A 57671-nucleotide genomic window follows, 5' to 3' on the forward strand; every position below is an offset into this window, starting at 1 on the left:
ACAGGTAAATCTTGGTATTAGGTGCATGATGTTTAACAATTCCCAAAGCATCAATTCCTAACCGTGCACAGCGACGAGGTTTGTCCGGCTGATATATGAAACACACAGCCTGCTCTCGTTGCTCGTCATCTAGCGGCCGATAAATTTGTTCGTCCACACCGAAATTGAGTGCATAAGCTTGAACACCATGCCGTTTTTGCAATTCCGTCTTCAGCCAATAACCCACTGTGATGGGGATCAAGCCGTATCTGTAGGACTGCTCAGCCATTAAGGCCTCATAGCCAACAGGATAGAACAAGGCCTCACGGTCCTGAACCAAATACGCCTTACGACAAGAAAACGGTAAATCTCTTACAATTCGCGCTGAATACCAGATGGTGGCAATTACTAGATCTGCAGGCGCAATATCATCCCAGCCATAGTGTACCTGCTCGAATAGATAACCGAAGTTGCGCTGCACATCCGATCGGGCTAGTCCATCCGCCCCCACACCTTCAAGATACAGAAGACACTCGTACCCAGCGATTTCAAGACCTTTGGCATAGGCCAATATAGTTCGAATGCCTCCCGATCCCTCCACCAAACGAGGAACCAACCAAGCAATTTTTCCCCTCACCTGCTTTGACCGTCCATTTGGCACCACTGGCTGATCCTCATCATACTTGCTATTAACTACTATATACAATTACGAATATAATGCACTGAACGACGAATGAATTCATATCCCCTTGAGGCTCGCATGATGAATCCCTTTACAGAGAGTGCGTCCGAGTAGGGTATGTGCCGGCCCGAAAAAAGACAGCCGATTCGCACTAGTCGATACGTTAGATGAATCAGAAGAGCCTCTTTAAGTCTCAAAGGTGATGTGGCCGTATGAAGAGACAAAATACGCGCCTGCTTACGGCCGATCTCAACGCAAGTTTTATGCGAAGCCTCAATAGAGTCGAGCAGCGACTCTTGCGCATCAAAGGCTTCTCCAATTCCGATGCGCGCCGCACTGGCCGGAGCCGGGGCATTAAACAAGATTCCTTCACATAGGCTTTGTTGCTTTTTGGGGATCGTGTAAATTGAAATCAGGGCAGAGTAAAGACATTGACTCACCTTTCCCCTGCCTATCGCCGCCACTCCGTAACGCCAGAAACTTTGCCTCAATTCGCGCAGCATAGCTTTTGGCCTTAACACAGATACCGCATGCTGCTGGCCAAGAGAGAAGACGTCAGAAGAGCCTAGATCAGAAACATTATTAATTTTTAAGAACCACCCCGCCTCCTCGGACGACGGAAAGCGTACCATCCGGTTTAACATCATCCGCGCGTACGGCATTGTATCTGTGGCGGTGAACCCAAACATCTTCGCCGCTTGTGCATAATGTATCGAAAATTCATGCATCCCCTTTTGGAATAAGGCAATCATCGGATCGTCCTTGGCCTCTTTTTGGCGTGAAGAATCTGTTTCTGCCTTATAAGTTGGCTCAACGAACTGGCCAGTATCGACATAACCAATGGTCGTGCCGTGCGGAGACCTAACCACGGCTTCCAAGCCTTGAACAAAGTCGAATGCAGAGCGACCAAACCAGCCCATGTGGGAATAGTCCGCATGAGTCCACTCCATCCAATTGGACGGAGTCTTCCGCCAGTGAGCGGTTAAAGTTGTTCCGAGATAGACTCCAAATATTTGTGGACAGTCAGGCCTTTCCTTTATCGCTTTATATAGATTATCCTGAATTTGTCCACTCCAACCTACATCAACTAACGCGACTCGAGAATCCTTAAAAAACCCCTGCTGCTCGAGATACCTTTGAAGTAACTCAAAAACCGAAGAGGATCGTCTACGAATCTCGATATTCAACTGAACATCTTCGAGTAGGCGATGGAATGGCGACCACTCTTTGAAAAAGGGTGGCAATGCAGCATCTATATCATTAATCCCGCAGCGTTGAGCAAGGGAGAAAAGAAAGGACTCCTCAAGCTTAAGCGGTGCTAGTAGCGTTTTGATTGAGTAGTGAGGAGTATTATTAAAAGCAGCTGTTATCTCCCGTAATGAGAAGTTTTTTGTCGATGCTAAAAACGTTGTCAAACGAGATATTCCCAAGTAATAAGTTTTTGGCTTTTTTGAATGATCTCCAAATATCGCAGGCGCTATCTGCTCAAAGAGCTGCCTTAGCAAATAACCTTCACGAGCAACGAAATAGACCCTTTCAATTCTCTCTTCCTTGCAACGCTCAGCCAACCGATGGACGAAACTTGCGAACACTGGACCAAGCACTCGACGGCCATATCCCTCTTCTGGCGAACCTGCTTCACCTAATGCTGCTTCTGCATACTGTGCAGCCACGACTCCCATCCATGAAGGATCGACCTTCATACGCTGATAGTCATACTCCATTCGGAGGTTGCGACGCACCATTTGCTTAAACTCATGTACAAACGCGATAATTCCTCGCTCAGCTGGCCGCTCACCATCGCTGACAAAACTATCACCGACATGTATTAAACAATTGGCCTTAAGCCCCTCTCTCTCAAGTACTGCATCAAAAAGCCGACCTGATCGTTTGAGCAATGCGAAATCGCCAGAGACATAAGCAGCATCAAAAACTCCTTTGTAACCACAGGAGTCAAGAATACGATCAACATATCGTGCCCCGAGATACATATCGGAAGTATAAATTAGCCGAATACCTCGATCCTTAAGTTTCCTCACCAAGTTGAGGAAGTCCGGATTGCAGAACGTAGAGGCCTGTTCGTACTCACACTCGATCATGGCCAATTGTTCTGCCAACAATATGTCACCTTCAAAATTTCTGCCAACACACTCCCGCACCCAAGGCAGGACTAGTTCGTCCAAGCTAACATCGAGGTCTAGCCCCTGCTCCGCTTTTTGTGCAATCAACTGCGAATACGCTCGATTCCGCGCATCTAGCGAGTCAACTACGATCGGGAGCCCCTGCGAATTCAAGCGATCTCTCAACCATCGGGCCACAGCCCAAACCACAGCATTAGGATGAGCTCTACGATGGATCAATGTATCGAAAACATCGAAAGAAACCGTCCGTATGCCAGTCCGCTCAATTTCCTCGATAAGTCCGGCTGCTAGAGTACGTGGATGATTAAAACGTAAAATATTTTTTTTCATACTCATAATTTTTACAATGCCAGACTAAGAACATGTTTTTCATACAATGCCAAATGGTTCTCTGTCAGTCGATCAAATGAGTAGATCAGAAGCGCTCGTTCCCTTGCACATCTCGCCCACTCTGACAAACGGTTCCCCTCAAAAGCTCGCCGGATTGCCCGAATCAAGCCAGGAACGTCCCTTTGTTCTACCAAATAACCACTCCGATCCTGTTCCACCATTTCGGGTATCCCCCCGGTGGCAAACCCCACCATCGGAGTACCAGCAGCCATAGTCTCCAAAATTACCAAGGGCTGGTTGTCCGCTAGCGAGCAGAACAGAAAAAGATCAGCTGCGGAATACACTAGCGCCAATTGAGCCGGATCCCCAATGTAACCGGTTGCATGATAGTCAAACTCTTTTAAATAATCCCGCGCCTTATCATCCACTAAACCAACCACTAGCAGGAAGGGTTCCAAATCTTTAACTTGGGATAGGGCCTCCAACGCGTACTTGGTTCCTTTTCGCTCATCCAGTAGATTTCCTGCCGACAATAAAATGATTCGACGATCAATCGGCAACCCAAGAGTGCTCCTTGTAAACTCCCTATCCAATGGTTTGTAGAGTTGAGTATCGACACCATTAGGTATCACGATGGGAGGCTCCACAAATAGCCCACTAGAATACGCCATATCAGACATCCACTTTGATGGCGTGATGGTTATAACGCGTTTTTTGGCATGTAGCCCCCGCTTAACCCGGTGCATTATCTTGGTGAAATCAATGTATGAATCAATCGGCCACTGCCCAATTTGCGGGCAATTACCACAACCGAACTTGAAATTCTCACACCCCATGGGATATAAGCATCCACCGGTAAATGGACTGCAGTCGTGAATAGTCCATACAACCGGCCTCTTACGAGCCAGCCAACTTAAAGTGAAGGGAGATATCGCTGACGAAAGATCGTGGAAATGCAGCACATCATAATCGTACGCTCGATTATCTCGTAGCAAAATAGCCAACTCAAACGGCAATAATTCTGGAAAACCCACCTTCTTTACCAACATGTGGGCTAAGCGTATTTCGCGACTAAAGCGCCCATAAAGAGGAAAGCTTGAATGATGATCATACCCCTTTCCGACCCAAGAGGCCCAGTGATGAGAGGTATATCCCTTGATCCGAAATAATTGGGATAACTCCTCCGCTACACGGCTGGCGCCGCCACCAAAGGCATCCGCCTTACTGATCTGTGCAATATGCATAAATAGATCCTTTATCTCTTTGGCTCGCTCTTTGGGGACATATGTGACTTCAGCTCACGCCACATTCTGTTCAGATACCGCTGAAGGAACTGACGTAAGGTCAAATTCTCGGCGTCAGCTAATCGATTAGCCAGCATGAGCTGCTGCGACAGGCGCTGCTCTGCTATCTCATAGAGCTCCTGGCGCTCAGCGCCCAGTCGATGCAACTCCGACAAGCGCTGCTCTGCTATCTCGTAGAGTTCCTGGCGCTCAGCGCCCAGTCGATGCAACTCCGACAAGCGCTGCTCTGCTATCTCATAGAGTTCCTGGCGCTCAGCGCCCAGTCGATGCAACTCCGACAAGCGCTGCTCTGCTATCTCATAGAGCTCCTGGCGCTCAGCGCCCAGTCGATGCAACTCCGACAAGCGCTGCTCTGCTATTTCATAGAGTTCCTGGCGCTCAGCGCCCAGTCGATGCAACTCCGACAAGCGCTGCTCTGCTATTTCATAGAGTTCCTGGCGCTCAGCGCCCAGTCGATGCAGCTCCGACAAGCGCTGCTCTGCTATTTCATAGAGTTCCTGGCGCTCAGTGCCCAGTCGATAAAGCTCTGTTAGATTATCTTTATTTGTTTCAGTCAGGACATTTACTTGTTTCTCAAGCGAACTATGATACCCACCCTGAAAAAGGAAACGATAAAAATTTATGCGGGAGCCTCGTCCTGAGATCAATTGCGAAACGACAACCGCACTATGCATTCCATTGTCGAGCAATTCCATTGCATCAAAATAGGTGCAAGTCAGAGGAAAAGTAGCTTCTCCAATCCACTCTTCTGCTGGGTTCTTTAGCGCATCAAGTGCAACATGCATTGCGCGGCTGAAATATGAAATAGCACCTGTATCATCCCCTTGAGAGAGAAGCAAAAAGCCAACATGCCTTGCAGCAGAAACGATTTTAACGGCCAATACCGGACTGAATTTCAAGTATTCTGCCTCTATGCAACGATCAAACCAATACCGAGATCTTTCCCTATCACCTTTCTTCAAGAATATAAGCCCCATAAGATAAGCCAATGAAGTCTGCCACCTAAAAACATGTGCATTATGGGATTCGAAACTCAGGTAGTTCTCAACTTTTATCGCTAAATCTAAACACTCAAAAATATCAAAATGACCATGCTCAAAAACTCTATAACCATATACACACAATGCTGCGCCATAATCAGCCGATTTGGCATTGCAACTACCGATTAGCTCTTTGCATCGTTCGGCCAAAGCGATCGGCTCTTTGATTCGAAACTGCGTTTCGCAAATTTCCCGAATCAACCACGCATTATCATAATTAGAAGAAAAATCAAGTAAATTATTTGGTGGTTTTGAGTATGGGTATACCGTCTCTTCAAATGGTAACGAGGTGCCCTTTGATTGTTTGAATGCGACAGCCACACACCATTCGGATTCTGCGCACTCATTAACCCCTCCTTCATCAGATCGCTGAAAAAGTCGAGGACTCTCTGAAAGCTTAAAGCCACCGCCGGCTATCTGGTCAAATCGTTCCTCAATCAAAAAAAATTGCGATAACTGTTCATTTAGCACAGCCCAATCGTAGACATGAAAATGCCATGGATTAGGGTCTTTCCCAGTCTCATCCACCCAGCGATTCGGAACACTTACGATTAGACGCCCTGTCGGTCTCAAAACCCTTGAAAATTCAGCCAGCAGTTTCCTAGGATCTTGCACGTGCTCCAATGTCTCGAAACTAGTAATTAGATCTACTGAATCATCCGCAAGAAATGAAAGATTTTCAACATTTGACTCTACAAAAGAAACATCCGCCCCACCATACATTGAAAACGCATACTCAATAGCATAATGGCTCAAATCAACACCAATGAGGCGTTTTGCAAATGAATTTGAATACATGACATGTGTGCCGTAGCCTAGACCACATGCTGCATCTAGAACAACATCACCAGGACGGATATATTGTGAAGCAAAGTGATAGTGAAACACATGTCCATCTGATCTGCGCCCAGTTTCTCTCAGCATATCCATATGGAGATCACGCTCCTGGGCCAGCACTCCAAGAGGATATTTTTCCAGCACCTCCTCAGGAATTTTTTCGAGAATAATAAACACCTGCCAACTATCTGAATTTAATGATTCGTAATCATTAATTTCATAGTAGGCAGGATGTTTCCGAAAACCGGCTTCAAAGCACTTTGTCTCCCACCAAGCACGCCCTTCAACCGTTAAGTGCCAATGTCCATCGCGGTCCAGTGTCGTCGCAATTTGAAGGAATACATAGCGGCCGGCGACCCGATGGATTTCCTTTAAAGCGTTGGGAACATCCTCGGGTGCCAGATGCTCCATGCAATCGGTGGATACTACGGTTTGGAACGACGCACTTGTGAAAGGTAACTTGAGCACAGAGCCATGAGAGAACCGGCCTGGCATGCGATTATTACAGCGTGCAGTGACAACCTCCGACACGTCTAAACCGTACGCATCCACTCCGCGGCACAGCAATGACGATACCAGCAATCCTTCGCCTGAGCCTATATCCAATGTGCGACCAACACCGCAGGTCGTGATAATCAGCTCAGCGATATGCTGCATGTTGCCACTCGATTCGCCGATGCGGTCTTCTAACGTCCAATAGTGATCATATTGTTGCTGGTAGTCAGTTGTCGCATTCGTATCTGTCATTATTTTATCCAAGTTGCAACCATTCTTAAATCAGCCACACCGCCAAAAAAGTACTCGTCGCGCTTGATTGACACCTGAAAAAAGGCCGCTTCGTCTACCCAATGCAGCATTCGCTGCGCCATGTAATTCATCGTCTCCTCGATGGAGACGGCGGCCTGTACTTCGTAAAGGTTTTCGCCCAAGTCACAGGCACAGTCGAGCACCACTTGGAACGTATCACCTACTTCGAAGCGACGATCCCAGAAGATATGAGTGTCAAGACCTCTGGCTCTAGTGGTCATGTCCTGGTTGAGGGTTCCCCAAGAATAAATCTTAACGCCCTCTTTATTTCTCAAACGAACAGCAACGTTCAGTTTGTCGATGTTCGCGAAAGCTTCGCAGGTAATCCGGATCCGCAATTGCTCCCCTGTGTAATACATCGAGCAAGGTTGGTCACCGGCGTTTAGCGTTTCAACCTTAATGATTTTGACTTCGCCATCGCCAAACGATAGCCGGTCGGAACGCGTCTCCATACCGCGCGAAACATGAACAGCCGGCTTGGATTTCGTAGCACACTGAGCAGTGGCGAGCGCTTCAACAGTGCTAGGCATAGCGGCTTGTCTTGCCCGCTCGACCATACTTTTGGTGAGGGTCGAGAAGTAAGCGGCTTCCTCGTCGTGGAGTAATTTGCGGTACTTCAGCACAACTTCGGAGGACAGCCCCCATGCAACCGATTGCCCTTTATTCAATAATAGGGCTCGATTAGTGAGCGTCCGCACGCTTTCCTGATCATGCGACACAAATAACACAGTCGTACCGTCTGATACCAATTTCTCGATGCGCTGGAAACAACGCTTCTGGAAGAGTGCATCACCCACGGCGAGAGCTTCATCCACGATCAGGATTTCGGGTTCTACCTGCACCTGCACGGCGAAAGCAAGACGAACCAGCATCCCACTCGAATAAGTTTTCACAGGCTGATCCAAGTGCTCGCCAATATCGGCAAAGGCAGCGATTGCGTCAAACTTATCATCTATTTGCGCTGCGGAAAAACCGAGCAGAGCTCCATTGAGGTAAACATTCTCGCGCCCAGTGAAATCCGGATTGAAGCCCGATCCTAGCTCCAGTAGCGCAGCTATACGGCCGTGGGTCGTGACAGAGCCAGTGGATGGGGCTAGCGTCCCGGTAATGATCTGCAAGAGGGTACTCTTGCCACTCCCGTTGCGGCCGACGATGCCGACCGTTTCACCTTTCTTGACGTCGAAAGAGATATCCTTTAGCGCCCAAAATTCGCGGTAATACTGGCGCAGTTCGAGACCAGCCAATCGCTGGAATCGCGGTAAGATCATCTGCTTGAGACGATCACGCGGCTGGTCGTAAATCTGGTAACACTTGCTCAGCCCTTCAACCTTGATGGCGATTTCAGAGGACATCGGCAAACCCCTTTCTTGTCTTCTGAAACCAAGCAAAGCCAAGCAAGGCAATCAGGGTAGTTACGAACCAATAAGTAACTAATGGCTGAATATCGGGTAGCTTACCCCAATACAGTAAATTTCGTGTCATTTCAATGACTGGTGTCACCGGATTAAGGTACAAAAGATGTCGGTAGCTTTCCGGCAGTGCACTAACCGGATAAAAAACGGGGGTCAAAAACATGAGCACCGAAGTAAAGATACCGATGATTTGCGATATATCGCGCAGGTAAACGCCAAGCGAGGCCAGAACCCAACTCAAACCCATGATAAAGAGCATGAAAGGAAAAACAATGACTGGCATGAGTAGCGCTGTGGCATGGGGCATCCCAAAAAATACACCATACGCCAGCAACCAAACGCCGAGACTGATTAACGTGTGGAACATCGCAGCCAACAAGATTACAACTGGCAATATTTCCAGCGGATACACAACTTTTTTTACATAATTTACGTTCGAGAGAATCAAACTCGGCGCACGGTTAATGCATTCGGAAAATAGGCTAAACATCATCAGGCCAGCGAAGAGCACCAGTGCAAACTCAGTTTTTGAGTCGCTCCCAGTATCCCAACGCGCTTTGAACACTACACTGAAAACAAATGTATAAACAGCAAGCATGAAAAGCGGATTAAAAAACGACCAGAGCAGCCCGAGTGCGGAACCACGATAGCGTCCGAGCACCTCCCTCTTGGCGGATGCCTTGATGAGTTCACGGTTACGCCACAAGCTTGAGAACAATGCGGCAGGAGAAGGCGAGAAGTTGGGCATCAGCGTGAACCTTCTGTGCAATATGAAATTTTCGGAATCATATGTAACCTTGTGGATTGTATTGTTGCCAACGCCAGTAGTCTTGGCACATGGAGGCTAAGTCGCGTTCAGCCTGCCAATTCAGTAGCGGCTTAGCCGATTTGGGGGCGGCATAACATACCGCAACTTCTGTAGTGGTCAAGTTTTTTCGGACACCAGGATAGGTTGTTTTGCCGCCATCTGCCGCTCGTAAATCACCGGCGGCAGATAATTCAATTTCGAATGCAATCGGCACGTATTGTAAAAGCCGACGATATATCCGGTAATGTCACGGATAGCCTCGTCATGGTTGGCGCAATCCCGCTGCCAGACGCGTTCCATCTTCAGGTTCAGAAAGAACCGCTCCATCACCGAATTATCCCAACAATTGCCCTTGCGACTCATACTGCAGACGATGCCATGCCGTTTCTGCAGCGCTTGGTTTCGTGGCTGGCGTAGCTTCGCCCACTCTGGCAAAAACCGCTTTTAGTTTGACCTCGACAGCCAGATCGGCAGACGGCAGAGACCGCTGAGCGTACTCGTAAAATCCGGAACGGCTCACGTCCAAAACCCGACAAATCGACGTGATCCAATAGTCCTTCTTCAGCTGTCGAACCAAGCGGTATGTCACTTGAATTCGCGGGCGAAGAAGGCCGATGCTTTTTTCAAGATGTCGACATCCTGGCGTAGTTTACGGTTCTCTTCTTCCAACTGGCGAATGCGTTGCTGCTCAGCGGCCAGTGGCTTGCCAACCCATGCTTTACCCAGCAGTTCTGATTCATATTGCAGGATCCACCGACGGACCGCCGTTTCACCCAAGTCCATGGAACGACAGACGTCAGAGACGCCGAGCCCTTGGTCTTTGATCATTTTCACCACTTCAAGCTTGAAGCTGGTATCGAACTTTCTGCGCATTCTGGCCTTCATTTTCCTCTGTAGGTGATTATCCCACCTATCGAGGTGCCCAGAATCATTAGACCACGACACTTAAGGCACCGGTCGATTACGACAATTTCCGCCTCCGGACGATAACAGCTGGCGACTAGGAAAATCTGCAACAACCGTTTTACAAGCCGTTCTTTTCCATCTTTTTTGGGTTACCCCATCAACCCGCCGCCATCTCCCCCCCCCCCGCTCATTGCGTCCTAGAAAGTTATTTAAGAAGTCCGATTGTGTGTGTAGAGAGAGGCACATCGCAGCCCCCTATATAAAGACTGCAAACACCCTACTAATGAATGAAAAGTATACATTCCTAGTAGCTTACCGACAATGTTCATTGGTAGACAAAGCTCCACAATTTAGTACGTCAAAGTGGTGTGAAAATTTCTCCCTAGGCTCTGTCTGCAAACCATTCAGCCAGCCTGAGGTCTGATCATCAGACCATCAAGCGAGAGTAGCCATGACAGTGCGTCGCCATGAACTGACCGATGAAGAATGGGCGGTGCTGAAGCCCGTCTTGCCCCATAGACTAACGGCTGGCCGCCGCTATCACGATCACCGCGCCATCGTGAACGGCATTATGTAGTGGTCAAGTTTTTTCGGACACCAGGATAGGTTGTTTTGCCGCCATCTGCCGCTCGTAGATCACCGGTGGCAGATAATTCAATTTCGAATGCAATCGGCACGTATTGTAAAAGCCGACGATATATCCGGTAATGTCACGGATAGCCTCGTCATGGTTGGCGTAATCCCGCTGCCAGACGCGCCCCATCCTCAGGTTCAGAAAGAACCGCTCCATCACCGAATTATCCCAACAATTGCCCTTGCGACTCATACTGCAGACGATGCCATGCCGTTTCAGCAGCGCTTGGTATTCGTGGCTGGCGTACTGGCTGCCACGGTCCATGCAGCAGGAGTCCTCGCGGCGGTTTGCGCTGCTGCAATGCCATAGTCAAAGCGTCGCAGATCAACGACGTCTGCACGTGAGGGGCCATGGCCCAGCCAACAATTCGGCGCGAGAACAGGTCCATGACCACCGCCAGATAGAACCAACCAGAGCGAGTCCGCACATATGAAATGTCTGAGGTCCAGGCACGGTTGAGGGCATCTTGGCTAAATTGCCGATTCACTATGTTTTCCGCCACAGGCAGATCATGCTTGCTATCGGTCGTATGGACGAACTTGCGTTTCCACGTGGGTTTCAGCCCATATGTGCGCATCAAGCGCCGAATCTTGTAACGCCCAAAATGAGAGCCATGATCTCGAAGCGCCATTTTCAGCCGGCGGCTGCCGTAGCTTTGCCCACTCTCGGCAAAAGCCGCTTTTAGTTTGACCTCGACAGCCAGATCGGCGGGCGGCAGAGGCCGCTGATCGTACTCGTAAAATCCGGAACGGCTCACCTCCAAAACCCGACAAATCGACGTGATCGAATAGGCCTTCTTCAGCTGTTGAACCAAGCGGTATGTCACTTGAGTTCGCGGGCGAAGAAGGCCGATGCTTTTTTCAAGATGTCGACATCCTGGCGTAGTCTACGGTTCTCTTCTTCCAACTGGCGAATGCGTTGCTGCTCAGCGGTCAGTGGCTTGCCAACCCCTGCTTTACCCAGCAGTTCTGATTCATATTGCTGGATCCACCGACGGACCGCCGTTTCACCCAAGTCCATGGAACGACAGACGTCAGAGACGCCGAGTCCTTGGTCCTTGGTCCTTGGTCTTTGGTCATTTTCACCACTTCAAGCTTGAAGCTGGTATCGAACTTTCTGCGCATTCTGGCCATTCATTTTCCTCGGTAGGTGATTATCCCACCTATCGAGGTGTCCGGAATCATTAGACCGTACATGGGCGCCCCCGATTGCCAAGCAATCTTTTGTGATGCGAAACAAGGTTGAGATTGCAGCCATACATCCGGACTTTGATGAGGCCGTCGCCTCTGTCCCTGATGGAATTTGCTGGTCAAGGCCTTATCACTACATCGTGCTTTTGACACTCGGTCTAACTCAGGCTTGCTTAACCACGGTCTCACCTGTCTTGCCAGGTAATCCCCCCATTTTTAGCTGTCGGCTAAAGTAGAGGTAATCTGGCTGTATGCCAGTTTCTGTTTCGGGGTGATGCCGCCGAGCGCCATATTCGGGCGCTCATAATTGTATGTCCAGATCCAATCCGTTGCATATTCCTGTACCTCAGCAATCGAATCGAACAGGTAATGCCCGAGCCAATCGTAACGCACCGTCCGGTTATAGCGCTCGACATACGCATTCTGCTGGGGCTTTCCCGGCTGGATATGTTCCAGCCGAATGCCGTGCTTTTCGGCCCATCGCGTCAGCGTAGCGCCGATGTATTCAGGCCCATTGTCACTACGAATCACTTTGGGCTTGCCACGCCATTCAATGACCTGATCCAGGGCGCGCACCACACGCTCTGCCGGCAATGACAAGTCCACATCCATGGCTAACGCTTCTCGGTTGAAATCATCGATCACGTTGAACAGCCGGTAGCTACGTCCATCCGACAACTGATCGTGCATGAAATCCATCGACCAGCACTCGTTCACGGTGGCTGGTACCGCCAACGGTTCCGGCTTGGTGCGGACGATGCGCTTCCTGGGCTTGATACGCAAGTTCAGTTCCAGATCACAATAAATCCGGTAGACCCGTTTGTGATTCCAGCGATATCCCTTCACGTTGCGCAGGTACAAAAAACATAGGCCAAAGCCCCAATTGCGTTGGTTATGGGTTAAACGAATCAGGTGCTCGGCAATCTCTTCATTGATCGCGCTGGACTTTGCCTGGTAGCGATAGCAGGTTTCGCTGATGGCAAATGTCTGGCAGGCCAAGCGGATGCTGACGCCTTTTGCTTGTACGGCGTACTGCGCCATCTCGCGTCGGCGAGACGGCGTCATCACTTTTTTGCCATGGCCTCCTGAATGATCTCGGCCTTGAGCCGTTCCTCGGCATACATCTTTTTGAGGCGACGATTCTCGTCTTCAAGCTCTTTGAGCCGGGCCATGAGCGATGCATCCATGCCGCCGAACTTGGCTCGCCACTTGTAGAACGTTGCAGAGCTGATGCCGTGTTCACGGCACAGCTCAGGCACAGGGCTACCGCCCTCTGCCTGCTTGAGGATGGCGATGATCACTGTCTGAAAAGCGGGACGTCTTCACGCAAAATTCCCTTCAATCCTGTTGGAGAAAATTCTACTTCAGACGACGACTAATTTCAGGGGGGATTACCGGGGTACGCATGCTATCATGTCTTGCTTTTCACATGAGAGAGTGAACCTAAGGTGTACTTCGCCGACATGTGTTCATGCGATTGCCGGTGGTTGACGAATGTCCTGCCACCAGATTTGAAAAGCCGCTTGGATAACACCAAGCGGCTTTTTTCCGTTTGTTTTCTGGAGTCCGGATCACCATGCGCCTTCTTCCCCACCAGCTCGAACTTCTGGCCCCGGCCAAAACCGCCGATATCGGCCGCGAAGCCATCCTGCACGGCGCCGACGCGGTGTACATCGGCGGGCCGGCTTTCGGCGCCCGCCATAACGCCGGCAACGATGTGGCCGATATCGCCGGGCTGGTCGAGTTCGCTCATCGCTATCATGCGCGGATTTTCGTGACGCTCAACACCATCCTGCACGATGCCGAACTGGAGCCCGCCCGCGATCTGATCTGGTGGCTTTACGACGCGGGTGTCGATGCGATGATCATCCAGGACATGGGACTGCTGGAAATGGATCTGCCGCCGATCCAGCTGCATGCGAGTACCCAGACCGATATCCGTACGGTGGAGAAGGCGCGGTTTCTGGCCGATTCGGGTTTTTCCCAGATCGTGCTGGCGCGGGAGCTCAATCTTGCCCAGATCCGCAAAATCCATGAGGAAACGGATGTCGCGCTGGAATTTTTCATTCATGGCGCGTTGTGCGTGGCCTATTCCGGCCAGTGCAATATCAGCCATGCCCAGACCGGACGCAGCGCCAACCGTGGCGACTGTTCGCAAGCCTGCCGGTTGCCCTATACCCTCGTCGACAAAAACGGCGGCGTGGTGGCCTTCGACAAGCATCTTCTGTCGATGAAGGACAATAACCAGAGCCATAATCTCGAAGCGCTGATCGATGCGGGCATCCGCTCGTTCAAGATCGAAGGGCGCTACAAGGATGTGGGTTATGTCAAAAACATCACGGCGCATTACCGGCGCCTGCTGGACGAACTGATCGAGGCCCGTCCCGAGTTCGCCCGTTCCTCAAGCGGGGAATGCACGTTCTTCTTTACGCCCGACCCGGACAAGACCTTCCACCGCGGCGCCACCGACTACTTCGTCAACGAACGCAAGCCCGACATCGGCGCCTTCGATTCGCCCAAGTTTGTCGGTGTCCCGATCGGCGAAGTGACGCGGCTGGGCAGCGACTGGTTCGACATGACGGCCACCGAGCCCTTGCACAATGGCGACGGCCTCAACTACATGAAAAAACGCGAGCCGGTCGGTATTCAGGTCAACCGCGCCGAAGCGCTGGGCGACGGCGCCTGGCGGATCCATCCGAACGAGCCGATGGCGATGCTCGAGGGGCTGCGGATCGGCAGCGCGATCAACCGCAACCGGGACCACCAGTGGGAGCTTGGCCTGACGCGCAAGTCGGCGGAGCGCCGCATCGATGTCTGGCTGCGGCTCGCCGAACGACAGGATGGTTTGGCGCTGACCATGACCGATATCGACGGCTGTACCGTGACCGTCGAAGCGAAGACGGGGTTGTCGGAGGCCCAGCAGGGCGAGCGCGCCCTGTCGGGGATGCGCGATCAATTGGCCAAACTTGGCAATACGCCGTTCCTGGCCCGCGAGGTGGTGCTCGATCTGTCCCGTCCCTGGTTCGTGCCGGCTTCGGTGATCAACGGGCTGCGCCGCGATGCCGCGGATCAACTGATCACGGCCCGGGTGGCGTCGCTGGCGCGCTTGCCGCGCAAGGCCCCCGTCGAACCGCCGGTACCGTATCCGGAAGCGTCCCTGAGTTTTCTGGGGAATGTGTTCAATGCGAAAGCCTACGCCTTTTACGTTCGTCACGGTGTGAAGCTCATCGAGGCCGCTTACGAAGCGCACGAGGAGGACGGCGAGGTGCCGCTGATGATCACCAAGCATTGTTTGCGCTTCTCGTTCAACCTGTGCCCGAAACAGGCCAAGGGCGTGAAGGGCGTAATGGGCCAGGTGCGCGCCGAGCCGATGACCCTTGTCAACGGCAACGAAACGCTGACCCTGAAATTCGATTGCCGCCCCTGTGAAATGCATGTCATCGGCAAGATGAAGAAGCACATTCTCAAGTCTCCGCCGCCAAGTACGGTCACCGAATCGCCGGTGACGTTTTTCCGCAAGCGTCCGCCCCATTGACGGCGTGGTAATTGGTGGTACTGTTCCGATTGGTTATCATGTGAAACGGCAATGACAAAATCATTGCCGTTTTCTATGCGCGGAGCGAGGCCAACCCTGGCTCCGAACAAAAACAGTTGGAGAGAGACCATGAGTGTGTTCGAGTTGCCCGATTTCGACGCCCACGAGGCCGTCGTTCATGTTTGCGATGCCGCTTCCGGGCTGAAAGCGATCATCGCCATTCACAATACCCGCCGTGGTCCCGCCATGGGGGGCAGCCGCATGTGGCGCTACGCCGATTCGACCGAAGCGGCCACCGACGCGCTGCGCCTGTCGCGCGGCATGACCTACAAGAATGCCATGGCCAACCTGCCGATCGGCGGCGGCAAGGCCGTCATCATCGGCGATGCCCGCTCCCAGAAAACCCCTGAGTTGTTCCGCGCGCTGGGCCGTGCCGTCGAATCGCTGGGCGGCCGCTACATCACGGCCGAGGATGTGGGAACTGCTCCGGCCGATATGCATCATGTGCGGGAAACCACGCGCTATGTCGCGGGACTTTCCGGCGAGTTGGGCGGGCAGGGCGATCCTTCCCCCGCCACGGCGCTTGGTGTGTTCGTCGGTCTGGGCGCCGCGGCGCGTCACCGGCTCGGCGCCGACTCGGTGAAAGGGCTGCATGTCGCGATCCAGGGGCTCGGCCATGTCGGATTCGATCTTGCGCGCCAGTTGCACGAGGCGGGCGCCCGGCTGACCGTCACCGATATCGACCGTGGTGTTTGCCTGGCCGCGGCGGAGGCGTTCGGCGCGAGCGTGGTGGCGCCCGAGGAGATCGTCGATGTCGAGGCGGATGTGTTTGCGCCTTGCGCGCTGGGCGCCTCGCTCAATCCGTTGACGCTGCCGCGGCTGAAGTGCCGGGTGGTGGCAGGCGCGGCGAACAATCAGCTCGCCACCGACGATATCGGAGACCGGCTGCGCGATGCCGGCATCCTTTATGCGCCCGATTATGTGATCAACGCCGGCGGCATCATCAAGGTGTGCGCCGAGTACTTCGGTGAATCGCCGCACAGCGTGGAAGGGCGAGTGCGCGCCATCGCCGATACGCTGGCCGATGTGTTCGCGCGCGCCGACAAGGACGGCATCGCCACCAACCGGGCGGCTGATGAACTGGCGCGCCAGAAGCTCGCTTGACGACAGAGGGGCGAGCCGCGTGCGCGCTTCGCCCCTCTGTCCGGAGCCCGGTCATTTCAGGTAGAAGTCACCGGTAAATCCGCCGGTTTCCGAGGTGGGCAGATTCGGCCCGGTACCAAGGTTATGCAGCCGGATGCCGAACGATTCGTTGTACGCCACGCCGGCTCCAGGAAAATCAACCGACACGATACGCCCCGCCAGGATGTTCCACTGCTGTCCGGATGCGTCGTCGCGGCACGGCTCCATGGCGATGGTGTACAGTCCGAATCTCGGGCTGAGGCATACGTCGGGGCGGGCGGCCGAGCGTATCCGCTGCCTGTCATCGTAAATCCATGTCTGATGCGGCTTTGCCGCCGTGCAGCGTTGCATGGTCGGGGAGGCGCCGATGGCGCGCAAGGGCGCCTGCCGGGCAAGCGCCGGATCGCTGTCCAGGCAATGCATTCTGTCCAGGGCGACGAAACGAATCGTGCCGTTGGCCGGAGGGACGGGTTGGGCTAGGGCTGCGCGCCGTGCCGCGCCAGGATAGAGTTTCGCCAGGCGCGCAACGGTGCCCGTGGTCAGCCATGATGGTGTCGTGAAGGGTGGCGTTCGCGATTCGCGGCCTTCGCGTGGCCAGTAGTGCATGACCGAATAGGTGTCATACAGCAGCCCGATTCCTTGAATCATCGTCCAGTTGTCATACCACCTTGGCAGATCGGTGGCGGACATGGTGCCCATCGCCGGAACGTTGAACCGTATCGCAGTATCGCTGCGCTGGTGTTCATGGCCCAGGCCGAGTATATGGCCTATCTGGTGGAGCGTATCCGGAATGGATTGCATGCACGAAGTCGTCATGGCGACACGCTGGATGCCTCCCGTCATGCCCAATTCCGACGAGCATTCCGAACCATGGCGCGTCAGTAACACGCGGTTGCGCCGCTGCGGCTCCTCGGTCAGGCGGATGCCGGTCTGGCGGAACAGAACCGCCGCGGCTTTCCGGAAGGTTTTTTTGCCTTCCTCGGAGTAGTCGGCGCCGAATTCGTACGGAACCCCATCGCCGTTCCACAGACGGCGCAAGGGACGGGTTCTGATGTTCTCGTCCAGTTCGCCCCTGAGCAGTTTGGCCTGCCATGGGGGCACACCATAGGTGTTCACCTGCGTCCATTCGCCGATCCGGATATCGTCGATCATGGCTTGCCCGTCCACAACGCGCACGGCAATTTTTTCGCCTCGGTCATGCTCGGTGACGGTTTCAATGCGCTCGGTGGCCTGAGCCACGTGCAGCGGAAGCGCCAGGAGTCCCAGAGTAAAAAGGTGTTTGGCTGAATGACTCATCGATTGTGCCATGTTATGAAAAGAACGGTCCGACATTAGCAGGGGCGTCAGTTGTCCTGCAGAAAGACGGATCTGCATATCTCGTAGGGGTTTTCCTGTACTGGATATCATGGCCGGGCCGGCTTGCGTACCGGCGTTTCTCAAAACATTCGTGCTATGCTGTGCGCATGGCCCGCTATTTGATCCCTCCTCCGGTCAAGCTGGCCCCGTTCATCCGCTATTTCCATGTCGAAACCGGCGTGACAGGGGAGCTTGTCGTGCCGGTCACCCCGTTTCCCCAGATCGGCCTCATGCTCGCCGGCAACAGCCGGGTGTACGAGCTGGACGGACGCCTGAAAATGGAGGCGTCCCGCACATTTCTGACCGGTCCCTCTTCCCGTCCCATCCGTCTTCAATTGTCGCCCGGCGCCGCTTTTATCAGCATCCTGCTCAGGGTCGGGCAATTGCCGCGCCTGTTTCCCCTGCATTGCAACCATCTGGCGGATACCTCCTGGCCGCTTGACGACGTGATCGGCGTGCGGGAGGAGGCGGAACTGTTTTCCCGCGTGATGGATGCTCCGTCGCTTGGCGGGCGGATTTCCCTGCTGGGCGATTGGCTTCTCGCGCTGGCCGGCATGCGCGAACCACGCGGCGCCGATGCGTTTGTCCTTCCTGCGCCGCGCCTTTATCTGCCCTCAGACGAACTGGCCCGCCAGAGCGGGCTGGGCGTGCGGCAGTTCGAGCGGCGCTTTCTCGCCAGTTACGGCATGCCGCTGCGGGAAATGCGGCGCATGCTGCGCTTCGTCAATATGCTGGCGGTGCTGATCGTGAGGCCCTATGCCCATGGCCGGCTCGGTTTTCTGGCCCAGGAGTGCGGTTACTTCGATCAGGCACACATGATCCGCGATTTTCAGTTGCTGGCCGGCATGACTCCCGGCGAATTCCTGTCGGCGACCGCCGACGCTGGCCGAACGGAGCTCGGGTTGATGCGCTATGCCGGCGATGAGCGGGAGCTGGTGTTCGGCTGCCGCAACGAGGAAGTGCAGATCGTGGGATTTCGTGGTTGATGTCGTGTCGGTACAAGCCGGTGGCGCGGCCAAGGGCTAGAGTCTCCGTTCGGACTTTAGCCTGGAGAAAACGGTGACCACTCCCTCCCTTGAGCGCGACGGTTTCATGCTGACCACTTGCCGGGATTTGCTGGGCACGATTCAGGGCAGCAGCCTGTGGTATCTGTCGTTCGGCCTGGCTTGCTGCGCGGTGGAAATGATGCACGCGGCGGGCGCCCGTTACGACATGGACCGCTTCGGCATGGTGCCGCGCGCGACGCCGCGCCAAGCCGACCTGATGATTGTCGCCGGCACGCTGACCAACAAGATGGCGCCGGCGATGCGCCGAATCTACGACCAGATGGCCGAGCCGCGTTATGTCCTGTCGATGGGATCCTGCGCCAACGGCGGCGGTTACTACCATTATTCCTATTCGGTGGTGCGCGGCTGCGACCGCATCGTGCCGGTCGATGTGTATGTGCCCGGCTGCCCTCCGACCGCCGAAGCGCTATTGTACGGGCTCATGCGGTTGCAGGAAAAAATCCGCCGCAACGAAACCGCCAGCCGCCGAAGCCTGCTGGACCGCTGCCCGTGAACCTTCAGCGGCCCGGCGACGGACTTCCGGGCGCGGTCTGTGGCGCGGTACGGCGGGTCGCATGCCGGTACAGTCTGTCGGCGGCCAGCCACACGGCAAACAGGGTCAGCACGTGTTTGCCGGCGAAGGTGAACAGATCGCCCGCGAGCGTCAGGTTGGCCGGCGGAACCAGGCATAGCACCATGGAGAACAGCACGGCGAGCAGTCCCACGACCGGCAGCGCGACCGGCAGGATTCGCCCGGGTATGCGGAAACTCCGAGGATGCGTGGCGCGCGTGGCCAGGAGACGCAGGTATGCCGCGAAAATCGACAGGTACGGCACGAAGTAGCACAGCATGGTCAGGCTGGCGAATTCCCAGTATGCGGCCTGCACGCTCGGTGAGAGCAGCGCGAGCAGGCACAGCCCGGTCACGATGACGGCCTGGGCCAAGAGGGCGTTGGCCGGGGTGCCGTGAACGGGGTGGTTTTCCGTGATCTTGGTGCCGAGAATGCGGTATTCGCGGCTGGCTTCCTGCAGCATGACGATTTGCCCCACCATCCAGGCGTTCACTTGCCCGAGCGTGCCGATCATCAGGCAGACCGCCATCAGGGGCAACAGCCAGGGGATGCCGAATGTGCGTGTGGCGAGGATCAGCGCCTGTGCGACACCCGCGACGATATCGATATTGTCGGAGGGATGGAGAATGTTCAGGCACCAGGTGCCAACCATGTAAAACAGCATGATCAGCACGGCCGAGACCAGGATGGCTCTCGGGAAATCCCTCTGGGGATGGCGTGTGCGGCCGGCCACCATCGGCGCGACTTCCAACCCGGCGAAGGCGAACATGGTGCTGGACAGATAAACGATGGCATCCATGCGCCTCATGTCGGGCATCCATTGCGTCATCGAGCCGGGATACGGCGTTTGCATCGTCCTGCCGCTGGCGAGCCAGACGACGGCGAGGACCACGAGAATGCCGACCGGAATGAAGACACCGAGCAGCATGCTGAAGCGGTTGATGTGGCGTGTCCATTGCATGCCAAGAATATTGAGGCCGGTCAGCAGCCAGAAGATCGCGATGGACGCGAGCGCGATGGCGAGTGAATGATCGGCCAGATTCCCGCCCAGCGCGACGGCCAGCGTGCTGAGCGCGTATTGCAGCATCAACGGAAAATACAGCAGACAGGACAGGGCGTAAAAGGCGACGACCATCCAGCCGATGCGTTTGCCGAAGGCTTCCCGTACCCAGATGAACATGCCGCCGTCGCTCGCCCAGATGGTCGACAGTTCGCCGCAGACCATGGCCATCGGCAGGAACAGGCAGCATGCCGCCATCAGCCACATCACCATGGCCGAGGCGCCATAACTGGCCAGCCCGGCGATGTGTCGCAAGCTCACAATGGATACCACGTTCATCACGACGATATCCGTGACCGTCAGTACTCTTGCTTCTTTCATGAGTTTCTCCGCAGTTATCTGTTTTGTTGGCCGGTGTCGCGGGTGTCGCGTGTTTCCCGTTGTCGACCAGGCGGGGAGGTGGCCGCGGTAAAAAAGCCATGGCCCGAAGAGCCATGGCCGGCAGAAGCGCCTGGAGAAAAGGTGTGGCTGGCATCCGTAAGGATGAGGGACCCGCTCGCGGTCGCGCGAGGGCGGAGGAGGGCGGGTCCGGGGGGAAGGGGGGGCATGGGCTTACCTGTCCAGGAAAACCTTTTCGACTCCCGGGCTCTGGCAGGCCATCAAGAGCGCGGTGTAGTCCAGCTCGAAGGCCACGCGGTCGCCGACATGCAGCGGATCCGGGCAGTCCTCGATGTCCACCAGCGTGTGATCACTGGTCTGACCGAGTACCGTGATGCGATCGTCGACCGGCGTGCAGCACTCGCTGGGCACATCCTGGCGGCCGAATGCCAGCAGCGCCCGGCGCCGTGTGCCGTGATCCTCGAAGGTCTTGGTCTGCAAGAAGGCGTCGACGCCCAGTTCGCCGACCGGCACGGTGGGCTTGGCATTGGTTTCGATGATCTCGGCTGACAGAACATAGAGATCCGAGCAGGCGCGTCCCACGGGCTTTTTCGAGTGATGGAAGGCATCCAGGTATTTCATGTCCACATACTCGATGCCGAACTGGTGCAGGCCGCCGATGCGCAAATGATTCAGCCCTTCGGGCCATAATCCCTTGTCGATCAGGTGGTAGCTTGTGCAGTTGCCGGCCGACAGGCGCGGCACGCGGATGTCCAGCGCCTGTTCGACGCGACGCACCAGTGCGGTGAAATCCGTACCGTTTTTCACGGTCGGCATCACCGTGCCGTAGCAGTTGAAATTGGTGCCCATGCCGTAGAGCGCGAGACCCGGCAGCGACCGGACCAGGCGCACCAGTTCGACGATCTCGTTCTCGCGCTCGAACCAGATCCCCTCACGCAAGTCGCCCATATCGACCATCACCAGCACTTCGTGGATGACACCTTGGCGTACCGCTTCGGCGGACAGGGCGCGAACGATCCGGGGTTCCGAATTGAGACTGATGTCGGCGTAGCGGATCACCTCGGCGATTTCCGAGAGGCAGGGGCTGCGCAGCAGGCAGGTCTTGCAGCCGATGTCACCCAGTTTGGCGAGGTTATAGACCCGCGATTCGGCGATGACATCGATCCCGCCCTCGAAGAGCGCCCGCGCGGTGTCGACGCAACCGTCGAACACTTTGTTGACGCCCATCACTTCTACGCCGGACTTGGCCAGTAGGGCCTTTTCCGTGGCGGCGTTGGCGCGCAGCCGGCCGATATCGATGAACAGTTGAGGTTTGTACATGATGTTCTCCTAGACAACTTTTTCATGGGGCGCTCAGGCCGATGTCTGTCCGTTCGCCGCTTCGCTGTGGCGGCGCCTTGCCCGGTGATAGATCCATTCGGCAAGACCGATGGCCGCCAGGATGCCGAGCACCAGCTTGCCGCCGTAGGCGAGATAACCGCCCCCGCCCATGTCCATGCCGGCCGGCGGAATCAGCACCAGCACGACGGCGAAGGCCACCGACAGGAAGCCCAGCGCGGGAAGCACGACGGGCAGGACCCGGCCGGGAATGCGGAAACTGCGGGTCACATCGGGCTGAGCGCGGCGCAACTGGAAGAAGGCCAGGAACATCACCAGATAGGGGACGAAGTAGCACAGCGTGGTCAGCGCGGTCAGTGTCCAGTAGGCGGCTTCGACGCTGGGCGAGACAAAGGTCGAGAAGCAGAACACCGTGACCAGCACGGCCTGGACGATCAGCGCGAAGGCTGGTGTCTGGTAGACCGGGTGCAGGCTCGATACCCGTTCGCCGAGCAGATTGTCCTCGCGGGACGCTTCCTGGAGCATGTAGATCGGGCCCACGAGCCAGGAGTTGACCTGTCCGATCGCGCCGATGGCCATGCACAGGCCCATCACCGCGAGCAGCCAGGGCATGCCAAGCTCGATGGAGGCGGCCTTGACCGCTTGCATGATGCCCGTGACGATATTGACGTCCTTGGCCGGGTACAGGGTATTGAGCGCCCAGGTGCCCACCATGTAGATGCCGACGATGACGATGGCCGAAATCAGCATGGCACGCGGGAAGTCCCGTTGCGGGTTGCGGGTGCGGCCGGCGATCATCGGTGCGACTTCCAGGCCGGCGAACGCGAACATCATGCTCGACAGGAAGACGATGGAGTCCCAGCGGCTAAGATCGGGAATCCAGTTGGCGGCGGCATGGTAATCCGTGGCCATCGGGCGGCCGGTCATCAGCCAGACGATGGCGAGCAGGATCAGGATCGCGGACGGAATGAACACGCCGAACCACGCGCTGACGCTGTTGATCGCCTTGGTCCACTGGATACCCCGGATGTTCATCCAGGTCAGGATCCAGAACAGGATCGTCGAGCCGATGCCGATGAACGCCTTGTTGCCGGCCAGCCCGTCTCCGAGCACATAACCCAGGGCCGAAAAGGCGAACTGCAGCATCAGTGGAAAAAACAGCACACACGAGCAAAGGAAGCAGACCACCACGATCCACCCGACGCGCTTGCCGAAGGCTTCCTTGACCCAGATGAAAATCCCGCCGTCCTTGGGCCAGCCGGTGGACAGCTCGCCGCACACCATCGCGAGCGGCAAGAAAAGGCACGAGGCGGCGAGCAGCCACAGCAGGAACGCGGATGCGCCGTAGGGCGCGACATTGGGTATCTGCCGCAGGCTGAGAATGGCAATAACGTTCATGAAAACGATGTCGTATATGCCTAATGTGTTCTTTGTGTCAGACATAACTGTTCCCCTCAGAGAGTGACCGGGCCGGATTCACCGTGCCCGGAGCCGAAAGGCCGGCTCTGAGCCGGCCGTTTCCCGGGATCAATACAGGTCGTAACCGACCATGTCCTCGTAGGTGTCCTCACGCCGGATCAGGCGGTCGCGCCCTTCCCGGTCGATCAGCACCACGGCGGTGCGGGGACGGTTGTTGTAGACGGTCTGGCTCTCGATGGTGTAGGCGCCCGCATCCAGGAACACCACGATGTCACCGACGGCGCTGGACGCCGGCAGGGCGAAATACTCGTCCTTGATGCCCATGTGGAAGTAGTCGCCGCCGTCGCACAACGGGCCGGCCAGCTTGATGTAGTGATCGTGGGCTTCGCCGACGCGGCTTGCGTTGTACACGTAGAAGAACCAGTCGAAATGCTGACTGTCGGACAGGATGCTGTAGCCGGCATCGACGAATTTCCAGTCGACGTGGCACTGGACATTGCCGTCGGGGTCGTAGTTGGTTTTCTGTTTCTGGCACGACAGTTCGGTGAGCAGAACCGCGGCGCTGCCGGTCACCTTGCGGCCCGGCTCGATGCAGATCTCGATGTCGGTGCGCCACTTGTGCACCTCATCGATCACGGCGTCGGCGAAGTCGCGCGCGGTGATGCCCGCGTACATATTGTCCTTGAGCGGATCGCCGTTCTGTTCATCGTACTTGTAGGGGGTCGGGATGCCGCCGCCGACGTTGATCAAATCGAAGCGGATGCCCAGCGTTTCCTCCAGCCGGCGCGATTCGTCGACCAGCACGCGGGTCGCCTTGGCGAACGGTTCCGCCTCGGGAACCTGGTCGCCGACGTGCATGTGCAGACCGCGCAGCCGGACATACGGCATGGCGAGGATGCGCCGGCAGGTCTCTTCGGCCTGCTCGAGGTCGAGACCGGATTTGGCGTGGTAGGCGGTCACCAGTTGGGCGTGAGTGGCGGAAGGCACGTTCGGCTCGACACGCACGCAGACATTGGCGGTTTTTTGCAGCCGGCGGGAGATGCTGTCGATCAGGTCGAGCTCGTACAGGCTGTCGACATTGATCAGATAGAGTTCGTTGGCGATGGCGAATTCCAGGTCTTCGGGCTTTTTCACCACACCGTTGAACACGATCTGGTCACCGGTAAAGCCGATTTCCAGGCATTTGCGCACTTCATAGCGCGAGTTCGCTTCGGCGCAGATGCCCGCATTCTTGACCGCCTCGAGCACTCCCATCACCGAGCAGGACTTGGAGGCGTAGAACACTTTGGTGGCCGGATGGCGGGCGAAGGCGGTGCGGATTTCATCGATGTTGCGGCGGATTTCCGCCTCGGAGAACACATAAAAAGGCGTGCCGTACTGCTTGGCCAGGCGGTGCAGGTCGACTCCTTCGAAGAGCAGGTGGCCGTCCCTGAGGGTGAAGCGGCGGTCATGCTCCAGGGTGGCACGGCGGATGGCGTTGTAATTGCTGAGGATGGGGTCGGTCATGGCTGATCTCCTGTGCGAAGCCGGTTAAGGTTGATGTCTGTTCTTTCGCAAAAGCCATGCCAGCGGTGTGAAAAATAAAAAACCATGTAATTTCAATGTCTTGGTGTTTTTGTCTCGGGCTGGATCCGCGCCGGTTTCTGGCCGGGCCGCCGGTTTTCCGGCGGACTGACGGAAGGCCGGCGGCGGGTTGATCCCGGTCCAAACCTCGTCGTTCCGGCTGGAGTAGGGTCGCAGGAAGGAGAAAGCGGGCGGAAACAGAAAGGGAGACGCGATGGATCCGGAACTGCGGGACGCGCTGGCGATGTTCGCGGGGTTTTTCGATGCGGTTCGCACCCCCGTGGCGGTGATCGATGTCCATGGGCGCTATGTCTATTACAACGAAGAGAGCGCGGTGATCGACGGCTACACCTGCGAGGAGGCGCTGGGGCAGCATGTCCTGTCGGTGTACCCCGAGATGACCGCGGCCGACAGCACCATGCTGCAGTCGCTGTATACCGGCAAGGAGTACCGGAGCAACTATCAGGTGTATGTCAACGCGGCGGGCAAGAAGGTGCACTATGTGCATACCACGTTGCCGCTCACCTCGCGCGACGGGCGGATCATCGGCGTGATCGAGATGGGGCGCAATCTGTCCCTGATCCATCAGATGAACGACACCTTGATGGATCTTCAGGGTCAATTGCAGGGCCGAGGCAAAGCGGATGTCCGGATCGTGACCGACGACCCCGGGATGCTGAGCCTGATCGAACAGGCGCGGCGCCTCGCGCAAACCAGCGTGCCGGTGCTGATCTACGGGGAGACGGGAACGGGCAAGGAGTTGTTCGCCCGTCTGATTCATCGCCACAGCTCCCGCGCCGATGCGCCGTTCGTCGCCGTCAACTGTGCGGCCATTCCGGAAAACCTGTTGGAGAGCACCCTGTTCGGCACGGTGCGGGGCGCGTTCACCGGCGCGGAGGATCGCCGCGGCCTGCTCGAAGAGGCGCGCCATGGCACCTTGTTCCTCGATGAAATCAACTCCATGCCGCTCTCGGTGCAGGGCAAACTGCTGCGCGTGTTGCAGGAGGATACGTTCACCCGGGTCGGTTCGAGCCGCGAGGAACGTCACGATGCGCGTTTCATCGCCGCGAGCAACGAGTCCCTGCCCTCGATGATGCGCAATCACCGGGTGCGCCGCGATCTCTTGTACCGCTTGAATGTCGGCTATCTGAAATTGCCGCCGCTGCGCGAGCGGGGCGAGGATGTGGTTTTGCTGGCGCGGCATTTCCTGGCAAGGCATTGCGCGCGGCACGGCCTGTCCATCACGTCGATCAGCGACGCGGTGCTGGAACGGTTGCGGCGTTATCCGTGGCCGGGCAATGTGCGCATGCTCGACAACGCCATCCTGCGCAGCCTGATTCTGTGCGAGACCGGCGACGAACTCGATTTCATTTTGCTCGATGACGCGGGGGACGAGGACGTTTGGCAGAACGAGCCGCGCCGGGCTCCGGCCGCGCCCCTGACGACCCACCTGCCGGTGCCGATGCCGGGCAGATCGATCGAGGAACAGGTCGACGCCTATGAAAAAGCGCTGTTGATGGCGGTGCTGCGTCAGACCGAGTGCCTGAGCGAGGCGGCGCGGCTGTGCCACATGCCGCGCACCACGCTTCAGTACAAAATGAGAAAATACGGTATACGTTATGCCCACAGCGTGATAGACGATGCGTAAATTTTTCGTGCCGGACGCTTGGGTCAATTCTGGAACCCACCATGAAAACCATTCTCAGTATTCAGTCCCATGTCGTGTACGGCCATGTCGGCAATAGTGCGGCGGTGTTCCCCATGCAACGCATGGGCATGAACGTCTGGCCCGTGCATACGGTGCAGTTTTCCAATCACACCCAGTACGGCGACTGGGAGGGGGATGCGCTGCCCGGCCGCATGATCGGCTCGCTGGTCGACGGACTCGAGCGGCGCGGGCAACTGGCCCGTTGCGATGCCATCCTGTCGGGCTATCTTGGCGAGCCCGAGCAGGCCGACGAGGTGCTGGCGGTGGTGCGCCGGGTGAAAGAGGCCAATCCCCGCGCCGTGTATCTGTGCGATCCGGTGATGGGGCATCCCGGCAAGGGGTGCTTCGTGAAACCGGGCATCCGCGACCGGATGGTGGCGCACATGCCCGGCGTGGCCGACGTGATGACGCCCAATCATTTCGAGCTCGAGATGCTGACCGGCAGCACGGTTTCGACCCTCGACGAGGCCGTGGCCGCGTGCCGGGCTTTGCTCGCGCGCGGTCCGGGCATCATCCTGGTCAAGCACCTGGCGCTCATCGACAAGCCCGCCGACCGCTTCGACATGCTGGCGGTCAGCCACGACGAAGTCTGGCTCGGAAGCCGGCCGCTGTATCCTTTCCCGTCTCAGCCGGCCGGTGTCGGCGACCTGACATCGGGTGTGTTTCTTGCCTCCTTGCTCGGCGGCATGACGCTGCGCGCGGCGTTCGAACACACTTTGTCCGCGGTGGACCGGGTGCTGCACCAGACTCACCTGTGCGATAGCCGGGAACTGGAACTGATCCGCGCGCAGGACCGGATCGCCGCGCCGGATTGCCATTATCCCGCGCTCGACCTGTCGGCGCGTTTTTATCCGGAAGGCTGAGACAGCGGGGGCAGTCCCCGCAGTTTTAGCGAAATGGCGAGACAGACGGCGAGCAGCCCGGCGAGCAGGAGCGCCACGCCGGGCCAGGCGCCATGTCCCCAGGCGAAGCCGGAGACCGAGCCGACCAGGCTCGAGCCCAGGTAGTAGGCGGCCAGATACCAGGCCGAGGCGAGGGCGCGCGCATCGCGCGCGCGCAGGCCGACCCAGCTGCTCGCCACCGAATGCGCCGCGAAGAAACCGAAGGTGAAGAGGCCGACCCCCGGCGCGATCAGCCACAGCGTGTCGGCCAGGGTGAGCGCGAGTCCCGAGCCCATCAGCACGATCATCAGCCACAGGACATTGCGGCGTCCGAAACGATCCGACAGTCCTCCCGCCCAGGCCGACGAGAACATGCCAAGAAGGTAGAGGCTGAACATCAGGCCGACCAGTCCGGGGCGCAGGGAGAACGGCGCGCTCTCCAGCCGGTAGCCCAGATAGTTGTAGAGGCTGACGAAAGCGCCCATCAGCAGGAACGCGCAGGCGAACAGGAACGGCAGCCCCGCGTCAGAAAAATGCCGCCCGGCGGCCCGGCCGATGGCGCGCCAGTCGGCGCGCGCCGGCTGGAAGTGGCGTGAGGGCGGAAGGCTTTTCCAGAAGGTGAAGGCGGCGGCGAGCCCCACAAGACCGAGAAGCAGCATGGCCGCGCGCCAGCCCAGCGCATCGGCCGCCAGTGCCCCGAGGAACCGTCCCGACATGCCGCCCAGGGCATTGCCCGCGATGTACAGTCCCATGGCCTTGCCCAGTGCGCCGGGCGCGACCTCCTCGCTCAGGTAGGCCATGCCGACCGCGGGAATGCCGGAGAGCACGATGCCGAACAGCACGCGCACGGCGACCAGCGCGGCGAACCCCGGCGCCAGCGCGGCCAGCAACGTCAGGCCGGCCGACAGGAACAGGGCCGTGTTCATCACCGGTTTGCGTCCGATCCGGTCCGCGAGCAGGCTCGCGGGGAGCAGCATCAAGGCCATGCTGCCGGTGGCGCCGGACAGGACAGTGCTGGCGGCCGCGGCGGACAGGCCGAATACGCGGGAGAGCATGGGCATCAGCGGCTGGGGGCCGTAAAGCATGGCGAAGGTGGCGAAACCGCCGAAGAACATGGCCAGCGCGGTGCGGCGGTAGGCTGGCGAGCCGAATTCGAGCCGGGATGACGGGGACACGGACATCTCCGCGGGTGGGGAGATTCGATTGTACTACCGCCGTCCCGTCTGTGGATGCGAAAAACCGGGGCGGACCCCGGTTTTGCGGTATCGCTATCGAGATAGCGTCAGGACTGGGTGACCGGCTTGCCCGCGCGTTCGCCCTGTTGCTTGTTGAAGCCCATCAGGTAGTACACGATCACCAGGAAAACCAGCCAGCCCGGGCCCACCATCAATGCGATGCGGGTGTCCGGGAAGTAGGCCATCAGGCCGATGACCAGCGCGAGAAAACCCAGCGCGATGTAGGAGCCGTAGGGGAACAGCGGCATGCGGTAGGTTAGCGAGGCCAGCTGTTCCGGCTTCAGCGTCTTGCGGAATTTCAGCTGGGACAACAGGATGATGCCCCAGGTCCAGATCGCGCCAAAGGTCGAAATGGCGGTCAGCCAGGTGAACACTTCCTTGGGCGCGAGGTAGTTGAGCAGCACGCCGACGAGCAGCACGCAAGCCGAGAGCAGCACGGCGGCGTTGGGCACGCCGTTTTTGCCGACATGGCCGAAGATCGGCAAGGCCTGCTTTTGCTGGGCGAGGTTGTACAACATGCGCGCGGTACTGAAAATCCCGCTGTTGCAGGAGGACAGCGCGGCGGTCAGCACCACGAAGTTGATGATGCCGGCCGCGGCGGGGATGCCCATGCGCTCGAACGTCATCACGAACGGGCTGCCGGTGGTGCCGATCTGGTCCCAGGGATAGATCGCCATGACGACGAACAGGGCGCCGACATAGAAGATCAGAATGCGCCAGAACACCGAGTCGATGGCACGCGCCAGGGACTTCTTGGGGTTCTTCGCTTCGCCGGCCGTCAGACCGATCATCTCCACGCCCAGATAGGCGAACATGACCATCTGCATGGACATCAGCACACCGGTCCAGCCATGAGGCATGAAACCGCCATGGGTCCACAGATTGGAGATGCCGGTGGCGATGCCGCCGTTGCCAAGCCCGAAGAAAATCATCCCGCAACTGGCCACGATCATCAGCACGATGGTGACGATCTTGATCAGGGCGAACCAGAATTCGAATTCACCGTAGGCCTTGACCGCGATGAAGTTGATGCCGCCCATGATGATGAGCGCGGAGAGCGCCCATATCCAGTGCGGCACATCGGGGAACCAGACCCCCATGTAGATGCCCACGGCGGTGATTTCCGCCATGCAGGTGACCAGCCACAGGAACCAGTAATTCCAGCCGGTCAGATAGCCCGCGAGAGGGCCAAGGTAGTTCTGGGCGTAACGGCTGAAGGAACCGGCGACCGGATCGTGGATCGCCATTTCTCCCAGGGCCCGCATGATCAGAAAGATGGCGAAACCGCCGATGGCGTACGACAGCATGATGGCGGGGCCCGCCATTTTGATGGCGCTGGCCGAACCGAGGAACAGACCCACGCCGATGGCCGCGCCAAGCGCCATCAGATTGATGTGGCGCTCTTCCAGACCGCGGTGAAGGGCGTCGTGATTGTCTTGCATGATTTCTCCTGATAGGCGCCGGGCGGCGCCGTGACTGCGTGTCACTCATAACGAACGGACAGGTTTTTGGTCTTGATGCCATTGGCCTGATTAGAGCATTTTCCCAAAGTATCCAATATCCAGCAATCCATTTTGGATAGCTATTGCAATGAAAAATTAACAAGCATAAAAAATCCCGCCGGATAGCGGCGGGATGCAGGCGGGTGGCGAGAGGCGTTTATTCCAGCACGTAGGTGCCCGGCGCATCGCACAGCCTCGGGTGTTTGCGGCTGGACATTTTGAAGTCGACCATCCCGCCGCTGCGCGGCGCGAGCCATTCCACCCAGGACGGCCACCAGGAGCCCGGCTGGCATGCCTGCTCGGCGAACCACTCCTCAGGGTTTTCCGTGCGGCCGGGCCGCCCCTGCCAGTACTGGCGCCGGGATGTCGGCGAGGGTGGGTTGACGATGCCGAGAATGTGCCCGCTGCTGGACAGGGTGAAGGTCAGTTCGGACGCCACGCGGGGAATCAGCTTCCAGGTTTGCTTCCAGGGCGCGATGTGATCTTCTTCGGTCGACACCATGAAGAGGGGCGTCGTGATCCGGCCAAGGTCGATTTTCTGGCCGGCGATGGTCAGCGCGTCAGGGTCCTTGAGCTTGTTGTGCTGATAGAACTCGCGCAGGTAGAAGCTGTGCATCTTGCGCGGCATCCGTGTGGTGTCCATGTTCCAGTACAGGATGTCGAAGGCCTTGGGGGTTTCCCCCATCAGATAGTTGCCGACCCAATAATTCCAGATCAGGCTGTTCGAGCGCAGCATGCGGAAGCTCGCCGCCATGTCCTTGCCGTCAAGGAAGCCTTGCTGCGCCATCTTGCGGTCGATGAACGCCAGCCCGTCCTCGTCGATGAACACTTCGATGTCGCCGGGGCGCTCGAAGTCGGTGAGCGTGGTCAGCAGCGTGGCGGAAGCGACCTTGTCCGCCTCCTTTCGGCGGGCGAGCCAGGCCAGCCACAGGGAGGTCAGCGTGCCGCCGATGCAGTAGCCTGTGACATGCACGGTGGCGTTGCCCGAGATTTCCCGCGCCACCTCGGCGATGCGGTCAATACCCTCGGTGACATAATCGTCGAACGCGAGTTCGCTGTCCTCGGGGCCGGGGTTTTTCCAACTGGTGACGAACACCGAGAAACCCTGCTTGACCAGAAACCGGATCAGGCTCTTTTTGTCGTCAAGATCGAGAACATAGTATTTGTTGATCCATGGGGAGACGATCACCATCGGCACGGCATGAACCTTGTCGCTTTCGGCCTGATAATGAATGACTTCCAAGAGCTTGCCGCGGTACACCACCGAGCCGGGGGTGGTGGCGAGATTCTTGCCGACCTGGAAGGCATCGCGGTCCGTCATGGCGATCGATCCTTCGGCGACGTCCCTGAGAAAATTGCGTGCGCCGGCCAGCAGGCTTTCGCCGCGAGTTTCCAGCGCCCTGTGCTGGGCGACCGGATTGAGCGGGAGAAAATTGGTGGGCGCGATGGCGTTGAGCCACTGCCGCAGCCAGAACGCGGCAAGATTGCGCTCTCGATCGTCAAGATCCGGTGTGATGTATAGCGTGTCCTGCAGCCAGCGGGTGTTGAACAGATACCATTCCTTGATCGAATCCCAGAATGGACTCTCTTGCCAGATCGCCTGGGTAAAGCGCTGATCGTCTTCCTTGGCCGGGAACGGGTCCTCGCTTTTTGGCGTGATCCAGCCCTGCCACGCCGCACCTTGCCAGCGCCAGACATCCTGGCTCCAGTTGTGCCAGACGGCGACCAGTTCGCCAGGGTGCTGTCCCCAGGCGAGGCCGGCCTTCTGGATGATGGGACCGAGCATGAACGGATCGAGCCAGGCATACCAGATGGGAAGCATGGAACGCGGATCCGTGACAGTGGGACTGCATTTTTCCATGGTGGCCTCGCACAAGTGTTTGAAATCCTTGTCAGTGTAGACGCAGCCACAATGGTTTTAAAAGTTTCAATACATATGAATATGTATTTGATCAGAAAGAGGTGGCAGCGGGCGTCATGCCTGGCCGCGTGACGGCGGGCATGCGCCGGGATGCCTCAGTGAATATTGCGGATGTAGGAGGTGATGCCGCCCAGCAGCATTTCGATCGAGATGGCGGTCAGGACGAGCCCCATCAACCGTTCCAGGGCCGTGATCGCCTGCTCTCCCAGCCATTTCTGCAATTTCACGGAAAACAGGAAGACGAGCGTCGTGATCAGCATGCACAGGCTCAACGCGCCGATCCACTCGGGCATGCGGCCAGGCTCGCGGGTGGCGAGCAGGAGCACGGTGGCCATGGCCGAAGGGCCGGCGATCAGGGGAATCGCGATCGGCACGATGAACGGTTCTCCCTGCAGTTTTTCGGCATGCCCGGCGCCCGATGGAAAAATCATTTTCAGGGCGATGAGAAACAGGATCACCCCGCCCGCGATGCGCATCGATTCGTCCGTCAGGTGCATCAGGTCGAGAAACTCCCTTCCGAAAAACATGAAGGTCAAGAGCACGGTGAAGGCGATCAGGCATTCGCGGTAGACCACTTTGCGGCGCCGCTCGGGCTTGACCTGCTTCAGGGCGGAAATGAACAGCGGAATGTTGCCCAGCGGGTCGGTGATCAGGACCAGCAGGACGGTGGCGGACAGAAACGAGGTTTGCATGGCGGGAACCTGACAATACGGGGGAAATCAGCGGAACCGTCCGGTGGGCTGGCCGGTTCCGCCAGTGGCGATGCCGTTCAGTCCCTGGACTCTTTGCGGGCGCTGCCGGCGGTCACCGGAATCTCGAACAGCCGGCAGTCGAGCGAACCGTTGAACAGCGGCACACGCCGCTTCGTGGTCAGGCGGATCAGTTTGGCCAGCCGCAGGTCGCCGGTGAACACGTGGGCGGTCCAGCCCGCGAAGTTGCGTTTGAGCCAGTCCCCGAGTTTCGGATAGAGGGCGGCGAGCGTTTCCTGCTCGTCAAGCCGCACGCCATAGGGCGGGTTGGTGACCAGCAGTCCTTCCGGCGCGGGAGGCGTCACGTCGAACAGGTCCGCGCAGCGCAGCGACACGGCATCGGCGAGCCCGGCGCGTTCGAGCGTGCGCGTGGCGATCGCGATCATGGCCGGGCTGTTGTCGCTGCCGTGGATGTTCAACGGCGCGATCGACTTGGCCGAGCGGGCGGCGTCGTCGCGGATCGCCTGCCAGGCGGCATCGTCGAAGTCCTGGAATTTTTCGAAGGCGAAACGGCGCTGGCGACCGGGGGCGCGGTTGAGCGCGATATCGGCGGCTTCGACGAGGAAGGTGCCGCTGCCGCACATCGGGTCGAGCAGCGGCTGGCTGCCGTCGTAGCCCGCCAGCCGCAGGATGCCGGCGGCGAGGTTTTCCCGGAGGGGAGCGTCGCCGGTCTCGTCGCGCCAGCCGCGCTTGAACAGCGCCTCGCCGCTGGTGTCCAGATAGATCGAGGCGGTATCGCGCGTGAGGAACACCTGTACGCGCATGTCCGGCGTGCGCGTGTCCACGCTCGGCCGGCCCAGCATCGCCTGACGGAAGCGGTCGCAGATGGCGTCCTTGACGGTCAGGGAGACGTAATCGAGGCTCTTGATCCGGGCGCCGGCGGCGTCGGTCTTGACCTTGATGGTGCGTTCAACGGAAAACCACGCCGGCCAGTCGACCTGCATGGCCAGGGCGTTGACGGCGCGTTCGCTCTGATAGGGGCCGCTCGCCAGTTTCACAAGAATGCGGCTTGCGCTGCGGCACCACAGGTTGGCGCGCATCATCAGGGCACGGTCGCCGCTAAAGGCGACCCCGCCGTCGGCGGGCTCGATCCCCTCGGCGCCCAGCGCCCGCAATTCGTCAGCCAGCACGGTTTCGAGGCCGCGCGGGCAGGGAGCGAAATAGCTCAGGGAGATGGCGGCGCGCTTGCCGCGCCTTGGCGCGCTGTCGTCCCGCGGCGGTCCGGACCGGCTGCCGCGGCTGTCGCGATTGTCATCGTTGCGGCGGGTGATGAACGGCGTTTTGGTCGCGCCGGCATTGCCGGACGGGGCGGCGTCGCGTTTTTGGCCGAACGGTTTGTCGGTTCTGTCGCGCGAGGGTTGTCGCTTGCCGTGCGCGCCCGGATGCGGCGCGGCGCGGTCGTCGCGGCGATCGTCCTCGCGGCGGGAGATGAACGGCGCTTTCATCGGTCCGCCTTTTGCGGCCGGCGTGTCGGCCGGGGAGCGATCTTTTCCGGCGGGTGGCGTGTTCCGCGGTCCCGTTTGCCGGGCGAGCGGCTTGTCCGACGCTTTGGGCGCGGGGGCGCGCGGATCCTGGGCGCCGCGAGGCGAAGCGGGAGCCGCTGGGCCGGCGCGTTCGTCGGCGCTGTCATCGCGTTCCGGACCGAACTGGCGGCGCGGCTGGTTGACATCGCGGCGCTGGCTGGCGCGTTGGCGGGCGCGGAATGTGGCCATGGTGAATCCTTTGAGAACAATGCGCCATTTTAGCGGATTTTTGAGCGGGTTTCTTGGTCAACTCCACCCCTTTCGGGTACTATCTTCTGTTCGATTGCATTCTGGCAGGACCAACTTGTGGAGCATTCCTTTGCCGAGAGGCTGATCGCCTGGCAGAAGGTTCACGGCCGTCACGGCCTGCCATGGCAGGTCGACGATCCCTACCGTGTCTGGCTGTCCGAAATCATGCTGCAGCAGACTCAGGTGGCCACCGTGCTCGGTTATTACGCGCGTTTTCTTGCTCGTTTCCCGACCGTCGCAAGCCTGGCCGCCGCGCCGCTGGACGACGTGCTGGAGTCCTGGAGCGGACTGGGCTACTACACCCGGGCACGCAACCTGCACAAGGCGGCGGTGATGATCATGGAGGAGTTCGGCGGCGAGTTTCCCGGCGAGCGTGAACAGATCGAGCGTCTGCCCGGAGTCGGTCGCTCGACCGCCGCGGCCATCGCCGCGTTCGCCTTCGGGCGGCGCGAGGCCATTCTCGACGGTAATGTCAAACGGGTGCTGACGCGGGTTTACGGCATAGCGGGTTTTCCCGGTGAGAAGCGTGTGGAAAACCGTTTGTGGGAACTTGCTTTGAGTCTGTTGCCCGAATCCGATATCGCCGCCTACACTCAGGGCTTGATGGACCTGGGGGCCACGGTGTGCACGCGCGGCGCCCGCGCCGCCTGTACCGTCTGCCCGATGGTCGACCGGTGCGTGGCGGCGCGCGAGGGGCGGGTTGGCGAGTTGCCGACATCCCGCCCGAAAAAAAACCAATCCGACGCGCCACACGGTGATGATGATGGCCGTGCACGACGGCAAGGTGCGGTTGTGCCGCCGTCCGCCGTCCGGCATCTGGGGCGGTCTGCTGTCCCTGCCGGAGTTCGCCGCCAGCGGCGAGGCCGAAGCCTGGCTCGACGCGCACGGAGAGGGCGATGTCCTGCCTGCGTGGGCGGAATTCGAGCATGTGTTTTCGCATTACAAGCTGATCATCACCCCCTTGCCCGTGGTGATGACGCGCTGTGATGCCGGAGCCTCCGAGCCGGGCGATGTATGGTTGCCCCTCGATGGCGCCGCCGAAGCCGGAGTGCCAGCGCCGGTGCGGCGGCTGTTGCTGAAGCTGACCAATCCAGACAGAACGCTTGACTGACCTATGGTATCCGTTGTCCGAACCGTTGCCGATACGCTTGCCGACGCCGCCGATACGCGTCGTTGGCTCGAGCACCTTGCCGCCTCGCTGCCCGACCGGGAAAGCGAGCTGCTGATCCGCGCTTTCGACGCCGCGAGCGAGATGTACCGCGACAAAACGGTGCCGGTCACCGGCGAGGACCTGTTCAGTCATGCCGTTTCGGCGGCGGCCATCGTCGCGGATCTGAACCTGCTGACCGACGCGATCGTGGCGACCTTATTGTTCCGAGTGCCGGACTTCCGGGACGACTGGCAGGAATGGCTGGCCGCGAACTTCAACAAGACAGTGGTCATGCTGGTCGACGGCGTCAATCGAGTGCGCCGCCTGACCGAAGTGGCGCGCATCGATCGCCTGGATACACCCGAAGAGCGGGCGCGCCAGGCCGAAACCATGCGCAAGATGCTGCTGGCGATGGTCGAGGACATCCGGGTGGTGCTGATCAAGCTCGCCTGGCGCACGCAGACCATGCACTATCTGCCCGAGTGTCCGGAGCCGGTGCGCCGGCAGATCGCCCAGGAGACCATGGACGTGTTCGCGCCGCTGGCCAACCGCCTTGGCGTCTGGCAGATCAAGTGGGAGCTGGAGGATCTGGGGTTCCGCCACATGGAGCCCGAGGATTACAAGAAAATCGCCAAGCTGCTCGATGAGCGCCGGCTGGAGCGGATCGATTACATCGAGCGGGTGCTCGTCGACTTGCGCAAGGCGTTGGCCGATGCCGGCATCAAGGGCGAGGTGGCGGGGCGGCCGAAGCACATCTACAGCATCTGGCGCAAGATGCGCAAAAAGAACCTCGATTTCGCCGAACTGTACGATATCCGCGCGGTGCGCGTGCTGGTCGAACGCATGCAGGACTGCTACACGGTGCTCGGACTGATCCACAGCATGTGGCAGCCGATTCCCGGTGAATTCGACGACTATATCTCCCATCCGAAGGCCAACGATTACCGCAGCCTGCACACCGCGGTCATCGGTCCGGACGACCGTGGCATCGAAGTGCAGATCCGCACCTTCGAAATGCACGAACACGCCGAGTTCGGCGTCGCGGCGCACTGGCGCTACAAGGAAGGCGGCAAGGGCGACGCCCGGTACGAGGAAAAAATCGCCTGGCTGCGCCAACTGCTCGACTGGCGCGAGGAGATGTCGGACAGGAGCGGCCTGGCCGAAGCCTTCAAGACCGAGCTGTTCACCGACACCATTTACGTGCTGACGCCGGCCGGGCGGGTACTGTCGTTGCCGCAGGGCGCGACCCCGATCGACTTCGCCTACGCCCTGCATTCGGATCTTGGCCACCGTTGCCGCGGCGCCAAGGTCGAGGGGCAGATCGTGCCGCTGTCGACACCGCTCGAGAACGGCCAGCGCGTGGAAATCCTCGCCGCCAAGGAAGGCGGCCCGAGCGTCAACTGGCTGCATGAAGGCTGGGTGAAGAGTCACCGCGCGATCTCGAAGATCCGTCAGTATATCCGCATGCAAAACGCCGATGTGGTGAGGGAAACCGGGCGGCAACTGTTCGAACGCGAATTGGCCCGCCATCCGCATCACAAGCTCAATCTGTCGACGCTCACGGAAAAACTCGGTTACGAGAAGCTCGACGAAGTCTACGGCGCGCTCGGCCATGGCGAGCTGACCATGCGCTCGGTCGCCCAGGCGCTGGAAAGCCTGTCGCCGGCTCCGGTGCGGGAGGTGACGGCCGAGGATGTGGTGCGGGCCAGCAAGGGCGGACACGACGCGGGCGGCATTCTCATCGAGGGCGTGGACAACCTGATGACGGTGTTGGCCAAGTGCTGCAAGCCCGCGCCGCCGGACAGCGTGGTGGGCTTCGTGACGCGTGGCCGCGGCATCTCCATCCATCGCAGCCACTGCCTGACGCTCAAGCGCCTGTCGGTGGAGGCGCCCGAACGGTTGATCGCGGCGGATTGGGGCGACCAGCGCAACAGCGTGTTTCCCATCGACGTCGAGGTGACGGCGCAGGACCGTCCGGGCATGCTCCGGGATATTTCCGATGTGTTCTCGCGCGAAAAGCTCAATGTGATCGGCGTGAACACCATGAGCCGTGACCTGCGCACCCGTTTGCGCTTCACGGTGGAAGTGAGGCAGGTCAATGAGATCAGCCGGGTACTCGCGCGCGTGCTTGAAGTCTCCGGCGTGCAGGAAGCGCGGCGGCTGTGACCCGGAACGCCACAATATGGCGGTCTGGCAATTGATTTCACGTGAAGATAATGTTCATAATTTCCTTTTTGCAAGCGCCGTTTGGCGCAAGTGTCTGAAAGAAAACCACGATGTCCGATCTGATTCTGGCGGCTCGCCGCGCTCTCTCCCTGATGGACCTGACCACGCTGAACGACGACGACTCCGACGTCAAGGTGGCCGAGTTGTGCCGCAAGGCGGCGGGTCCGGCAGGCCGCGTGGCGGCTGTGTGCGTGTATCCGCGTTTTGTCCCCGTTGCCAAGAAGACCCTGACCGAACAAGGTTCGCCCGAAGTCCGGGTCGCCACGGTGACCAATTTCCCCGCCGGCGGTGAAGATGTCGCGATCGCCGTGGCGGAAACCCGCGCGTCGATCGCCTACGGCGCCGACGAAGTGGATGTGGTGTTCCCCTATCGCGCGCTGATGGCGGGCAATACCGCGCTGGGCGAAGAGCTGGTGCGCGCCTGCAAGGCGGCCTGCCAGGGCCGAACGCTCAAGGTGATCATCGAAAGCGGCGAGCTGAAGGATGCCGTCCTGATCCGCGAAGCCAGCCTGATCTCGATCAGCGCCGGCGCCGATTTCATCAAGACCTCGACCGGCAAGGTGCCGGTCAACGCCACGCTGGAAGCCGCGCGCATCATGCTCGAAGCGATCCGCGACACCGGCGCGACCTGCGGCTTCAAGGCGGCGGGCGGCGTGCGCAGCGCCGAAGAGGCGGCCGAATACCTGGCGCTGGCCGATGGCCTGATGGGCGAAGCCTGGGTGACCCCGGCGCATTTCCGCTTCGGCGCGTCCAGCCTGCTCGCCAATCTCGAAGCCACTCTGGGCCATGGCAAGGGCGGCGACGCCACGGGCTACTGATCCCGAAATCCTGTCGACGGGCCAGCCGACCCAGGCCGGCCCGTTCCCGTTGTTATCGCGAAGGAGGGCAGCGCATGTTTCTGCCGCAAGAATTCATCAGCAAAAAACGCGACAACCTGCCGCTGTCGGATGACGATATCCGCGCGTTCGTCGCGGGCATCAAGGATGGCTCCGTGGCCGAGAGCCAGATCGCCGCGTTCGGCATGGCGGTGTATTTCAACGGTCTGTCCATGGACGAGAACGTCACGCTGACGCTGGCGATGCGCGACTCGGGCCGCCGCATGCGCTGGGACGACCTCGGGCTCGATGGTCCGGTGGTCGACAAGCATTCCACCGGCGGGGTCGGCGACGTGGTGTCGCTGATGCTCGGGCCGATGGTCGCCGCCTGCGGCGGCTATGTGCCGATGATCTCCGGGCGCGGCCTGGGGCACACCGGCGGCACGCTCGACAAGCTGTCCGCGATCCCCGGTTACGATCCTTTCCCGTCGGCCGACGAGTTTCGCCGTCTGGTGAAGGAAGTGGGTGTGTCGATCATCGGCCAGACCGACGATCTGGCGCCCGCGGACCGGCGCTTTTACGCGACGCGCGATATCACCGCCACCGTCGAGTCCATTCCGCTGATCACCGCGTCCATTCTCTCCAAGAAACTGGCCGCCGGCCTCGACTCCCTGGTGATGGACGTGAAAACCGGCACCGGGGCGTTCATGCCCACCCTGGAAAAATCCATCGCGCTGGCGCGGCGCATCGTCGAGGTGGGCAACGGCGCGGGCGTGGCCACCAGCGCGCTGGTGACCGATATGAACCAGCCCCTGGCCACCACCGCCGGCAATTCGCTCGAGACGATCGAGGCGGTGCGTTACCTCAAGGGCGAACACCGGGCCGCGCGCCTGCACGAGATCACCATGGCGCTGTGCGCCGAGATGCTGATCGCCGGTTCGCTGGCCCGCGATGAAGCCGAGGCGCGCGGCAAGCTGCAGCACGCGCTCGATTCGGGCCGCGCCGCCGAGGTTTTCGGGCGGATGGTCGCCGAAATGGGCGGGCCGGCCGATTTCATGGACGCGCCGGAACGTCATCTGGAGGCCGCGCCGATCATCCGCCCGGTCTATGCTGACAGGGCGGGTTTCGTGTCCTCGATGGACACCCGCGGTCTGGGCATGGCCGTGTGCGCGCTCGGCGGCGGACGACGCCAGTCGGGCGATACGCTCGACTACCGTGTCGGCCTCTCCCATTTTGTCGAACTGGGTCAGTCGCTGACCTTGGAGACGCCGCTGGCCATGGTGCACGCCGCCAGCGAAGAGAGCTGGCAGGAAGCCGCGCGCCGGGTACGCGCCTCGGTGGCGCTGGCCGACGAAGCGCCGACGGTCAATCCGCTGGTGCACCGCATTATCCGCCGGGACGCGATTTGAGCGCGCCCCGGGCCGCAGGAGACACACAATGAAACGCGCCATCATCCTGATTCTCGATTCCCTCGGCATCGGCGCCGCGGATGACGCCGAACGCTTCGGCGACGTGGGAAGCAATACGCTCGGCCATATCGCGATGCGTTGCGCGCAAGGCGATGCCGATATCGGCCGCCAAGGGCCGCTGACGCTGCCCAACCTGTCGCGTCTTGGCCTGGCTCACGCGACGGAGCTGTCCAGCGGGTATTTCCCCGAAGGCATGGAGCGGGTGGAACCGGTTGCCGCCTGGGGGTACGCCAATGAGTTGTCCTCCGGCAAGGACACACCCTCCGGCCATTGGGAGATCGCCGGAGTGCCGGTGCTGTTCGACTGGGGGTATTTCACCGACCGGGAAGCGAGCTTCCCGGCGGAACTGCTCGAACGCATCGTTCACGAGGCGAAGCTGCCCGGCTATCTGGGCAATTGCCATGCCTCGGGCACCGAGATTCTCGACCGCCTGGGCGAAGAGCACATGGCCAGCGGCAAGCCGATTTTCTATACCTCGGCCGACTCGGTGTTCCAGATCGCCTGCCATGAGGAAACCTTCGGCCTTGAACGGCTTTACGAGGTATGCCGTGTCGCCCGGGCGGCGCTGGAGCCCTATAACATAGGCCGCGTGATCGCCCGTCCGTTCGTGGGCGCGGGGCGCGGCGCGTTCAGTCGCACCGGCAACCGCAAGGATCTGGCGGTGGAGCCGCCGGCCGATACGGTCCTGAAAAAGCTCGCCGACGCCGGAGGCGAGGTGGTGTCGATCGGCAAGATCGCCGATATCTACGCCCACGTCGGGATCACCCGCAAGGTCAAGGCCACCGGACTTGACGCGCTGTGGGATGCCACGCTGGAAGAAACCGCGCGCGCGCCGGACCGCAGCATCGTGATGACCAATTTCGTCGATTTCGATTCGAGTTTCGGCCACCGCCGGGACGTCGCCGGCTACGCGGGGGCGCTGGAGGCGTTCGACAAACGTCTGCCCGAGATCATGGCGCAGTTGCGCGAGGGCGATATCCTCATCCTCTCCGCCGATCATGGCTGCGATCCGACCTGGCCGGGTTCCGATCACACGCGCGAACACATTCCCGTGCTGTGCTACGGCCCCGGCGTCAAACCCGGTTCCATCGGTCCCCGGAAAACCTTCGCCGATATCGGCCAGACCGTGGCGCGCCATCTGGGGTTGCCTCCGATGGATTACGGCACCGCGTTCATCGATTGATACGACACAACAAGGAAATACACTATGCCCACTCCTCATATCAGCGCCCAACCGGGAGATTTTGCCGATATCGTTCTGATGCCGGGCGACCCCCTGCGTGCCCAGGTGATCGCCGACACCTATCTGGACGATGCGCGCCTGGTGACCTCCGTGCGCAATATGTTCGGTTACACCGGCTTTTACAAAGGGCGCCGCGTATCGATCATGGCTCATGGCATGGGCATTCCATCGTGCAGCATCTACACCACCGAGCTGATCCGCGAATACGGTGTCAAGACGCTGATCCGCATCGGCTCGTGCGGAGCGGTCACCTCCGATCTCAAATTGCGCGACATCGTCATCGCCATGGGCGCCTCGACCGACAGCAAGGTCAACCGCATGCGTTTTATGGACCATGACTGGGCCGCCATCGCCGACTATGACGTGCTCAGCGCGACGGTCGACACGGCGCGCGAACTGAACAAGGCGTTCCGCGTGGGCAATGTGTTCTCGGCGGACCTGTTCTATTCGGCCCAGCCGCAAATGCTGGACATCATGGCGCGCATGAAGGTGCTCGCCGTGGAAATGGAGCTGGCCGGCATCTATGGCGCCGCCGCCGAGCTTGGCGCCCGTGCCATGGGGATTCTTACCGTGTCGGACATCATCCCGACCGGCGAGCAGACCACGGCCGAAGAGCGCCAGACCAGCTTCCACGACATGATGCAGATCGCCCTGGAAACCACGCTCAAGCTGTGATTACGGTGGCTGTGCGGCGGTGGTGTGGATTTTATACTGCGCTGCACAAAAAAAACTTGCCAAAGAAGGATAGGGTGGAGATAATCTGAATTGCATCAGGGCGTTGCATGTCAATGCGCGTTTTGGTGTTGTCTCCTCCATCCTCCTTCTTTAAGGTGGAACTTGGCGCAATCAGCATCGATTGCGCCTTTTTTTTGCCGGATTTCCGGGCGCCTCCGCGGCGGCGGTTTTTTGTTGTCGCACAATGGTTTGACAGAGTTTTTGGCCTGTAATAGAATCCGTAACTTTCAAGAATTACGATGGAAGAGTTCCATGAAGACCTTTTCTGCCAAGCCGCATGAGGTAAAGCGCGAGTGGTACGTGGTCGACGCCACCGATATGGTGCTCGGTCGACTGGCCGCTGAAGTCGCGCGCCGTCTGCGTGGCAAGCACAAGCCGGAGTTCACTCCGCACGTCGATACCGGCGACTACATTGTTGTCGTCAACGCCGACAAGCTGCGCGTTACCGGCGCCAAGGCGCTGGACAAGAAATACTATCGCCACACCGGCTACCCCGGCGGTATCAAAGAACGCACCTTCACGGAACTGCACAACCAGTTCCCGGGCCGCGTCCTGGAAAAAGCCGTCAAAGGCATGCTGCCGAAGGGTCCGCTGGGCTACGCCATGATCAAGAAGCTCAAGGTGTATGCCGGTACGGAGCATCCGCACAGCGCCCAACAGCCCAAAGTGCTGGAAATCTGATTTCGAGGCAACATAGATGAACGGTAAATATTACTACGGTACCGGCCGTCGCAAGAGCTCTGTAGCACGCGTTTTCATGCAAAAGGGCAGCGGCCAAATCATCGTCAACGGCAAGCCGGTTGACGAATACTTCGCCCGCGAGACCGGCCGCATGGTTATCCGCCAGCCGCTGGCTCTGACCGAGCATTCCGAATCCTTCGACATCAAGGTCAACGTGGTTGGCGGCGGTGAAACCGGCCAGGCCGGCGCGATCCGTCACGGCATCACCCGCGCCCTGATCGATTTCAGCGCCGAACTGAAACCGGCTCTGTCCAACGCCGGCTTCGTTACCCGCGACGCCCGCGAAGTCGAACGTAAGAAAGTCGGCCTGCGCAAGGCACGCCGCGCCAAGCAGTTCTCCAAGCGCTGATACGCTTGTCGAACGCCGCGCCAAAAAGCCACCCCTGGGGTGGCTTTTTTCTTGTCCGCATTTTCCTTCCGTGCGTTGGCCGAATACACTGGCATCGCTTGCCTCGTTTTCCCGCTTGGGCCTAAAATGTCGATATTGCGACATTTATTTACAAAAGGTGAATGGCATGATCAAGGTGGGAATTGTCGGTGGGACCGGGTATACCGGCGTCGAACTGCTGCGTCTTCTGGCACTGCATCCCCACGCGAAAGTGTGTGCCGTCACATCGCGCAAGGAAGCGGGCATGCGCGTCGACGCCATGTATCCGAGCTTGCGCGGTTACACCGATGTGGTGTTTTCCACGCCGGAGGACGCCGGGCTCGGCGAGTGCGACGTGGTGTTCTTCGCGACGCCCAACGGCATTGCCATGGGCGAGGCGCGGGCGTTGCTTGATGCGGGGGTGCGGGTGATCGACCTGGCCGCCGATTTCCGGATCGGCAACGTGGCCGAGTGGGAGGCATGGTACGGCATGCGCCATGCTTCCCCGGAGTTGGTCGCCGAAGCCGTTTACGGACTTCCCGAGGTCAATCGCGAGGCCATCTGCGGCGCGCGGCTGGTGGCCAATCCCGGATGTTACCCGACGGCCGTGCAGTTGGGATTCCTGCCCCTGATCCAGTCGGACGCGATCGCGCTGGACAGTTTGATCGCCGATTGCAAATCCGGCGTGTCGGGAGCGGGGCGCAAGGCCGAAGTCTCGTCGCTGCTGGCCGAAGCCGGCGATTCCTTCAAGGCTTACGGTGTCGCCGGGCACCGCCACTTGCCTGAAATCCGCCAGGGGCTTTCGCGGGTGGCGGGCGAGCCGGTCGGACTGACCTTTGTGCCCCATCTGACGCCGATGATCCGCGGCATTCATGCCACACTCTACGCCCGTCTGGTGCGCGACGTGGATCTGCAGGACGTGTTCGAATCGCGCTATGCCAACGAACGTTTTGTCGATGTGCTGCCGGCCGGCAGCCACCCCGAAACGCGTTCGGTGCGGGGAGGCAACCTGTGCCGGATCGCGGTGCACCGGCCGCAGGGCGGCGATACGGTGGTGGTGCTGTCGGTGATCGACAATCTGGTCAAGGGGGCGGCCGGCCAGGCGGTGCAGAACATGAACCTGATGTTCGGTTTTGCCGAGGATGCCGGACTCGGGATCGTTCCGTTGCAGCCGTGACGCTTGAAAACTGGTCAGACGGCCCTATATCCGACTAAAATAGTAGGATGAACCGCCGATAACCGGTGCAATCGATTAAGTGAGGTTTACCATGAGCACTGCCGCAACCGAAATGCCGAGCCCGATCAATTTTACCGACAGCGCTTGCGCCAAGGTACGCGATCTGATCGCCGAGGAAGGCAATCCCGATCTGAAACTGCGCGTGTTCGTCACCGGCGGCGGCTGCTCCGGTTTCCAGTACGGATTCACCTTCGACGAGATCGTCAATGAGGACGATACCCCGATCGATCGCGATGGCGTCACCTTCCTCGTGGATCCGATGAGCTACCAGTACCTGGTCGGCGCCGAGATCGATTACCAGGAGGATCTGAACGGTTCGCAGTTCGTGATCCGTAATCCGAACGCGCAAACCACCTGCGGCTGCGGATCGTCGTTCTCGGTTTGAGGATAACGAGCTATGATAGAAGCCCGGGCCTGATTCCCGGGCTTTATCATATGTGAGCGACATGAACAAGCTGCCACCTATCCAATTGCCCAAAATCGAATTCGCCCGCGAGTTCACGTTTTCCGATGCCGATTTCGAACGCGTCCGCAAAATCATCTACAAGGAAGCGGGCATCTCGCTCAATCCGTCCAAAAAGGACATGGTCTATGGCCGGCTGGTGCGCCGGATCCGGGAGCTGAAACTGGCGGGCTTTTCCGCCTATGTGGATTTGCTCGAGTCGTCCGGCGGCAAGCGCGAATTCGAACAGTTCGTCAACGCGCTGACAACCAATCTGACGTTTTTCTTTCGGGAAGAGCATCACTTCCCCATCCTTGCCGAGCATCTGAAAAAGAAAACCGGCACGGGCGAAATCAGCATCTGGTGCTCCGCGGCCTCAACGGGCGAAGAGCCCTATTCGCTGGCGATGACCGCCCTTGAAGCGTTTCCCGGCGCGTCGCGCCCGAACATCAGTATTCTTGCCACCGATCTTGATACCAGTGTGCTGGAAACCGGAAGAAAGGGCATTTACAGCGCCGACAAGGTCGCGCGCCTGCCTCCGGGCCATGCGGTGAAATACTTCGACAAGTTGCCCGACGGCAATTATCAGGCCAAGGCCCTGCTGCGCAACATGATCACGTTCAGCCGGCTCAATCTGATCGAACCGAACTGGCCGATCCGCAAAACCTTCGATGCGATCTTTTGCCGTAATGTGATGATCTATTTCGATCGCGAAACCCAGCACAAGATCCTCAAGCGTTTCTCGCCCTTGCTCAAACCGGACGGATTGCTCTTTGTCGGCCATTCGGAAAACTTTTACTTCGCGGCCGATACTTTCCGGCTTCGCGGCAAAACAGTCTACGAACATACGCCAAAAACATGAAAATCCTTGTGTTGGGCGCCGGCGTCGTCGGCGTCTCGACGGCCTGGTTCCTGGCGCGCCAGGGGCATGAAGTGGTTGTGGTGGACAGGGCGGCGGGAGCCGCGCGGGAAACCAGCTTCGCGAACGGTGGGCAAATTTCGGTCGGCCAGTCCGAACCCTGGGCCAATCCCTCCGCGCCCTGGAAAGTCCTCAAATGGCTGCTGCGCGACGATGCGCCGCTCCTGTTCCGTCTGAAGCTCGATCCCGCGCAATGGGAGTGGGGTCTGCGTTTTCTTGGCGAGTGCCTGCCGGGGCGCTGGCAGCGCAATATGGCACAGATGGTCGCGTTGGGCTCGTTCAGCCAGGAGGCGTACCGGGAAATAGCCGGACATGCCGGACTCGATTTTGATCACGCCAAGGCCGGCATCATGACGCTGTTCAGCACGCAACGGGAGCTCGATGAAGGCGCGCAGCGTTGCGCGAGACTCGCCGAACTGGGTATCGAGCGCCGTCTGGTTTCGCGCGAGGAGATGGTGGCCATCGAGCCTGCGCTCGCCTGTCTTGCCCCGACGCTGGCCGGCGGCGCCTGGTGTCCCGGCGACGAATCCGGCGATGTTCACCGGTTCACCACCGGGCTTGCCGAGTCGGCGGCGCGCATGGGGGTCTCCTTCCTGTTTCAGACCCGCGTCAATGCCCTGCTTCCCGAAGGAGGGCGGATCACCGGTGTGTCCGTCACGGGACCCGACGGCCACTACCGGATCCTGACGGCCGATCGCTATGTCCTGGCGGCCGGCAGCTATTCGCCGCAACTGGCCGCCACCGCCGGTTTGCGTCTTCCGGTGTATCCCGCCAAAGGCTACTCGGCGACGGTGCCCGTGTCCGGGGACGGTTCCTCCGCACCGGTGGTCAGCCTGACCGACGAATCCCACAAACTGGTGTTTTCCCGCTTGGGGCAGCGCTTGCGCATTGCCGGCACCGCGGAGCTGGCGGGATATTCGCCAACGCTGAACACGCGCCGTTGCCAAGCACTGCTGACCCGCGCGCGGCAGTGCTTCCCGGATGCCGCCCAATGGGAGTGCGCCGAGTTCTGGAGCGGTCTGCGTCCGGCGACTCCCGGCAATGTGCCGCTGATCGGTGCGACCCGGTACGGCGATCTGTACCTCAATACCGGCCATGGCACCTTGGGCTTCACCGAAGGGCCGGGCTCGGGCAAGGCGCTGGCCATGCTGATCGACGGACGCGATCCGGGTATCGATTTCGATTTTCTGGGAATGAAACAATGACGGTAAGGGAAATGACGCCGTATGAGCTGCTCGGCGGCGAAGGCGTGGTTCGGTGGTTGACCGATCGTTTTTACGACATCATGGACAGCGACCCGGAGGTCAGGACATTGCGGGACATGCATCCGGCGGATCTGTCCGGCTCCCGGCAGAAGCTGTTCATGTTCCTGTCCGGCTGGCTGGGCGGTCCGCAACTGTTCGTCGAGGCGTTCGGTCATCCCCGGCTGCGCATGCGCCACATGCCGTTCGCGGTCGACAGCGCGGCGCGCGATCAGTGGATGCGCTGCATGCGCCAGGCCGTCGGCGAGCTGATTGTCGAGGACTGGCTCAAGGACAAGCTCGTGGAGTCGTTCTACAACACCGCGGACTTCATGCGCAACCGCGAAGGCTGACACTCAGCGCGGACGGTGCCCGCGCTCGATTTGCACGCCGACGGCGCGCACTTCCGGCAGGATGCCGGGCTTGGTGACCGCCACCTTGACCCAAGGCGCGCCGAACTCGTCGCGAATGAAGCGGGCGATGAACTCGGCCAGCGCCTCGACCAGCAGGAAGTGCTGCAGGGCAAGCACTTCGCGCACCCGTTCGGCGACGACCGCGTAATGAATCGTGTCGCCGATGTCGTCCGTGTGGCAGGGGACTTCGCTGGGAATGCCGATCTCCAGATCCAGCAACACGGTCTGGGGCGCCTTGCGCTCCCAGTCGTACACGCCGATAACCGTCTGGGCGCGCATTTCTCGTAAAAAAATGATATCCATTCGAGCAAGACAGTTGGGGTTTACTGTCCAATACCGTAAAATTCGAAGTTTTCCATTCTAGTGGATCTGTCATGAGCACGACAGCTTTTGCGTTTATTCTTGCCTCTTACCTGATCGGCTCGCTGTCGTTCGCCGTGATTGTCAGCCGTCTCATGGGCATGGCCGATCCGCGTTCATACGGTTCGGGCAATCCGGGCGCCACCAATGTCCTCCGAAGCGGCAAGAAGCTCGCCGCGCTGCTGACATTGATCGGCGACGGCGCCAAGGGCTGGGTCGCCGTTTTCCTGACGGCCAGCCTTGGCGCGACGTACGGTCTTGGCCAGCAGGAGATCGCGTTGAGCGGCCTTGCCGTGCTCATCGGTCACATGTGGCCGGTCTTTTTCGGCTTCAAGGGCGGCAAGGGCGTGGCCACGGCGGTGGGGGTGCTGTTCGGTTTCAGTCCGTGGCTGGCGCTCGCCTGTCTTGCCACCTGGCTTTTCATGGCCGTGGTGGTGAAGATCTCGTCGCTGTCCGCGCTGACCGCGGCGGTACTCGCGCCAGTGTACGCCTTTTTCATTGTCGGCACGCAAGGACCTTACTTCGGAACGTGTCTGATCATTGCCATTTTGGTGGTGCACCGGCACAAATCCAACCTGATCAATCTGTTGAGCGGGCGCGAAGACAAGATCGGCGCCAAGGCCGACGATCAATCGGCCAATCGCTGAAAAAGGGGCCGATGGCCCCTTTTTTCGTCTCTGGCGCTGGACATCGCAAAAGGGTGCGGCCATGGTGAAAAAAGCGTTGCTGTTCTGGGCGGCATGGCTCTGCGCGAGCCCGGCCCTGGCGGACGCCCCGCAAGGTCTGGGGCCGTCATGCCCGGATCTGTCCATCGCCGGCATCGAAAGCCGCGACGACGTGCTGCGTTTCATCGCGCGGCTCAAGACCGCGGCCGAGGCGCGTGATGCGAGGGCGCTGATCGGTCTGACTCATTTTCCGGTGCGGGTGAGCGGACGCCCGATGGGGCGCTCCCAGGCGATGCGTTCGGCGAAGCATGTGTTCACGGACAAGGTATACCGGGCGATCCTCGGCCAGGATCCTGCGCAGCTTTTCTGCAATTACCAGGGCGTGATGATCGGCAACGGGCAGATCTGGTTCTCGGCCTTCAACGGGAGGCCGGCCATCATCGCCATCAACCGCTGAGGCGGATCGCAAGGAAGGAGCCCCACCATGAAAACCTCCCGGCATTTCGGTTTGCTGCTGTTCCCCGGTGTGACACAGCTGGATCTGACCGGCCCGGCCGAAGTGTTCGGCTCCGTGCCCGACGCGCAACTGCACCTGATCTGGAAAGACCGTGTGCCGGTGGCGACCGGGCATGGGTGGCGGATCGAGCCGACCACAACCTTCGCCGACTGCCCGCAATTGGACGTGCTGTGCGTTCCGGGCGGAAGCGGTCAGATTGCCCTGATGGATGACGAGGAGACGCTCGACTTCCTGAGGCGTCAGGCTCAGGGCGCCCGCTATGTGACGTCGGTGTGCACGGGATCCCTGGTATTGGCCGCCGCGGGACTGCTACGGGGCTATCGCGCCGCCTGCCATTGGATGTCGCGAGACCAGCTGGCATTGCTGGGGGCGATCCCCGATGCGCGGCGCATCGTGATGGACCGCAATCGCATCACGGGAGGCGGAGTGACGGCGGGGATCGATTTCGGTCTTTTTCTGGTGGCCCTGCTGTGCGGAGAGGACGTGGCGCGCGGCATTGCGCTCGCCATCGAATACGACCCGCACCCGCCGTTCGAGGCGGGAGTGCCGGAACACGCCGGCGAGGCGCTGGTGCGACGGGTCGAGCAAGACGCCGAACGGCGCCAGGCACTCCGGATGGCGGCGACGCTCAGGGCCGCCAAACGGCTGGGGCTCTGACTCAGAAATCCGACAGCGCCTTGACGTGGACGGCGACGCTGCGGGCGAGCGACGAGAGGTCATAGCCGCCTTCCAGCACCGACACGATGCGTCCCTGGCAATACAGGTCGGCGATCTGGATCAGATGGCGGGTGACCCACTCGTAGTCCGATTCGGTGAGTCCGATCGATCCCATGTCGTCTTCGCGATGCCCGTCGAAGCCCGCCGAAATGAACAGCATCTGAGGCTGGAATTCGTGCAGCGCGGGCAGCCAGATGGTTTCGACGGCTTCGCGGAATTCGCGCCCCGTGCTCCCGGCCTTGAGCGGCACATTGTGCATGTTCGGACCCAGCGGGGCATCGCCGCAATAAGGGTAAAAGGGATGCTGGAAGGTCGAGACCATCATGACCCGCGGATCGTCCCGGAAAATCTCTTCCGTCCCGTTGCCGTGGTGCACGTCAAAATCGATGATGGCGACCCGTTCCAGTTTGTACGCGGAGAGTGCGTGCGCCACACCGATGGCGACGTTGTTGAAAAAACAGAAACCCATCGACTTGGCGCTTTCGGCGTGATGGCCTGGAGGGCGCACCGAGCAGAACGCATTGGGCGCCTTTTGCTCGCAGACCAGATCCACGGCCGTGATGACCGCGCCCGCCGCATGACGCGCGGCACTGAGGGTTCCCGGGGACATGGCGGTGTCCGGATCCATGCGGAAGGTGCCGGTGGTCGGCGCGCAAGCCTCGATATAATCGACGTAGCGGGGGGGGTGCACGCGCGCCAGTTGCAGCTCCGTGACCGGCGCGGCCTCGACTTCCTGGAGACTGTCCAGGATCTGGCTGGCCATCAGTTGATCCCGGATGGCGACAAGCCGTTCGGGGCACTCTGGGTGACCGACGCCCATATTGTGGGTCAGGCAGTCCGGATGGGTGACAAAAGCGGTGAGGCCGGTGCTGTGCCAACGATTCTTTAACCAGGTAAACACGCGACGCAGTCCTTGGGTATGCAAGTGGTCTTGTTAAATAGTGCGCTGAAGCGGCGAACAATGCAATCCGTATGTTTGCTTGGTATCTATATGGCTTATTTCTTGCTCATAGACAAAAAAAACCCCGGAGAACCCGGGGCGTGTCGATCATGTCGCGTCAGAGCAGATAGTCCTTGGAAATTCCCTTGCGGCGCAGGATGCGGCGCAATTGCTCAAGTCCCTCGATCTGGATCTGGCGCACGCGTTCGCGTGTCAGGCTGAGCGTGGCGGCCAACTCCTCGAGCGTTGAGATTTCGTGCCCGTTAAGGCCGTAGCGCCGCTCGATGACCATGCGCTGCTTGTCGTTCAGCTGGCTCATCCAGTCATGGACAAACCGTTCGAGCTGAGTGTTGTGCAGCTGCAGTTCCGGTTCTTCGTGTTGCTCGTCGGGAATCGATTCGCCAATGGAGAGCATGGGATCGATATCCAGGGGGGCATCCAGCGAAGCCATTCGTTCGTTCAAGTTCATTACCCGGCGCACGTCGTCGACCGGTTTACCGACTTGCTGGGCGATTTCTTCGAGGGTCGGCTCCCGGCCGATCTGGCTCTCAAGATGCCGTGATGCGCGCAGGTAGACGTTCAGTTCCTTGATGACATGAACCGGCAGCCGGATAGTGCGCGACTGGTTCATGATCGCGCGCTCGATGCTTTGGCGGATCCACCAGGTGGCGTAAGTGGAAAAACGGAAGCCGCGTTCGGGATCGAATTTTTCCAGGGCGTGCATCAGGCCGATATTGCCTTCCTCGACCAGGTCGAGCAGAGCAAGGCCGCGGTTGATGTAGTGCTTGGCGATGTTGACGACGAGCCGCAGGTTGTGCTCGATCATCTTTTGCCTGGCTTCGAACTCGCCGTTGACGACCCGGCGCGCCAGTTCGAGTTCTTCCGCCGGTGTCAGCAAGGCGTTGTTGCCGATATCGTTAAGGTAGATCTGGGTGACATCGGCGACTTCATCGTGAACGTACTGGGTTTCGGCCGCCTCCTCGGTGTCGGCTTCTGCCGCGGTTTCTTCCGTCAGCTCCTCTTCGCCAAGCTCTTCGTCTTCGAGAATATCAGTTTCATTGCTCATGGCTTCCCCCGCCTGATTGAATCCCTGTGCTAGCGGGGGAGTCCGTTCCCCCCCGATCAGGGTTTTTTGTCCAGATACTGCATCGGATCAACCGGTTTGCCGAAGCGGCGAATTTCGAAATGTAGTTTTACCTGATCCGCATCGGTGTTGCCCATTTCGGCAATTTTCTGCCCTTTCTTGACGGACTGCCCCTCCTTGACCAGTAGTTGACTGTTGTGCGCATACGCGGAAAGGAAAGTCTTGTTGTGCTTGATGATGATCAGTTTGCCGTAGCCACGCAGGCCGTTGCCGCTGTACACCACCTTGCCTTCTCCGGCTGCCAGCACCGCCTGTCCGCTGCGGCCGCCGATATCAAGACCTTTATTACTATCCGAGTAGCCCTTTAGCATCTTCCCTTCGGTAGGCCATATCCAGTTTACCGAGTCTTCGTCGGCCGCCGCCGGTTTCTCGCTTGCAGCGGCCGATGCCGGCGCCGTGGCGCGGGCCTGGCTTGCCTCGCGCTTTTTCCCTTCGACCGCTGGGCCGCTGGCATCGGCTTTGGGTGCCGAAACCGTTGTCTTGCCGTTGACGCCTTCGCTCTGGCTGGCGATCTTTTTGGCGGCATCGGCCGAGTAGGGCAGTTTCAAGGCCTTGGGATAGGTCTTGACCGCCGTTCCCGACTGGCCGGCCGCTGCGCTGGCGACCGGCGCCTCTGCCACCGCGGCTCCTGTCGCGCCGCCCTCGGGAGGTGTCAGCCGCAAGGTCTGACCCGCCTTGATGTTGTAGTCGGGCAAATTGTTCCATTTCGCCACATCCTGGTATTTCAGCCCGTGGTTGAGCGAAATGCGGAACAGGTTTTCACCGGGTTGCACCACGTACGCGCCGGACCCTTGCGCGGCCGGCGCCGTTCTCAGCGGCGCGCCTTGCCGGTAGGGCGTTGCCTTGGCCGTTGTCGTGTCCGGCTCCCGGGCCGGAGCCTTTACCGACGGCGCCGTGCCTGCCGGCCGTTCCACCGGAGCCGGTTGTTGAACCATGGTGGTGCATGCCGCCAGAGCCGCCAGAGGCAGCATTCTGACGATACGCGCCAGCGTTCCGAACCGCTTTCCTGTCATTCCAAGATTTTTATATGCTAGTCGGTATGTTTTGTAAATTGTCCGACAGAGAAGGTATGTCGGATAATTGTTAAAATTCTTTGTCATTAGCTGCGTCCCGGTAGCAAAGGTACGAATTTCACCGGATCCAGCCGGGTTTTGTGCATCCCCTGGCTGGTGTTCTCTATAAGCCACAAATGTTGCTCGGTATCGCCGATCGGCATTATCAGCCGCCCGCCCGGCGCCAGCTGGGCGACCAGCGCATCCGGCAGGGCCTTGGCGGCCGCGGTCATTATGATGCCATCGAAAGGGGCGGCCTCCGGCAGACCGAAATGGCCGTCGCCGTGAACGAGTCGCGCCTGCACGAGCCGCGCCGCGCGCAGATTCTGCCGCGCGGTATCCAGCAGCGCGGCGACGCGTTCGATGGAGTAGACTTCCGCCCCCATTTTCAGCAACACGGCGGTCTGGTACCCGCAGCCGGTGCCGATTTCGAGGATTTTTCCGGACTGGCGCCCGGCGAACAGCAGTTCCGTCATGCGTGCCACGGTCAGCGGCTGGGAGATCGTCTGGCCGTGTCCGATGGGGAGCGAAACGTCGTCGTAAGCCCGTGTTGCCAGGGCCTGATCGACGAACAAATGACGGGGAACTTCATACAAGGCTGCCAGTACCCTTTCATCCTTGACTCCGGATTGGCGTAATCGTTCCACCATACGCATCCGGGTCCGGTTGGACAGCATGCCGTAATCCGTACGCGCGGGGGTCAGGGGTTGAGCCATGTATCGAGTCCGTCCAGTTGGCTGTGTGCCGTCAGGTCGATCATCAGGGGGGTGATCGACACGCAACGGTTGGCGAGCGCGCAGAAGTCGGTGCCATCGCCGGCATCCGCCTCCTTGCCCACCGGACCGATCCAGTAGATGGTCTGGCCACGCGGATCGGCGGCCTTGATCACCGGTTCGGCCGCATGGCGGCGCCCAAGCCGCGTGATCCGGGTGCCGGCCAGATCCCCGGGCGGGATGTCGGGCACATTGACGTTGAGCAGCACCGGTTTTTCGAAGGGGTCGGCCTTGAAGCGTTCGACGAGGCGGTCGACGATGCCGGCCGCCGTGGCGAAGTGGCGGCCGGAGTAGCCTGCCAGCGAAACGGCGACCGAGGGAATGCCCAGCAGGTAACCTTCCGTCGCCGCGGCCACCGTACCGGAGTAGAGTGTGTCGTCGCCGGCATTGGGACCATGATTTATCCCGGAAAACACCATGTCGGGTGGCGAGTCGAGCAGGCCCGTCACCGCCAGGTGTACGCAATCGGTCGGCGTTCCGTTGACGTAATGGAAGCCGCTGGGCGCTTCGCGCACCCTCAGGGGGCGGTCAAGCGTCAGGGAGTTGCTGGCGCCGCTGCGGTCGCGCTCGGGTGCGACCACGATCACTTCGCCATGGCGCGCGAGCGTTCTGGCAAGCACGGCAATTCCCTCGGCATTGTAGCCATCGTCATTGCTGATCAGAAACTTCATCGGTGCCTTTCCTGGGAAACGTGCTGATTGTATCCCCCCAGCGAGTCCAAGAAAACAGTGTATGGGACGGCACTTTGTCCGGTTGGCGGCGCGTGTCGCAAAAAACCCGCCAGGAAGGCGGGTTCGCGAGCAAGGATCAGAGGGTGTAACGTCGGCTGAATTCGAGCATGCGCTCGACGGGTTTTCTGGCCGCCTCGATCGCCTCGGGGCTCAGATAGTCGATGACGAGACCCTCTCCCTGTTGCGCGCGCCGCACAGCTTCGACCGTGTTCATCTTCATGTACGGACAGGAGTTGCACTGGCAGCCGGCGTAGATCGGCGCTTGCCTCAAATCGAGGTCCGGTCGCGCGAGGCCCATGTTGTAGAGGATACCGTCCTCGGTCGCCACGAAAATGACATCCTTGGGGTTGCCCTCATACTGTTTCACCCAGTTGAGCATGCCGGAGGTCGAGCCGACGTATTCGGCCTGCTTGAGCACGGGCAGGGGACTTTCCGGGTGGGCGATCAGATGCGATGCCCCCGGTACGGCATTGAGCGCCTCATTGAGCGCCGCTTCATTGAACTTGTCGTGAACCTCGCAGACGGCAGACCATAAAGGCATATCATAGCCATACTGATAATTCAGATAGGCGCCCATGTTGCGATCCGGAGAGAACATGACTTTCTTGCCCTCGCCAATCAGGTGGGCAATGATGTCATCGACATTGCGGCTAGTGACAATCCAGTCGGACAGGGCCTTATGCTCGGCGCTGGAGTTGATGTAGGCGACATGCACGTGATCGGGGTGGCTGTCGCGCCAGCGCTTCAGGGCGACGATATCGGTCTGGGTCACCAACGAACAGGTGGAGCCGGCGTCGGGAAGAATCACGGTGGCGGCGGGGTTGAGAATCTTGGCGGTTTCGGCCATGAAGCGCACGCCGGCGAAAACGATGGTGTCGGCCTCGGCCTCCCTGGCGAACAGGGACAGCTCCAGGCTGTCGCCGACCTTGTCGGCCATCTGCTGGATTTCGGGCTGGGTGTAATAGTGGGCGAGTGTGACGACTCGTTTCGTCATGATGATGCGGCTCCCGTTGCGACGAGAGTCGCAACGCGTCATATTGATGCGACGCAATAAATGGTTGTCGTGAAACAGTAAAGATTAACAATATTGATCCCAAATTGCCACTCCCGCAGAGTCGGAAGTCTGACGGAAGCTCTCGGAACCTTTTATTGAAACCCGGATGGCCAGGCCCATCCTCGCTCGGGATATCATAACGATGAAACCGCATTACCTCACCCCGCTGTTTTCGCCGCGAAACGTGGCGGTTGTCGGTGCCAGCGACAAGCCGGGTTCCATCGGGCAGGCCGTTTTCTCCAATCTTCTGGCGGGCAACTTCCAGGGCAAGCTCTATCCGGTCAATCTCAACCACAAGGTGGTGGCGGGCATGCCCGCGGTTCAGTCCGTGAGGCTGATCGAAGGAGCGGTCGACCTGGCTGTGGTGACGACCGCGCTGCGCGCCTTGCCCGGCATTGTGAAGGACTGCGGCAAAAAGGGTGTCAAGGCGGTGCTGCTGGCCAAAGAGTTTTCCGATAGCGATCAGCTCGAACGCGAAATCCTCAACGAGTCGCTGTCGATCGCGCGCCACTACGGTATCCGGGTTCTGGGCCCCAATGTCCTGGGGCTGATGCGCCCTGTGGCGGGCTTCAATGCGACCAATTACAGCAACCGCGTCCGTCCCGGCAACCTCGCGCTGGTGTCGCAGTCCAGCGCGCTGTGCGCGGCCATGCTCGACTGGGCCGACGGCAAGAGTATCGGCTTTTCCAGTGTGATTTCGGTGGGCGAGGCGCTGGACGTGGATTTCGGGGAGATTCTCGATTTCCTTGTCGCCGACAACTTCACGCAGGGCATCCTGTTGCACGTGCACCACATTCACGATGCGCGACGCTTCATGAGCGCCATGCGCGCCGCGGCGCGAACCAAGCCGGTCGTGGTGATCAAGTCGGGCCGTTTCGAAGACAGCGTGACCGGCGTAACGCATTCGAGCAACCTTGTGGCGAGCGGCGATGTGTTCGACTCCGCGCTGTCCCGCGCGGGGGTGCTGCGGGTGAATACCATTGCCCAGCTCTTTACCGCTGCCAAGGTGCTGGCGGCCAATTACCGGGTGCAGGGCCGCCGGCTGGCGATCGTGACCAACGGTATCGGGCCCGGCGTGTTGGCGGCCGATAGCACGTACACCTACGGTGTGGAGCTGGCGCAGCTGTCGCCGGCGACAATCGAATTGCTTGACGAGGTGTTGCCGCGCAACTGGTCGCACGGCAATCCCCTGGACATTATCGGGGATGCCAGCCCGGCCCGTTTCCGCACCGCGGTGAAAGCCTGTCTGGACGATCCCGGTGTGGATGGGGTTCTGGTGATTTTCACCCCGCAGTCGGGAACGGATCATTTGACGACAGCGCAATTGATGGTGGGTCTGCAGCGCGAAGCGAGCAAGCCGCTGTTCCTCTCCTGGCTTGGCGAGGCGAAGGTGTCGGAGAGCCGGGAGCTGTTCAGCAAGGCCAAATGCGCGCATTTCAGCGCGCCGGAATTCGCGATCGAGGTGTTCCGCAA

General features: G+C 59.6%; 47 protein-coding genes and 4 pseudogenes (2 of these 51 running past the window's edge). 24 read left to right on the forward strand and 27 right to left on the reverse strand.

Annotated features, from left to right (window positions below; all coding sequences use genetic code 11):
• The 10 genes and pseudogenes from JNO50_RS03565 to JNO50_RS03605 all read right to left on the reverse strand — a co-directional run.
• Positions 1–550, reverse strand: the 5' end (the start) of a protein-coding gene (locus JNO50_RS03565) for a rhamnosyltransferase WsaF family glycosyltransferase (protein ID WP_215796479.1). The gene continues 581 nt to the left of window position 1, outside the view; 550 of the gene's 1131 nt are visible here — the first part of the coding sequence; its start codon is at positions 548–550; its stop codon lies off the left edge, out of view.
• Positions 551–675: 125 nt separating this feature from the next.
• A complete protein-coding gene (locus tag JNO50_RS03570; RefSeq protein ID WP_189536841.1) occupies positions 676–3132 on the reverse strand; it encodes an HAD family hydrolase in 2457 nt (818 codons plus the stop codon).
• An 11-nt stretch (positions 3133–3143) separates the two neighbouring features.
• A complete protein-coding gene (locus JNO50_RS03575; RefSeq protein ID WP_189536843.1) occupies positions 3144–4376 on the reverse strand; it encodes a glycosyltransferase in 1233 nt (410 codons plus the stop codon).
• 11 nt (positions 4377–4387) lie between these two features.
• Entirely contained in the window at positions 4388–7060 is a 2673-nt protein-coding gene (locus tag JNO50_RS03580) for a methyltransferase domain-containing protein (protein WP_189536845.1), read from the reverse strand.
• Positions 7060–8472 carry an ABC transporter ATP-binding protein gene (locus JNO50_RS03585; RefSeq protein ID WP_189536846.1) on the reverse strand — a complete coding sequence of 471 codons (1413 nt, stop codon included), beginning with the start codon at positions 8470–8472 and terminating at the stop codon, positions 7060–7062. The genes JNO50_RS03580 and JNO50_RS03585 overlap by 1 nt, the downstream gene beginning before the upstream one ends.
• Positions 8462–9280, reverse strand: a complete 819-nt coding sequence (locus JNO50_RS03590) for an ABC transporter permease (RefSeq protein WP_189536848.1) — start codon at positions 9278–9280, stop codon at positions 8462–8464. Before JNO50_RS03590 ends, JNO50_RS03585 begins: the two co-directional genes overlap by 11 nt.
• A gap of 177 nt (positions 9281–9457) precedes the next feature.
• Positions 9458–9724, reverse strand: a pseudogene (locus tag JNO50_RS19225) (integrase core domain-containing protein); the annotation flags it as partial.
• A 201-nt stretch (positions 9725–9925) separates the two neighbouring features.
• Positions 9926–10213 (reverse strand): transposase, encoded by a 288-nt coding sequence (locus tag JNO50_RS19230; protein WP_425325366.1) that lies wholly within the window; start codon positions 10211–10213, stop codon positions 9926–9928.
• A gap of 613 nt (positions 10214–10826) precedes the next feature.
• A pseudogene (locus JNO50_RS03600) lies at positions 10827–12013 on the reverse strand (IS3 family transposase).
• Positions 12014–12286: 273 nt separating this feature from the next.
• A pseudogene (locus tag JNO50_RS03605) lies at positions 12287–13396 on the reverse strand (IS3 family transposase).
• Positions 13397–13646: 250 nt separating this feature from the next.
• On the opposite strand from JNO50_RS03605, the gene JNO50_RS03610 reads away from it, so the two are divergent.
• Both JNO50_RS03610 and JNO50_RS03615 read left to right on the forward strand, forming a co-directional pair.
• Positions 13647–15605: a peptidase U32 family protein gene (locus tag JNO50_RS03610; protein ID WP_189536260.1), complete on the forward strand. Its 1959-nt coding sequence runs from the start codon at positions 13647–13649 to the stop codon at positions 15603–15605.
• Positions 15606–15734: 129 nt separating this feature from the next.
• Positions 15735–16769: a Leu/Phe/Val dehydrogenase gene (locus tag JNO50_RS03615; protein WP_189536258.1), complete on the forward strand. Its 1035-nt coding sequence runs from the start codon at positions 15735–15737 to the stop codon at positions 16767–16769.
• Positions 16770–16820: 51 nt separating this feature from the next.
• Here JNO50_RS03615 and JNO50_RS03620 read toward each other — a convergent pair whose 3' ends face one another.
• Positions 16821–18083, reverse strand: a complete 1263-nt coding sequence (locus tag JNO50_RS03620) for a M12 family metallopeptidase (protein WP_189536257.1) — start codon at positions 18081–18083, stop codon at positions 16821–16823.
• Between the two features lie 167 nt (positions 18084–18250).
• On the opposite strand from JNO50_RS03620, the gene JNO50_RS03625 reads away from it, so the two are divergent.
• Positions 18251–19129, forward strand: coding sequence for a helix-turn-helix transcriptional regulator (locus JNO50_RS03625; RefSeq protein WP_189536254.1), 879 nt, complete (start codon positions 18251–18253; stop codon positions 19127–19129).
• 106 nt (positions 19130–19235) lie between these two features.
• The gene (locus tag JNO50_RS03630) at positions 19236–19703 is read left to right on the forward strand and encodes a NuoB/complex I 20 kDa subunit family protein (protein WP_229804885.1); all 468 of its coding nucleotides are present in this window, start codon (positions 19236–19238) and stop codon (positions 19701–19703) included.
• Between the two features lie 4 nt (positions 19704–19707).
• On the opposite strand, the gene JNO50_RS03635 is transcribed toward JNO50_RS03630, so the two are convergent.
• The 4 genes from JNO50_RS03635 to dokD form a co-directional block, all read right to left on the reverse strand.
• A complete protein-coding gene (locus JNO50_RS03635; RefSeq protein WP_189536250.1) occupies positions 19708–21141 on the reverse strand; it encodes an APC family permease in 1434 nt (477 codons plus the stop codon).
• Positions 21142–21372: 231 nt separating this feature from the next.
• Positions 21373–22479 (reverse strand): alanine/ornithine racemase family PLP-dependent enzyme, encoded by a 1107-nt coding sequence (locus JNO50_RS03640; RefSeq protein ID WP_189536249.1) that lies wholly within the window; start codon positions 22477–22479, stop codon positions 21373–21375.
• A gap of 33 nt (positions 22480–22512) precedes the next feature.
• Positions 22513–23895: an APC family permease gene (locus tag JNO50_RS03645; RefSeq protein ID WP_215796480.1), complete on the reverse strand. Its 1383-nt coding sequence runs from the start codon at positions 23893–23895 to the stop codon at positions 22513–22515.
• 129 nt (positions 23896–24024) lie between these two features.
• Positions 24025–25422: an ornithine/lysine decarboxylase DokD gene (gene dokD / locus JNO50_RS03650; RefSeq protein WP_189536244.1), complete on the reverse strand. Its 1398-nt coding sequence runs from the start codon at positions 25420–25422 to the stop codon at positions 24025–24027.
• 271 nt (positions 25423–25693) lie between these two features.
• On the opposite strand from dokD, the gene JNO50_RS03655 reads away from it, so the two are divergent.
• Together JNO50_RS03655 and pdxY are read left to right on the forward strand one after the other, a co-directional pair.
• Positions 25694–27127, forward strand: coding sequence for a sigma-54 interaction domain-containing protein (locus tag JNO50_RS03655; RefSeq protein WP_189536243.1), 1434 nt, complete (start codon positions 25694–25696; stop codon positions 27125–27127).
• A gap of 41 nt (positions 27128–27168) precedes the next feature.
• The gene (pdxY, locus tag JNO50_RS03660) at positions 27169–28050 is read left to right on the forward strand and encodes a pyridoxal kinase PdxY (RefSeq protein WP_189536241.1); all 882 of its coding nucleotides are present in this window, start codon (positions 27169–27171) and stop codon (positions 28048–28050) included.
• Here pdxY and JNO50_RS03665 read toward each other — a convergent pair.
• The 5 genes from JNO50_RS03665 to JNO50_RS03685 form a co-directional block, all read right to left on the reverse strand.
• The gene (locus JNO50_RS03665; protein WP_189536239.1) at positions 28035–29249 is read right to left on the reverse strand and encodes an MFS transporter; all 1215 of its coding nucleotides are present in this window, start codon (positions 29247–29249) and stop codon (positions 28035–28037) included. The genes pdxY and JNO50_RS03665 overlap by 16 nt on opposite strands.
• A gap of 101 nt (positions 29250–29350) precedes the next feature.
• A complete protein-coding gene (locus tag JNO50_RS03670; RefSeq protein WP_189536237.1) occupies positions 29351–30745 on the reverse strand; it encodes an amino acid permease in 1395 nt (464 codons plus the stop codon).
• Positions 30746–30962: 217 nt separating this feature from the next.
• The gene (locus JNO50_RS03675) at positions 30963–32627 is read right to left on the reverse strand and encodes a PHA/PHB synthase family protein (protein ID WP_189536235.1); all 1665 of its coding nucleotides are present in this window, start codon (positions 32625–32627) and stop codon (positions 30963–30965) included.
• A gap of 194 nt (positions 32628–32821) precedes the next feature.
• The gene (locus JNO50_RS03680; protein WP_189536233.1) at positions 32822–33418 is read right to left on the reverse strand and encodes a MarC family protein; all 597 of its coding nucleotides are present in this window, start codon (positions 33416–33418) and stop codon (positions 32822–32824) included.
• A 77-nt stretch (positions 33419–33495) separates the two neighbouring features.
• A complete protein-coding gene (locus JNO50_RS03685; RefSeq protein WP_189536231.1) occupies positions 33496–35187 on the reverse strand; it encodes a THUMP domain-containing class I SAM-dependent RNA methyltransferase in 1692 nt (563 codons plus the stop codon).
• Between the two features lie 117 nt (positions 35188–35304).
• On the opposite strand from JNO50_RS03685, the pseudogene mutY reads away from it, so the two are divergent.
• From mutY to JNO50_RS03750, 14 genes and pseudogenes are all read left to right on the forward strand, one after another.
• Positions 35305–35928 (forward strand): annotated as a pseudogene (gene mutY, locus JNO50_RS19175) (A/G-specific adenine glycosylase); the annotation flags it as partial.
• An 82-nt stretch (positions 35929–36010) separates the two neighbouring features.
• Entirely contained in the window at positions 36011–36358 is a 348-nt protein-coding gene (locus JNO50_RS19180) for an NUDIX domain-containing protein (RefSeq protein WP_342357282.1), read from the forward strand.
• A gap of 3 nt (positions 36359–36361) precedes the next feature.
• Entirely contained in the window at positions 36362–38563 is a 2202-nt protein-coding gene (locus JNO50_RS03695) for a RelA/SpoT family protein (RefSeq protein ID WP_189536227.1), read from the forward strand.
• A 110-nt stretch (positions 38564–38673) separates the two neighbouring features.
• Positions 38674–39441, forward strand: coding sequence for a deoxyribose-phosphate aldolase (gene deoC / locus JNO50_RS03700; protein ID WP_189536225.1), 768 nt, complete (start codon positions 38674–38676; stop codon positions 39439–39441).
• A 74-nt stretch (positions 39442–39515) separates the two neighbouring features.
• Positions 39516–40847 carry a thymidine phosphorylase gene (deoA, locus tag JNO50_RS03705; RefSeq protein WP_189536223.1) on the forward strand — a complete coding sequence of 444 codons (1332 nt, stop codon included), beginning with the start codon at positions 39516–39518 and terminating at the stop codon, positions 40845–40847.
• A 28-nt stretch (positions 40848–40875) separates the two neighbouring features.
• Positions 40876–42090 carry a phosphopentomutase gene (locus JNO50_RS03710; RefSeq protein ID WP_189536221.1) on the forward strand — a complete coding sequence of 405 codons (1215 nt, stop codon included), beginning with the start codon at positions 40876–40878 and terminating at the stop codon, positions 42088–42090.
• Between the two features lie 24 nt (positions 42091–42114).
• The gene (deoD, locus tag JNO50_RS03715; RefSeq protein ID WP_189536219.1) at positions 42115–42825 is read left to right on the forward strand and encodes a purine-nucleoside phosphorylase; all 711 of its coding nucleotides are present in this window, start codon (positions 42115–42117) and stop codon (positions 42823–42825) included.
• Positions 42826–43137: 312 nt separating this feature from the next.
• Positions 43138–43566 (forward strand): 50S ribosomal protein L13, encoded by a 429-nt coding sequence (gene rplM / locus JNO50_RS03720; RefSeq protein ID WP_189536217.1) that lies wholly within the window; start codon positions 43138–43140, stop codon positions 43564–43566.
• A gap of 16 nt (positions 43567–43582) precedes the next feature.
• Positions 43583–43975 (forward strand): 30S ribosomal protein S9, encoded by a 393-nt coding sequence (gene rpsI / locus JNO50_RS03725; RefSeq protein ID WP_189536215.1) that lies wholly within the window; start codon positions 43583–43585, stop codon positions 43973–43975.
• A 157-nt stretch (positions 43976–44132) separates the two neighbouring features.
• Entirely contained in the window at positions 44133–45170 is a 1038-nt protein-coding gene (gene argC, locus JNO50_RS03730; protein WP_215796482.1) for an N-acetyl-gamma-glutamyl-phosphate reductase, read from the forward strand.
• A 112-nt stretch (positions 45171–45282) separates the two neighbouring features.
• Complete coding sequence (gene erpA / locus JNO50_RS03735; protein WP_215796557.1) at positions 45283–45615, forward strand: iron-sulfur cluster insertion protein ErpA; 333 nt, start codon at positions 45283–45285, stop codon at positions 45613–45615.
• Between the two features lie 61 nt (positions 45616–45676).
• Complete coding sequence (locus JNO50_RS03740) at positions 45677–46534, forward strand: CheR family methyltransferase (protein WP_189536209.1); 858 nt, start codon at positions 45677–45679, stop codon at positions 46532–46534.
• Positions 46531–47796 (forward strand): D-amino acid dehydrogenase, encoded by a 1266-nt coding sequence (locus tag JNO50_RS03745; RefSeq protein WP_189536207.1) that lies wholly within the window; start codon positions 46531–46533, stop codon positions 47794–47796. Before JNO50_RS03740 ends, JNO50_RS03745 begins: the two co-directional genes overlap by 4 nt.
• Positions 47793–48185, forward strand: coding sequence for a group II truncated hemoglobin (locus JNO50_RS03750; protein ID WP_189536205.1), 393 nt, complete (start codon positions 47793–47795; stop codon positions 48183–48185). The genes JNO50_RS03745 and JNO50_RS03750 overlap by 4 nt, the downstream gene beginning before the upstream one ends.
• Before the next feature lie 3 nt (positions 48186–48188).
• Here the strand turns inward: JNO50_RS03750 and folB are convergent, their stop codons facing one another.
• Entirely contained in the window at positions 48189–48548 is a 360-nt protein-coding gene (gene folB / locus JNO50_RS03755; protein WP_189536203.1) for a dihydroneopterin aldolase, read from the reverse strand.
• A gap of 71 nt (positions 48549–48619) precedes the next feature.
• Between folB and plsY the strand changes: the two genes are divergently transcribed.
• The 3 genes from plsY to JNO50_RS03770 all read left to right on the forward strand — a co-directional run bounded on the left by plsY (position 48620) and on the right by JNO50_RS03770 (position 50444).
• On the forward strand, positions 48620–49252 hold the full coding sequence (gene plsY / locus JNO50_RS03760) for a glycerol-3-phosphate 1-O-acyltransferase PlsY (RefSeq protein ID WP_189536201.1): 633 nt from the start codon (positions 48620–48622) through the stop codon (positions 49250–49252).
• A gap of 61 nt (positions 49253–49313) precedes the next feature.
• The gene (locus tag JNO50_RS03765) at positions 49314–49727 is read left to right on the forward strand and encodes a hypothetical protein (RefSeq protein ID WP_189536199.1); all 414 of its coding nucleotides are present in this window, start codon (positions 49314–49316) and stop codon (positions 49725–49727) included.
• 27 nt (positions 49728–49754) lie between these two features.
• Positions 49755–50444: a DJ-1/PfpI family protein gene (locus tag JNO50_RS03770; protein ID WP_189536197.1), complete on the forward strand. Its 690-nt coding sequence runs from the start codon at positions 49755–49757 to the stop codon at positions 50442–50444.
• A gap of 1 nt (position 50445) precedes the next feature.
• Here the strand turns inward: JNO50_RS03770 and JNO50_RS03775 are convergent, their stop codons facing one another.
• From JNO50_RS03775 to nadA, 6 genes are all read right to left on the reverse strand, one after another.
• Positions 50446–51405, reverse strand: coding sequence for a histone deacetylase family protein (locus tag JNO50_RS03775; RefSeq protein WP_189536195.1), 960 nt, complete (start codon positions 51403–51405; stop codon positions 50446–50448).
• A gap of 157 nt (positions 51406–51562) precedes the next feature.
• The gene (gene rpoS, locus JNO50_RS03780; RefSeq protein ID WP_189536193.1) at positions 51563–52510 is read right to left on the reverse strand and encodes an RNA polymerase sigma factor RpoS; all 948 of its coding nucleotides are present in this window, start codon (positions 52508–52510) and stop codon (positions 51563–51565) included.
• Between the two features lie 56 nt (positions 52511–52566).
• The gene (locus JNO50_RS03785) at positions 52567–53601 is read right to left on the reverse strand and encodes a peptidoglycan DD-metalloendopeptidase family protein (protein ID WP_189536190.1); all 1035 of its coding nucleotides are present in this window, start codon (positions 53599–53601) and stop codon (positions 52567–52569) included.
• Between the two features lie 86 nt (positions 53602–53687).
• Positions 53688–54356, reverse strand: coding sequence for a protein-L-isoaspartate(D-aspartate) O-methyltransferase (locus JNO50_RS03790; RefSeq protein ID WP_189536188.1), 669 nt, complete (start codon positions 54354–54356; stop codon positions 53688–53690).
• Entirely contained in the window at positions 54341–55084 is a 744-nt protein-coding gene (gene surE, locus JNO50_RS03795; protein WP_215796483.1) for a 5'/3'-nucleotidase SurE, read from the reverse strand. The genes JNO50_RS03790 and surE overlap by 16 nt, the downstream gene beginning before the upstream one ends.
• A gap of 136 nt (positions 55085–55220) precedes the next feature.
• Complete coding sequence (gene nadA, locus JNO50_RS03800; RefSeq protein ID WP_189536185.1) at positions 55221–56138, reverse strand: quinolinate synthase NadA; 918 nt, start codon at positions 56136–56138, stop codon at positions 55221–55223.
• Between the two features lie 202 nt (positions 56139–56340).
• Here nadA and JNO50_RS03805 point away from each other — a divergent pair, with 202 nt between their 5' ends.
• On the forward strand, positions 56341–57671 hold the 5' end (the start) of the coding sequence (locus JNO50_RS03805) for a bifunctional acetate--CoA ligase family protein/GNAT family N-acetyltransferase (protein WP_189536183.1). The gene runs 1378 nt beyond the window's last position; only the first 1331 of its 2709 coding nucleotides appear in the window; it begins with the start codon at positions 56341–56343; the stop codon falls past the right edge of the window.

It is taken from the genome of Paludibacterium paludis (genome assembly GCF_018802605.1).
In the GTDB taxonomy this organism is placed as follows: Bacteria; Pseudomonadota; Gammaproteobacteria; order Burkholderiales; family Chromobacteriaceae; genus Paludibacterium; species Paludibacterium paludis.

Coding starts and splice junctions, on each gene's coding strand:
- JNO50_RS03570 (WP_189536841.1), bottom strand. CDS start 3,132: ATGAAAAAAAATATTTTACGTTTTAATCATCCACGTACTCTAGCAGCC.
- JNO50_RS03575 (WP_189536843.1), bottom strand. CDS start 4,376: ATGCATATTGCACAGATCAGTAAGGCGGATGCCTTTGGTGGCGGCGCC.
- JNO50_RS03580 (WP_189536845.1), bottom strand. CDS start 7,060: ATGACAGATACGAATGCGACAACTGACTACCAGCAACAATATGATCAC.
- JNO50_RS03585 (WP_189536846.1), bottom strand. CDS start 8,472: ATGTCCTCTGAAATCGCCATCAAGGTTGAAGGGCTGAGCAAGTGTTAC.
- JNO50_RS03590 (WP_189536848.1), bottom strand. CDS start 9,280: ATGCCCAACTTCTCGCCTTCTCCTGCCGCATTGTTCTCAAGCTTGTGG.
- JNO50_RS19230 (WP_425325366.1), bottom strand. CDS start 10,213: ATGCGCAGAAAGTTCGATACCAGCTTCAAGCTTGAAGTGGTGAAAATG.
- JNO50_RS03610 (WP_189536260.1), top strand. CDS start 13,647: ATGCGCCTTCTTCCCCACCAGCTCGAACTTCTGGCCCCGGCCAAAACC.
- JNO50_RS03615 (WP_189536258.1), top strand. CDS start 15,735: ATGAGTGTGTTCGAGTTGCCCGATTTCGACGCCCACGAGGCCGTCGTT.
- JNO50_RS03620 (WP_189536257.1), bottom strand. CDS start 18,083: ATGAGTCATTCAGCCAAACACCTTTTTACTCTGGGACTCCTGGCGCTT.
- JNO50_RS03625 (WP_189536254.1), top strand. CDS start 18,251: ATGGCCCGCTATTTGATCCCTCCTCCGGTCAAGCTGGCCCCGTTCATC.
- JNO50_RS03630 (WP_229804885.1), top strand. CDS start 19,236: ATGCTGACCACTTGCCGGGATTTGCTGGGCACGATTCAGGGCAGCAGC.
- JNO50_RS03635 (WP_189536250.1), bottom strand. CDS start 21,141: ATGAAAGAAGCAAGAGTACTGACGGTCACGGATATCGTCGTGATGAAC.
- JNO50_RS03640 (WP_189536249.1), bottom strand. CDS start 22,479: ATGTACAAACCTCAACTGTTCATCGATATCGGCCGGCTGCGCGCCAAC.
- JNO50_RS03645 (WP_215796480.1), bottom strand. CDS start 23,895: ATGAACGTTATTGCCATTCTCAGCCTGCGGCAGATACCCAATGTCGCG.
- dokD (WP_189536244.1), bottom strand. CDS start 25,422: ATGACCGACCCCATCCTCAGCAATTACAACGCCATCCGCCGTGCCACC.
- JNO50_RS03655 (WP_189536243.1), top strand. CDS start 25,694: ATGGATCCGGAACTGCGGGACGCGCTGGCGATGTTCGCGGGGTTTTTC.
- pdxY (WP_189536241.1), top strand. CDS start 27,169: ATGAAAACCATTCTCAGTATTCAGTCCCATGTCGTGTACGGCCATGTC.
- JNO50_RS03665 (WP_189536239.1), bottom strand. CDS start 29,249: ATGTCCGTGTCCCCGTCATCCCGGCTCGAATTCGGCTCGCCAGCCTAC.
- JNO50_RS03670 (WP_189536237.1), bottom strand. CDS start 30,745: ATGCAAGACAATCACGACGCCCTTCACCGCGGTCTGGAAGAGCGCCAC.
- JNO50_RS03675 (WP_189536235.1), bottom strand. CDS start 32,627: ATGCTTCCCATCTGGTATGCCTGGCTCGATCCGTTCATGCTCGGTCCC.
- JNO50_RS03680 (WP_189536233.1), bottom strand. CDS start 33,418: ATGCAAACCTCGTTTCTGTCCGCCACCGTCCTGCTGGTCCTGATCACC.
- JNO50_RS03685 (WP_189536231.1), bottom strand. CDS start 35,187: ATGGCCACATTCCGCGCCCGCCAACGCGCCAGCCAGCGCCGCGATGTC.
- JNO50_RS19180 (WP_342357282.1), top strand. CDS start 36,011: ATGGCCGTGCACGACGGCAAGGTGCGGTTGTGCCGCCGTCCGCCGTCC.
- JNO50_RS03695 (WP_189536227.1), top strand. CDS start 36,362: ATGGTATCCGTTGTCCGAACCGTTGCCGATACGCTTGCCGACGCCGCC.
- deoC (WP_189536225.1), top strand. CDS start 38,674: ATGTCCGATCTGATTCTGGCGGCTCGCCGCGCTCTCTCCCTGATGGAC.
- deoA (WP_189536223.1), top strand. CDS start 39,516: ATGTTTCTGCCGCAAGAATTCATCAGCAAAAAACGCGACAACCTGCCG.
- JNO50_RS03710 (WP_189536221.1), top strand. CDS start 40,876: ATGAAACGCGCCATCATCCTGATTCTCGATTCCCTCGGCATCGGCGCC.
- deoD (WP_189536219.1), top strand. CDS start 42,115: ATGCCCACTCCTCATATCAGCGCCCAACCGGGAGATTTTGCCGATATC.
- rplM (WP_189536217.1), top strand. CDS start 43,138: ATGAAGACCTTTTCTGCCAAGCCGCATGAGGTAAAGCGCGAGTGGTAC.
- rpsI (WP_189536215.1), top strand. CDS start 43,583: ATGAACGGTAAATATTACTACGGTACCGGCCGTCGCAAGAGCTCTGTA.
- erpA (WP_215796557.1), top strand. CDS start 45,283: ATGCCGAGCCCGATCAATTTTACCGACAGCGCTTGCGCCAAGGTACGC.
- JNO50_RS03740 (WP_189536209.1), top strand. CDS start 45,677: ATGAACAAGCTGCCACCTATCCAATTGCCCAAAATCGAATTCGCCCGC.
- JNO50_RS03745 (WP_189536207.1), top strand. CDS start 46,531: ATGAAAATCCTTGTGTTGGGCGCCGGCGTCGTCGGCGTCTCGACGGCC.
- JNO50_RS03750 (WP_189536205.1), top strand. CDS start 47,793: ATGACGGTAAGGGAAATGACGCCGTATGAGCTGCTCGGCGGCGAAGGC.
- folB (WP_189536203.1), bottom strand. CDS start 48,548: ATGGATATCATTTTTTTACGAGAAATGCGCGCCCAGACGGTTATCGGC.
- plsY (WP_189536201.1), top strand. CDS start 48,620: ATGAGCACGACAGCTTTTGCGTTTATTCTTGCCTCTTACCTGATCGGC.
- JNO50_RS03765 (WP_189536199.1), top strand. CDS start 49,314: ATGGTGAAAAAAGCGTTGCTGTTCTGGGCGGCATGGCTCTGCGCGAGC.
- JNO50_RS03770 (WP_189536197.1), top strand. CDS start 49,755: ATGAAAACCTCCCGGCATTTCGGTTTGCTGCTGTTCCCCGGTGTGACA.
- rpoS (WP_189536193.1), bottom strand. CDS start 52,510: ATGAGCAATGAAACTGATATTCTCGAAGACGAAGAGCTTGGCGAAGAG.
- JNO50_RS03785 (WP_189536190.1), bottom strand. CDS start 53,601: ATGACAGGAAAGCGGTTCGGAACGCTGGCGCGTATCGTCAGAATGCTG.
- JNO50_RS03790 (WP_189536188.1), bottom strand. CDS start 54,356: ATGGCTCAACCCCTGACCCCCGCGCGTACGGATTACGGCATGCTGTCC.
- surE (WP_215796483.1), bottom strand. CDS start 55,084: ATGAAGTTTCTGATCAGCAATGACGATGGCTACAATGCCGAGGGAATT.
- nadA (WP_189536185.1), bottom strand. CDS start 56,138: ATGACGAAACGAGTCGTCACACTCGCCCACTATTACACCCAGCCCGAA.